This is a genomic window from Chromobacterium sp. W521, from assembly GCF_052805975.1.
In genome coordinates this window covers 1-57,488 of the sequence record NZ_JBRBAF010000014.1, presented here as the reverse complement: position 1 = coordinate 57,488, position 57,488 = coordinate 1, and the positions used below count along the sequence as shown (strand labels likewise).

48 protein-coding genes, 1 pseudogene and 2 riboswitches (1 of these 51 running past the window's edge) are annotated in these 57,488 nt (G+C 64.1%); of the genes and pseudogenes, 22 read left to right on the top strand and 27 right to left on the bottom strand.

The genetic code is table 11. The features are described 5' to 3' along the window. The 20 genes from ACUXV1_RS19920 to ACUXV1_RS19825 all read right to left on the bottom strand — a co-directional run. Positions 1-161: the beginning of a hypothetical protein gene (locus ACUXV1_RS19920; protein ID WP_446016299.1), read on the bottom strand. Its footprint begins 463 nt before the window's first position; only the first 161 of its 624 coding nucleotides appear in the window; its start codon is at positions 159-161; its stop codon lies off the left edge, out of view. Positions 162-180: 19 nt separating this feature from the next. Next, positions 181-1,374: a formaldehyde dehydrogenase, glutathione-independent gene (gene fdhA / locus ACUXV1_RS19915; RefSeq protein ID WP_446016298.1), complete on the bottom strand. Its 1,194-nt coding sequence runs from the start codon at positions 1,372-1,374 to the stop codon at positions 181-183. A gap of 265 nt (positions 1,375-1,639) precedes the next feature. Next, a complete protein-coding gene (locus ACUXV1_RS19910; protein WP_446016297.1) occupies positions 1,640-2,578 on the bottom strand; it encodes a choline ABC transporter substrate-binding protein in 939 nt (312 codons plus the stop codon). A 211-nt stretch (positions 2,579-2,789) separates the two neighbouring features. Then, entirely contained in the window at positions 2,790-3,776 is a 987-nt protein-coding gene (locus tag ACUXV1_RS19905) for a GlxA family transcriptional regulator (protein ID WP_043638736.1), read from the bottom strand. Positions 3,777-3,951: 175 nt separating this feature from the next. Beyond that, entirely contained in the window at positions 3,952-4,815 is an 864-nt protein-coding gene (locus tag ACUXV1_RS19900; protein ID WP_081556358.1) for an ABC transporter permease, read from the bottom strand. A 79-nt stretch (positions 4,816-4,894) separates the two neighbouring features. Next, entirely contained in the window at positions 4,895-5,941 is a 1,047-nt protein-coding gene (locus tag ACUXV1_RS19895) for a quaternary amine ABC transporter ATP-binding protein (RefSeq protein WP_446016295.1), read from the bottom strand. Positions 5,942-6,416: 475 nt separating this feature from the next. After that, positions 6,417-7,532: an FAD-binding oxidoreductase gene (locus ACUXV1_RS19890; RefSeq protein WP_194426568.1), complete on the bottom strand. Its 1,116-nt coding sequence runs from the start codon at positions 7,530-7,532 to the stop codon at positions 6,417-6,419. Beyond that, positions 7,525-8,811 (bottom strand): aromatic ring-hydroxylating oxygenase subunit alpha, encoded by a 1,287-nt coding sequence (locus ACUXV1_RS19885; protein ID WP_114155132.1) that lies wholly within the window; start codon positions 8,809-8,811, stop codon positions 7,525-7,527. The genes ACUXV1_RS19890 and ACUXV1_RS19885 overlap by 8 nt, the downstream gene beginning before the upstream one ends. Positions 8,812-8,838: 27 nt before the next feature. Continuing rightward, a complete protein-coding gene (locus ACUXV1_RS19880) occupies positions 8,839-9,612 on the bottom strand; it encodes an electron transfer flavoprotein subunit beta (RefSeq protein ID WP_446016294.1) in 774 nt (257 codons plus the stop codon). Then, the gene (locus ACUXV1_RS19875; RefSeq protein ID WP_446016293.1) at positions 9,609-10,706 is read right to left on the bottom strand and encodes an electron transfer flavoprotein subunit alpha/FixB family protein; all 1,098 of its coding nucleotides are present in this window, start codon (positions 10,704-10,706) and stop codon (positions 9,609-9,611) included. Before ACUXV1_RS19875 ends, ACUXV1_RS19880 begins: the two co-directional genes overlap by 4 nt. Then, complete coding sequence (locus tag ACUXV1_RS19870; protein ID WP_446016292.1) at positions 10,703-12,646, bottom strand: DUF3483 domain-containing protein; 1,944 nt, start codon at positions 12,644-12,646, stop codon at positions 10,703-10,705. The genes ACUXV1_RS19875 and ACUXV1_RS19870 overlap by 4 nt, the downstream gene beginning before the upstream one ends. A gap of 1 nt (position 12,647) precedes the next feature. After that, entirely contained in the window at positions 12,648-14,708 is a 2,061-nt protein-coding gene (locus tag ACUXV1_RS19865) for an NADH:flavin oxidoreductase (protein ID WP_043638760.1), read from the bottom strand. Positions 14,709-14,721: 13 nt separating this feature from the next. After that, entirely contained in the window at positions 14,722-15,255 is a 534-nt protein-coding gene (locus ACUXV1_RS19860; protein WP_446016291.1) for a DUF5943 domain-containing protein, read from the bottom strand. A 323-nt stretch (positions 15,256-15,578) separates the two neighbouring features. Continuing rightward, positions 15,579-16,427, bottom strand: coding sequence for a glycine betaine ABC transporter substrate-binding protein (locus ACUXV1_RS19855; protein ID WP_446016290.1), 849 nt, complete (start codon positions 16,425-16,427; stop codon positions 15,579-15,581). Positions 16,428-16,785: 358 nt separating this feature from the next. After that, positions 16,786-17,847, bottom strand: coding sequence for a haloacid dehalogenase-like hydrolase (locus ACUXV1_RS19850; RefSeq protein ID WP_446016289.1), 1,062 nt, complete (start codon positions 17,845-17,847; stop codon positions 16,786-16,788). A 164-nt stretch (positions 17,848-18,011) separates the two neighbouring features. Then, on the bottom strand, positions 18,012-18,980 hold the full coding sequence (locus tag ACUXV1_RS19845; protein WP_194426576.1) for a dipeptidase: 969 nt from the start codon (positions 18,978-18,980) through the stop codon (positions 18,012-18,014). A gap of 74 nt (positions 18,981-19,054) precedes the next feature. Next, on the bottom strand, positions 19,055-19,750 hold the full coding sequence (locus ACUXV1_RS19840) for a sarcosine oxidase subunit gamma (protein WP_446016287.1): 696 nt from the start codon (positions 19,748-19,750) through the stop codon (positions 19,055-19,057). Further along, on the bottom strand, positions 19,743-22,760 hold the full coding sequence (locus tag ACUXV1_RS19835; RefSeq protein WP_446016286.1) for a sarcosine oxidase subunit alpha family protein: 3,018 nt from the start codon (positions 22,758-22,760) through the stop codon (positions 19,743-19,745). Before ACUXV1_RS19835 ends, ACUXV1_RS19840 begins: the two co-directional genes overlap by 8 nt. Beyond that, positions 22,757-23,053: a sarcosine oxidase subunit delta gene (locus ACUXV1_RS19830; protein WP_081556345.1), complete on the bottom strand. Its 297-nt coding sequence runs from the start codon at positions 23,051-23,053 to the stop codon at positions 22,757-22,759. Before ACUXV1_RS19830 ends, ACUXV1_RS19835 begins: the two co-directional genes overlap by 4 nt. An 11-nt stretch (positions 23,054-23,064) precedes the next feature. Then, positions 23,065-24,318, bottom strand: a complete 1,254-nt coding sequence (locus ACUXV1_RS19825) for a sarcosine oxidase subunit beta family protein (RefSeq protein WP_194426579.1) — start codon at positions 24,316-24,318, stop codon at positions 23,065-23,067. 231 nt (positions 24,319-24,549) lie between these two features. Between ACUXV1_RS19825 and purU the strand changes: the two genes are divergently transcribed. The 3 genes from purU to ACUXV1_RS19810 all read left to right on the top strand — a co-directional run bounded on the left by purU (position 24,550) and on the right by ACUXV1_RS19810 (position 29,599). Continuing rightward, positions 24,550-25,416: a formyltetrahydrofolate deformylase gene (gene purU / locus ACUXV1_RS19820; RefSeq protein ID WP_337883531.1), complete on the top strand. Its 867-nt coding sequence runs from the start codon at positions 24,550-24,552 to the stop codon at positions 25,414-25,416. Positions 25,417-25,510: 94 nt separating this feature from the next. Next, a complete protein-coding gene (locus ACUXV1_RS19815) occupies positions 25,511-28,114 on the top strand; it encodes a DUF3141 domain-containing protein (protein ID WP_446016285.1) in 2,604 nt (867 codons plus the stop codon). 282 nt (positions 28,115-28,396) lie between these two features. Then, positions 28,397-28,483, top strand: a riboswitch (glycine riboswitch). Between the two features lies 1 nt (position 28,484). Next, positions 28,485-28,667: riboswitch (glycine riboswitch) on the top strand. A gap of 197 nt (positions 28,668-28,864) precedes the next feature. Continuing rightward, positions 28,865-29,599 (top strand): trimeric intracellular cation channel family protein, encoded by a 735-nt coding sequence (locus ACUXV1_RS19810; RefSeq protein WP_231138216.1) that lies wholly within the window; start codon positions 28,865-28,867, stop codon positions 29,597-29,599. Positions 29,600-29,639: 40 nt separating this feature from the next. Here the strand turns inward: ACUXV1_RS19810 and ACUXV1_RS19805 are convergent, their stop codons facing one another. After that, positions 29,640-30,419 (bottom strand): helix-turn-helix transcriptional regulator, encoded by a 780-nt coding sequence (locus ACUXV1_RS19805; RefSeq protein ID WP_446020089.1) that lies wholly within the window; start codon positions 30,417-30,419, stop codon positions 29,640-29,642. 165 nt (positions 30,420-30,584) lie between these two features. On the opposite strand from ACUXV1_RS19805, the gene ACUXV1_RS19800 reads away from it, so the two are divergent. The 3 genes and pseudogenes from ACUXV1_RS19800 (at position 30,585) to ACUXV1_RS19790 (ending at position 34,990) form a co-directional block, all read left to right on the top strand. Continuing rightward, the gene (locus ACUXV1_RS19800) at positions 30,585-32,084 is read left to right on the top strand and encodes an aldehyde dehydrogenase (RefSeq protein WP_446016283.1); all 1,500 of its coding nucleotides are present in this window, start codon (positions 30,585-30,587) and stop codon (positions 32,082-32,084) included. Between the two features lie 161 nt (positions 32,085-32,245). Beyond that, positions 32,246-33,558 (top strand): annotated as a pseudogene (locus tag ACUXV1_RS19795) (APC family permease); the annotation flags it as partial. Between the two features lie 46 nt (positions 33,559-33,604). Continuing rightward, complete coding sequence (locus tag ACUXV1_RS19790; protein WP_446016282.1) at positions 33,605-34,990, top strand: aspartate aminotransferase family protein; 1,386 nt, start codon at positions 33,605-33,607, stop codon at positions 34,988-34,990. Positions 34,991-35,230: 240 nt separating this feature from the next. Here the strand turns inward: ACUXV1_RS19790 and ACUXV1_RS19785 are convergent, their stop codons facing one another. Next, positions 35,231-36,136, bottom strand: a complete 906-nt coding sequence (locus ACUXV1_RS19785) for a LysR family transcriptional regulator (RefSeq protein WP_446016281.1) — start codon at positions 36,134-36,136, stop codon at positions 35,231-35,233. A 98-nt stretch (positions 36,137-36,234) separates the two neighbouring features. On the opposite strand from ACUXV1_RS19785, the gene ACUXV1_RS19780 reads away from it, so the two are divergent. From ACUXV1_RS19780 to ACUXV1_RS19755, 6 genes are all read left to right on the top strand, one after another. Continuing rightward, a complete protein-coding gene (locus ACUXV1_RS19780; protein WP_446016280.1) occupies positions 36,235-37,503 on the top strand; it encodes a flavin-containing monooxygenase in 1,269 nt (422 codons plus the stop codon). An 11-nt stretch (positions 37,504-37,514) separates the two neighbouring features. After that, positions 37,515-37,937, top strand: coding sequence for a RidA family protein (locus ACUXV1_RS19775; protein ID WP_043638800.1), 423 nt, complete (start codon positions 37,515-37,517; stop codon positions 37,935-37,937). After that, a complete protein-coding gene (locus tag ACUXV1_RS19770; RefSeq protein ID WP_446016279.1) occupies positions 37,934-38,608 on the top strand; it encodes a DUF1028 domain-containing protein in 675 nt (224 codons plus the stop codon). The genes ACUXV1_RS19775 and ACUXV1_RS19770 overlap by 4 nt, the downstream gene beginning before the upstream one ends. Continuing rightward, positions 38,608-39,780 (top strand): acetylornithine deacetylase, encoded by a 1,173-nt coding sequence (gene argE / locus ACUXV1_RS19765; RefSeq protein ID WP_446016278.1) that lies wholly within the window; start codon positions 38,608-38,610, stop codon positions 39,778-39,780. The genes ACUXV1_RS19770 and argE overlap by 1 nt, the downstream gene beginning before the upstream one ends. A gap of 77 nt (positions 39,781-39,857) precedes the next feature. Continuing rightward, complete coding sequence (locus ACUXV1_RS19760; protein ID WP_446016277.1) at positions 39,858-40,703, top strand: aminoglycoside 6-adenylyltransferase; 846 nt, start codon at positions 39,858-39,860, stop codon at positions 40,701-40,703. Positions 40,704-41,068: 365 nt separating this feature from the next. Then, positions 41,069-41,356 carry a hypothetical protein gene (locus ACUXV1_RS19755; RefSeq protein WP_446016275.1) on the top strand — a complete coding sequence of 96 codons (288 nt, stop codon included), beginning with the start codon at positions 41,069-41,071 and terminating at the stop codon, positions 41,354-41,356. 79 nt (positions 41,357-41,435) lie between these two features. Here the strand turns inward: ACUXV1_RS19755 and ACUXV1_RS19750 are convergent, their stop codons facing one another. Further along, the gene (locus tag ACUXV1_RS19750; protein ID WP_446016274.1) at positions 41,436-41,747 is read right to left on the bottom strand and encodes a hypothetical protein; all 312 of its coding nucleotides are present in this window, start codon (positions 41,745-41,747) and stop codon (positions 41,436-41,438) included. Between the two features lie 709 nt (positions 41,748-42,456). Here ACUXV1_RS19750 and ACUXV1_RS19745 point away from each other — a divergent pair. From ACUXV1_RS19745 to ACUXV1_RS19710, 8 genes are all read left to right on the top strand, one after another. Further along, entirely contained in the window at positions 42,457-42,990 is a 534-nt protein-coding gene (locus tag ACUXV1_RS19745; RefSeq protein WP_446016273.1) for an Lrp/AsnC family transcriptional regulator, read from the top strand. Between the two features lie 44 nt (positions 42,991-43,034). Then, entirely contained in the window at positions 43,035-44,582 is a 1,548-nt protein-coding gene (locus tag ACUXV1_RS19740) for a hydantoinase/oxoprolinase N-terminal domain-containing protein (RefSeq protein ID WP_446016272.1), read from the top strand. Further along, positions 44,579-45,715, top strand: a complete 1,137-nt coding sequence (locus tag ACUXV1_RS19735; RefSeq protein WP_194426612.1) for a DUF917 domain-containing protein — start codon at positions 44,579-44,581, stop codon at positions 45,713-45,715. Before ACUXV1_RS19740 ends, ACUXV1_RS19735 begins: the two co-directional genes overlap by 4 nt. A 53-nt stretch (positions 45,716-45,768) precedes the next feature. Beyond that, positions 45,769-46,890: an extracellular solute-binding protein gene (locus ACUXV1_RS19730; RefSeq protein WP_446016271.1), complete on the top strand. Its 1,122-nt coding sequence runs from the start codon at positions 45,769-45,771 to the stop codon at positions 46,888-46,890. 130 nt (positions 46,891-47,020) lie between these two features. After that, positions 47,021-48,520, top strand: a complete 1,500-nt coding sequence (locus ACUXV1_RS19725; protein ID WP_446016270.1) for a DUF3138 family protein — start codon at positions 47,021-47,023, stop codon at positions 48,518-48,520. A 285-nt stretch (positions 48,521-48,805) separates the two neighbouring features. Beyond that, positions 48,806-49,936, top strand: a complete 1,131-nt coding sequence (locus tag ACUXV1_RS19720; protein ID WP_231138349.1) for an ABC transporter ATP-binding protein — start codon at positions 48,806-48,808, stop codon at positions 49,934-49,936. Further along, complete coding sequence (locus ACUXV1_RS19715; protein ID WP_446016269.1) at positions 49,933-50,841, top strand: ABC transporter permease subunit; 909 nt, start codon at positions 49,933-49,935, stop codon at positions 50,839-50,841. The genes ACUXV1_RS19720 and ACUXV1_RS19715 overlap by 4 nt, the downstream gene beginning before the upstream one ends. Next, positions 50,838-51,677: an ABC transporter permease subunit gene (locus tag ACUXV1_RS19710; protein ID WP_203390445.1), complete on the top strand. Its 840-nt coding sequence runs from the start codon at positions 50,838-50,840 to the stop codon at positions 51,675-51,677. The genes ACUXV1_RS19715 and ACUXV1_RS19710 overlap by 4 nt, the downstream gene beginning before the upstream one ends. 87 nt (positions 51,678-51,764) lie before the next feature. Here ACUXV1_RS19710 and ACUXV1_RS19705 read toward each other — a convergent pair whose 3' ends face one another. The 4 genes from ACUXV1_RS19705 to ACUXV1_RS19690 form a co-directional block, all read right to left on the bottom strand. After that, positions 51,765-52,673 carry a BPSS1187 family protein gene (locus ACUXV1_RS19705; RefSeq protein WP_203390444.1) on the bottom strand — a complete coding sequence of 303 codons (909 nt, stop codon included), beginning with the start codon at positions 52,671-52,673 and terminating at the stop codon, positions 51,765-51,767. Between the two features lie 411 nt (positions 52,674-53,084). After that, positions 53,085-53,525 (bottom strand): RES family NAD+ phosphorylase, encoded by a 441-nt coding sequence (locus ACUXV1_RS19700; RefSeq protein ID WP_081556326.1) that lies wholly within the window; start codon positions 53,523-53,525, stop codon positions 53,085-53,087. After that, on the bottom strand, positions 53,522-53,986 hold the full coding sequence (gene parS / locus ACUXV1_RS19695) for a type II RES/Xre toxin-antitoxin system antitoxin (protein ID WP_446016268.1): 465 nt from the start codon (positions 53,984-53,986) through the stop codon (positions 53,522-53,524). The genes ACUXV1_RS19700 and parS overlap by 4 nt, the downstream gene beginning before the upstream one ends. Positions 53,987-54,069: 83 nt before the next feature. Beyond that, positions 54,070-54,627 (bottom strand): hypothetical protein, encoded by a 558-nt coding sequence (locus ACUXV1_RS19690; protein WP_446016267.1) that lies wholly within the window; start codon positions 54,625-54,627, stop codon positions 54,070-54,072. A 502-nt stretch (positions 54,628-55,129) separates the two neighbouring features. Between ACUXV1_RS19690 and ACUXV1_RS19685 the strand changes: the two genes are divergently transcribed. Together ACUXV1_RS19685 and ACUXV1_RS19680 are read left to right on the top strand one after the other, a co-directional pair. Beyond that, entirely contained in the window at positions 55,130-56,779 is a 1,650-nt protein-coding gene (locus ACUXV1_RS19685; RefSeq protein ID WP_179140803.1) for a methyl-accepting chemotaxis protein, read from the top strand. Positions 56,780-56,896: 117 nt separating this feature from the next. Beyond that, entirely contained in the window at positions 56,897-57,442 is a 546-nt protein-coding gene (locus ACUXV1_RS19680) for a hypothetical protein (protein ID WP_194426621.1), read from the top strand. The last annotated feature ends 46 nt before the right edge of the window (positions 57,443-57,488 follow it).

The window sequence follows — 57,488 nt, the reverse complement described above, 5'->3', positions numbered from 1 at the left end:
TCGGCAGGCGGAGAGGCCCCGCTCGTCAACGACGTTTCGGGCAGCCCGGGGCCCAGGCTGGCTCCAGGCGCCACAATGCGCTGCCCGGGCGCAATGCCGCCGGGCAGCGGGCTGGTCGCGGACAGATCCCAGGCCTGCGCGTCCAGGGCCAGGCCGCCCATCCCCAGCCAACAAAGCAGCCTAACGCAACTGCCCATGCGGATCGATGACGAATTTCTTCGGCGCGCCGCCATCGAATTCGGCATAGCCCCTGGGCGCGTTGTCCAGACTGATGATCTCCACCCCCACCACTTCGGCGATATTGATGCGCTCCCACAAAATCGCCTGCATCAGCGCGCGGTTGTACTTCATCACCGGGGTCTGTCCCGTGAAGAAGCTGTGCGACTTGGCCCAGCCCAGGCCAAAGCGCACCGACAAGCTGCCCTGCCTGGCCGCCTCGTCCACGGCGCCGGGGTCGTCGGTCACGTAGAGCCCGGGAATGCCGATGCGACCGGCCTCGCGCGTCACCTCCATCAAGGCGTTGAGCACGGTGGCCGGGGCCTCCTGGCGCGAACCGGCGTGGCCGTGCCCGCGCGCCTCGAAACCGACGGCGTCGATCGCGCAATCCACTTCCGGCACACCCAGGATGACGGCGATCTGCTCGCCCAACGTCGCATCCTGCGATAGATCCGCGGTTTCAAAGCCGACGGCGCGGGCATGGGCCAGCCGCGCCGGATTGACGTCGCCGACGATGACCACCGCCGCGCCCAGCAGGCGCGCGGAAGCCGCCGCCGCCAAGCCCACCGGGCCAGCTCCGGCCACGTAGACCGTGCTGCCCGGCCCCACGCCGGCCGATACCGCGCCGTGATAGCCGGTGGGCAGAATGTCGGACAGGCAGGTCAGGTCGCGGATCTTGGCCAGCGCCTGGTCCCGGTCCGGAAATTTCAGCAGGTTGAAGTCGGCGTAAGGCACCATCACGTATTCGGCCTGGCCGCCCACCCAGCCGCCCATGTCGACGTAGCCGTAAGCGCCGCCGGCCCGCGCCGGGTTCACCGACAGGCACACGCCGGTATGCTGCTCCTTGCAGCAGCGGCAGCGTCCGCAAGCCACGTTGAACGGTACCGACACGAGATCGCCGATGCGCAGCGTTTCCACATCGCCGCCCGTCTCTATCACCTCGCCGGTGATTTCATGTCCCAGCACCAAACCGGCAGACGCCGTGGTGCGGCCGCGCACCATATGCTGGTCCGAACCGCATATATTGGTGCTCAGCACCTTGAGAATGACGCCATGGCCGAGCTTGCGCCCGGCCGGGGACGCCAGTTCCGGAAAAGGTATGGACTTCACTTCCACCTGTCCCGGCGCCAGGTACACCACTCCGCGATTGCCTGTCATCATCGTCTCCTCGCAGCCACGCCGGCGGGTTATCCGGCGGTATCTGCTCCCGATGCTAGGAAAGAAAGCGGCGCCGGCCTTGAGTCAAAGCGACCCCTTTGCGATCAAACGCGCCATATCGGCTCAGAACCTGTTCAAAGCCGGTTGCGCTTCATCGATATGGCGTTGAGAACGGCTTCGGTTTTGCTCATTTGCCACTTCTAATCCCCGCTTCCTCAGCCATTCTCGCCTTGTCTCGCTCTTGCTCAAAACTCTGAACAGACTGTCAGCGCCCCAGCGCCTGGCCTACGACAGGCAGCCCCGGCCGGCCGTCGAAGGTATTCACCCCTGCCAGCCAGCTCGTGAGCACGGCCGGGTTCTTTTTCAAATATTCCCGCGCCGCGGTCTCCGGCCTGACCTTGTTCATGATCGGCCCCATCACCTGGTTTTCCATATCGGTACTGAAGCGCAGATTGCGCAACAAGCGGCCGACATTGGCGCAACGCGCCTCGTAATCAGGCGGCAAGGCGGTGAAGACCTTGGCCGCGCCGAAATTGGGACCAAACACCGCGTCGCCGCCGGACAAATAGCGCAGCTTGTGCTGGACGTTCATCGGGTGCGGCTCCCAGGCCAGGAACACCATCCATTTCTTCCGCCGCTCCGCGCGTTCCAGTTCGGCCAGCATGCCGGCCTCGCTGGATTCCACCAGCTTGAAGCCGCCCAACCCGTACTGTTGCTTGCGGATCATGCCGTCGATCAGGCGGTTGCCGTCGTTGCCGGCTTCGATGCCGTAGATCTTGCCGTCCAGTTGCGCCTTGAAACGGGCGATGTCCTTGAAATCGCGCAAGCCGGCGGCGGCCACGTAGTCCGGCACCGCCAGCGTATATTTAGCGCCGCTCAGATTGGGCTCGGCCAGCACTTTGATCTGGCCCGCTTTCAGATAGGGCTCGATCAGCGGCGTCATCGACGGGCTCCAATACCCCAGGAACACGTCGATCTGCCGGGTCTTGAGCCCGGAGAAGGCGATGGGCACCGAGGCCATGGTCACGCTGGTGCGGTAGCCCAAAGCCTCCAATACCACGCTGGCCATGCCGGTGGTGGCCGCGATGTCCGTCCAGCCCACATCGGCGAAGCGCACATTGCGGCAAGCGGCAGGCTCCAGAGCCGCCGCGCTGCCCGCGACGGCCAGCAGCAGCGCCGCAGACATTGCTTTGAATCGATTCATCCCTTCCTCCCGGGCAGCGATGATGGCGAGAGTCCGCCCGGCGGCCGCTGCCGCGCCGCCAACAGGTTCACTAATCCCGTTCAAAGTCTCGCAAGCCGGAGCAAGACCGGGCCTTGCGGCCGAAGAAGCAGACTGCTCATGTTGTGCCCGAATAGTCTGAAGCAGCACCCGCCGTACCACGTCTCACGCAGTGCCGCAGACCTTGAGATTTTCAGGCGATGGCCCCTGCCGCCACCAGGTATTGCTGCCGCTCGCGGCTGGGCGGATAGCCGAACAGCCCGCGGTAGGACTTGGAAAAATGAGAGGAAGACAGGAAGCCGCAAGCCACGGTGACTTCCATCACGGTCATATTGGTTTGCAACAGCAGCTCTCGCGCCCGCCGCAGGCGGAGGTCCAGATAATATTGCGCCGGCGTGGTGCTCAGATAACGCTTGAACAGCCGCTCTAGATGGCGCAGCGACACGCCCAGCTCCGCCGCCAGATGTTCCAGAGAGCGGGGGTTCTCGATATTGCTCTCCATTGACAAGGCGGCGTCCAACAAGGCCTCGTGTCCGGTACCGATGCGTGCCAGCAACGGGATGTGCTGGCGGTCGCCATCGTCGCGCAGCCGGTCCACGATGAATTGCACCGAGACGTCGGCCGCCAGACTCTTGCCGCCCTTGTGGCGAATCAGATGACACATGAAGTCCAGCGGCGCGGTGCCGCCGCTACAGGTGAAGCGGTCCCGGTCCAGCACAAACAGGTCCGAGGTGAATTGGGTGCGAGGGAATTCCTCACTAATGGACAGCAGGTTTTCCCAATGGATGGCACAGCGGTAGCCGTTCAACACCCCGGCCCGGGCCAGCGCGAAGGTGCCGGTGCAGATCGATCCCAGCGGCACGCCCTGGGCCGCGAAACGACGGATCAGCGCCTGCACCTTGTCGGTGGCCGCTTCGCGCACCTGACAGCCGCCACAAACGATCAGCATATCGTACTGCTGCGGATGGCCCGGCGCGGAGATCGGCGACAGACTCAGGCCGTTGCTGGCGCTGACCGGCTCGCCGTCCGCGGACAGCAAGCTCCAGCGATACAGCTTCTTGCGCGACAGGTAATTGGCCATGCGCAGCGGCTCCACCGCGTTGGAGAACGCGATCATTGAGAACTGATCCAGCAGCAAAAAGGCGATATGCGACAACGAGGCGATCTGTTGCGGTCCCATCACGACCTCCAGTGTGTGCGTTGCGAGGATTGTTGTTCTGCTCCAAAACGGTTCGCAGCCGGCCTTGAAAATCGCCGCGCATGCGTGTGTGCTTGTTTGTCCGTTGTTTCCGCCCTGCCCGCTCCCAGAACCTGTTCAAAGTCTCGCGAGCAAGAGCGAGATCGTGAACCGGCTCTCAGCCGTCGGCCGCTGCGCCCGCTTCCGGCGCGCGGCCGAAACTTTCTGTGATCCGGTCCAGGATGATGGCCAGCAGCACCACCGCCAGCCCGCTCTCGAAACCGAGGCCGACGTCCAGCCTCTGGATGCTTGCCAGGACATCGTTGCCCAGGCCGCCGGCCCCCACCATGGAGGCGATAATCACCATGGACAGCGCCATCATGATGGTCTGATTGACCCCGGCCATGATGGACGGCAGCGCGATGGGCAACTGGACCTTGAACAGCAATTGCCACGAGGTGCAGCCAAAGGCGTTGCCAGCCTCCACCTGCTCCCGATTCACCTGGCGGATGCCCAGGTTGGTCAAGCGCACCGCCGGCGGCACCGCGAACACCACGGTGGCCAGGATGCCCGGCACCCGCCCCAGTCCGAAGAACATTGCCGCGGGAATCAGATAAACGAAAGCCGGCATGGTCTGCATGAAGTCCAGCGCCGGCCGTACCAGGGCGTTGGCCAGCCGCCAGCGGGCGCAGCAGATGCCCAGCGGCACGCCCAACATTAGGCTGACGCAGGTGGCGGACAGGGTCAGCGCCAGCGTGGCGACGGTCTGGCTCCAGAAGCCGGTGGCCCAGATCAGGCCCAGCGCCGCGCAGACGAAGACGGCAAACTTCCAGCCCAGACGCCACAGGCCGATGCCAGCGAATAAGCCGGCTAGCGCCCATGGCGGCACGCCCTGCAATAACGCTTCCACCAGGGTAGCGAACCAGTCGATGCCGCCGCCGACGGCGTCGAAGGCGCCGGCATTGTTTTCCAACAGAAAATGGATGATCTGATTGACCCAGCTGCCTATCGGCAGCGGAGCCTGGGGGCTGGTGTCGGACATGCGGCGTGTTCCTCGTCTCGCCGGGCGCGCCAGGGACGACGAGAGCCACGCCCCCGCGCCGGCGACGCCCGTTGGGGGTTCAGTGGTGGGAGGCCGCGCTTGGGCGGTGCTGGGACAACTTGCTGAGCACGCTGCTGGTGGTGATTACGCCCAGGCAGCGGCCGTCGCCGTCCCGCACCTGCAGCGGTTCGGCCTGTGCTTGAAGCCGCAACAGCACATCGGACAGGCTACAGGACGGCTCCACATGCGATGCGGCAGCCAGGCGCGGCGGCGGCGCGGCTTCTATCAGGTCCTTGGCCTGCAGATAGCGCGAGGTGTCCACGCTTTTGAAGAAGTTGCGCACATAGTCGTCGGCCGGACATTCGATGATTTCGCGCGGGCTGCCCACCTGCACCAGCCGCCCGCCCTCCATGATGGCGATACGGCTACCGATACGCAGCGCCTCTTCCAGATCATGGGAGACGAAGACGATGGTGCGGCGCTGCTCGCGCTGCAATTGCAGCAGCAAGTCCTGCAACTCCGCGCGCTTGAGCGGGTCCAGCGCTGAAAAGGCCTCGTCCATCAGGATCAGCGAGGGATTGACCGCCAGCGCGCGCACCAGGCCCACCCGCTGCTGCATGCCGCCGGAGAGTTGATGCGGATACTTGCTGGCGAAGTCGGCCAGCCCCACTTGCTCCAGCACTTCCCGCGCCCGCGCCTCGCGGGCCTTGCGCCCGAGACCGGCCACTTCCAGGCCAAAGGCGGCGTTGTCCAGCACCGTGCGGTGCGGCATCAGCGCAAAGCTCTGGAACACCATGCTCATGTCGCGGCGGCGCAAGGCCACCAATTGCTTGGGCGACAGCCGGGTCAGGTCCTGACCGTCCAGCAGGATCTGGCCGGCGCTCGGCTCCAGCAAGCGGTTGATCAGGCGAATCAGCGTGGATTTTCCGGAGCCGGACAAGCCCATCAGCACGAAGATTTCACCTGCGCGCACCGAGAACGATACGTCGTTAACGCCCACCACCGCCCCGGTGCGCCGAAACACTTCGTCCTTGTTCTCGCCGGCCCGCAGCAAGGACATCACTTCCGCCGGCTTGCCGCCGAACACCTTGTAGAGGTGGCTGACCTCGACCTTGATCGTTTGCATCCCCGCTCCCTTCGGCGCGACCGCCGACAATTCGAACAATGTTTAACGCAAATCAAGGTTCAAGATAGAAAGGAAGGGCCTCGCCAAGTAACGGTATTCCGACATCAAGCCGCTCAAATCCGACATCCGCGCGCAAAACCGGCTGGCATAGGCCTGGCCGCCGGCTCCAGTGCCGGCTTTCGTCTCCAGCCCGGCTGGCCGGTGTCGTAAAAAAACCGCAACCCACCGTTAGAACCTGCTCAAAGCTTGCCGCGCTTCGGCGATACGGCGTTGAAAACAAAAACGCCCGCCGCGGCCGGGCAGGCGTGGAGGACAGGGAGGCGACGGACGCGCGCTCAGACCTGTCAAAGGCTGCCGCGCTTCAATGGCGCCTTGTTGAAAACACACTCAAAACGCGCAATATCGCTTGTGCACCCCGCTTTTTAGCTTGCTCTCGCCTTGTTTCGCCGCGGCTCGCGAGACTTTGGGCAGACGCTCAGCGATCCACCACCAGATCGGTCAGCGGCAAGCTGCAGCAAGGCAGGAAATAACCCTGCTCCACTTCGCGCGGCCGGATGCCTCCCTGATGCCTCATGTCCACCCGGCCTTCCAGCAGGCGGCTCTTGCAACTGCCGCACACGCCGCGGGTGCAGGACGCAGGCAGACGCATGCCCTTGGCCAACGCGGCCGCCAGCACGGTCTGTCCCGGCGCCACCGACAAATCGTCACCCGTTTTGGCGAAGCGCACATTGAAACCGCGGCTCTCGACGCTGGGCTGCGGCGTCCACCCTCCTTCGTCCGGCGGCGCGGCGCTCAGCTCGGCGAAGTTGAAGCTTTCCTCGTGATAACGGCTCATGTCGAAACCGCACAGTTTCAGCAGCTCCCGCACCCCGGCCATATAGGGCGCGGGACCGCAGCAGAACACCTGGCGCGCGAGCAAGTCCGGCGCCATGCGCTCAATCAGCGTCCGATCCAACCGGCCAATCAGGCCGGCCCAATCCGGTTCGCCCGCCCGGTGTTCGCAAATCACCGCCTGGCTGAAGGTGGGATGGATGCTGGCCAGCAGGCTCAGTTCCTTGCGAAACACGATGTCGCGCGGAGAGCGCGCGCTGTGTACAAACAGGATGTCGGCGCCGGAGGCCAGGTCGGTCAACGCCCGGGTCATCGACATCAGCGGGGTGATGCCGCTGCCTGCGGACAGAAAGAGATAGGGCGAACCAGGGTGGCGCGCATAGCTGAACTCGCCGGCTGGCCCCAATACCCGTAGCGCCATTTCCGGCCGCAGATGCTCATGCAGCCAAGAGGAAGCGACGCCGCCGGGAATGCGTTTGACGGTGATGGACACCCGGTCCGGCCGGGTGGGCGTGGACGACAGCGTGTAACAGCGGTTGACCGCAACTCCGTTGATGTCCAGCTCCAGCGTGATGAACTGGCCAGGCAAGTAATGGAAACGGCGCGGCGGTTCGGCGCGGAACACGAAGGTTTTCACATCGTGAGTTTCCTCCCGCGCCTGAACGCAGACGAGCAGGCCATCCTCGCCGGCGCGCCACAACGGCAGGTCGGCGGTTTGCGGAAGGGTGTCCAATAGGCTGACCGGCGGCGCGCTATTCATGGTCCCGCCGTTCCCGCTCCAGGCCATCGCCCAGACGCTGCGTGTACCATTGAGTGAATTTCTCCACCAAGGACTCGGTATACGGCGAATAAGGACCGGGCCGATAGGCGGAGCCGTTGATGCCGCGCTGCGACTCCTCCACCAGCCGACGGTCCTGCTGATTGGTGGCCTTCCATACCCTGGTAAGGTTGTCCACTTCATAGTCCACGCCTTCCACCGCGTCCTTGTGCACCAGCCAGGTGGTACGCACCAGCGTGCTGTCCACCGACAGCGGCAAGGCGGTGAAGGTGACGATATGGTCGGCCATGAAATGGTGCCAGGAGTTGGGCTGGGTCCAGAACGACAGACCGCCGGACGCCGGATCGCTCAGATCGCCCAGCAGCTTGCGACAGGCCGCGCCGGTGTCCACGGTCTGAGACTGGCCCTTGCGGTCCAGCGGCATGCGCATCGCGCGGAAGCCGGACACCTCGGACAGGCGCTCGATCTCGACCGAGGGCAAGCCGCCGGCCTCCCAGCGCGCGTGGTGCTCGGCGACGACGCGCTGGTAGTCGGCCAACCCGGAGGCTTGCTCGGCCCGGGGCGCGAAGCCGTAGCTGTAGGCGTACAGCGAGACGGTCAGCTCCGGATGGTTGGCGGTGCAGTGATAGCACTCGCGGTTGTTCTCCATGGTCAGCTTCCAGTTGCCGGCCTCGACGATGTCCACCTGGGCCGCCACCTTGCACTCGTCGATGCGGTGCGGCGCGATATAGGGCGCCATCCGCTCCATCATCTCGTCGATATCCTCCGGCGGCTGCTCGGCAAGGCAAACGAACAGCAGCCCTTCCAGGTTTTTCAACGCCACCGGCTTGAGGCTGTGATGCGTCGGGTCGAAGCCGTCCTCCATATGGTCGGCGAAGATCAACCGGCCAGACAGATCGTAAGTCCATTGATGGTAGGGGCAGACCAGATTGCCCACCGAGCCCTGACGCTCGGCGCACAGCCGCGAGCCGCGGTGGCGGCAGACATTGTGAAAGGCGCGAATGGCCATATCGTCGTCGCGCAGGATCAGGATGGGGTCGCGCCCCAACTCCACGGTCAGGTAGTCGCCCGGCTCGGGTATTTCCGCGCTGACGCCGACATAGATCCAGTGACGGCGGAAAATGTATTCAAGATCGGCCTCGAACACCTGCGGCGAGCGATAGAACGGCGCCTCCAGACTGTAACCGGGACGGCGGCGGGCCAGCAGTTCGCGCAGCGGGGCCGTGGTCGCAGCCGGGAAGGGAATGACGCTATGGGACATGTCTCGCTCCTCTCAATGGCAGACGGCTCAGAAATCGACGAGCCGATGTTGGCGCAGGTAATCCAGCACCGCTTGCGCTTTCTCGACGGAATCCCCCTGTTTTACGACGCGCCCTCCAGCCGCCGCGTCGTCGCCGGCAATCGCCCCCATCAGGCGCTCCAGGCCGCTGCCGCGCTGCGCCGCCAGCGCCCGGGCGCGTCGCGCCGGCTCCAGCCTGGGCGCCGGCATGGCCCCCCCCTCCGCCGCGCGGCGCGTCACCACGCCGCGTTGCAAACCGGCCCAGGACCAGCGCGGCTCCGCGCCGTCCGGCTTGACGCTGGCCAGCAGCGGCGCCTGGGCCGCCAGCCGTCGCCTCCGCCCCCTGGTCAGGCCTTGCAGCGCCCGCCATTCTCCGCCCTCTTCCGTCAAGGACAGCACTCCGGGCAAAAGCGGGCGGTCCAGGCCTTCGGCCAATAGATACGGCAGCAACGCCGACGCCTCGCCGCCTCCCGAGCGTTCGCCACACAAAATCAGTTCGAAATCGCCCAGCGCGGCGATCAATGCCGGCGTCGGATCGCTGTCCGCCGGCAGCTGCAACACGGCGATGGCCTCCGCGCCCTGGGCCAGATAGTCGGCCAGCGCCGTCTTGTCCGCGTCGCCGGCGTGCAATACCACGAAGGCGCGGCCCAGACGGCGCGCCAGCGCCAGCGCTGCCAGATCGCCCGGGCCGGCGCAGGGCCGCCCGCTGACCGGGTGCGGCGCCGGAGCCACCAGCACCGCCGTTTTCGCCGCAGCGGCGGCGGAGAAAACCGTCTCGCTCATTTCCCCATCTCCTTTCCCTCAAGCTCCAGCAAGGCTTGCAAGGCGTGAATGAAGGACTGGCAGTCGTCGATCACGCTGAGGTCCGCCCGCTTGACCATGGGCGCGGCCGCGTCCAGATTGACTGCGATCACATGGCGGCAAGCCTTGATGCCTTGCAGGTGCTGCACCGCGCCGGAGATGCCCAGCGCCAGATAGGCGCTGGCCTGCACGCTGCGGCCGGTGGCGCCCACTTGCTGGTCGCGACGGAAGCGTCCGTCGTCCACGGCCACCCGCGAGGCGCCCACCGCCGCGCCCATGGACTCCGCCAGCCGCAGAAAGGCCGGCACGTCGCTGACCCCGTTGCCAGCGGCCAGGATCAGGTCCGCCTCTTCCAGCGCCAGTTGCGAGGCAGGGCTGGCGACGCAGCCCAGATCCCGCACCCGTTCCTCCGCCTCCTCCAACCGGCAAGCCAGCCTCGCCCCCAGCCCGACGAAGGGCAGACGGACATCGGCCACGCCGCGCGCGAGCAAGAGCGCCTGGGCTCGCGGATGCACGCTGAAGCCCGCGCCCGGCCGGCGACGGCGCACGCCGTCGGCGGCGATTTCCACAACGTCGGTCAACACCGACAGGCGCTCGCGGCAGGCGAAGCGCCGGCCCAGGTCGGCGTCCTCGCCGCGGTCGGCGAACAGGACATGACGCGGCTGCTCCCGCCGCCACAGCCGCTGCAACAAGGCCAGCTTGGCTTCCGGCGCAAAGCCCGGATCAGCCGGCGTCAAGACGCGATCCAAGGCCAGTTCCGCCAGTTCGGCGTCGGCGCACCCCTCCATGCCGAACAGCACCGCCAACACCTCCTCGCTCGGACCGGCCAGCAGCGCGGCGGCGGCGATGGCCTCGCGCGCCGCTTCATCCAACTGACCGCGCTCGGCGTGCGCCACCACCAACAACCGCCCATCGAACGGCCCGGCGCTACGCAGCGGCTTGAGCTTGACCGCGCTCGCCGGCGGCGCTTCGCGAAGGCCGCCGTCCTCGCCCAGCACAATGCGCTTGAGCCCGCCCGGCGAAAGTATCCAGGGCCGGCGCGGGTCCACTCGCGGGGCGGTTGGCTTCATCTTCATGCTTCCTCCTTCACGACCTGGCCTTGCGGCGCCGCGCCCCGCCCTTGCCCGGTTTCTGGGCCGGTATCCAGACGTTCCGCCACCAGTTCCGCCAATTCCACCACCTCCGCCCGCTCGCCGCTGACGCCCTCAAGCATCGCGGTGCAATTGGGGCAAGCCACCACGACACGGCCGGCGCCGGCGGCGCGGACGTCGTCCATGCGCATGTCCGGAATCCGGCGCGACCCCGGCACGTCGGTAAAGGCCGCCCCGCCGCCCCAGCCGCAGCAGCGGGCGTCGCGGCCGGAACGGCTCATCTCCACCACCTGGATGCCGATGCCCGCCAGCACGCGGCGCGGCGCGGCGTAGCCCTCGTTGTAGCGGCCGAGATAACAGGGGTCGTGATAGCTCAGCGGCTCCGTCGAGTCGCGAGAGCGCACGCGAAGCGCGCGCGTCTCCAGCAACTGGTCCAGCAGCCGGCTGTGATGCCAGACTTCGTAATGTCCGCCCAGCGCCGGGTACTCATTGGCCAGACAGTGAAAAACATGCGGGTCCGGCGTGACGATGCGGGCAAAACGATAGCGCCCCAGCGTGGCGATATTGGCCAGCGCCAGCCGCTGAAAGCCCGCCTCGTCGCCCAGCCGGCGCGCCAGATCGCCGCAATCGCGCTCGGCTTCGCCCAATGCCGCGACGCGCAGACCGGCGGCCTTGAGCACGGTCAGCAAGGCGCGCAAAGCGCGCTGGTAGCGCATGTCGAAAGCGCCCTCGCCCGCCAGCAGCAGCCAATCGACCGACTCCCCCTCGCGCAGCAGCGGCAGATTCAGGTCTGTCGCCCAGTGGTAGCGGGCGCGCAGCGGATGACCGCCGACGGTGTCGGTATGCCGCAGATTAGCCAGCGCCGCCGCACCCTTGCCCGGCAGCTCGCCCCGCGTCAGGGTCAGGTGTCGGCGCAGGTCGATCACCGCGTCGACATGTTCGATCAACATCGGGCAGTTTTCCACGCAAGCGCGACAAGTGGTACAGGACCATAAGGTATCCGCCTCCAACACGCCGCCGACGATCTCCCCATCCGCGCCCGCGGCCACGGTCGCCGGCCGGCCCGGATGCGGGCTGCCGGCGTAAGCCGGACCGCCGCCGCCCATAGCCGTCACCAGGTCCTGGATCAGGCGCTTGGGGTTGAGCGGCTGGCCGGCGGCAAAGGCCGGACAGGCGGCTTCGCATTTGCCGCATTGCACGCAAGCGTCGAAGGACAGCAGCCGGTTCCAGGCAAAATCGGCCGCCCGCGCCGCGCCCAGCTCGCCGGCGGCCAGGTTCAAGGGCTTCAGATCGGCGGACTTGCCGACGAAACGCTCGGCGCGCGGGTGGAAGGCCAGGTGCAGCAAACCGGCCACCGCGTGTTTCATCGGCCGGCCCAGGCCTATGCCCAGAGCCAGTTCCGCGCCGCCCAACGCCAGCAGTGACAAAGCGACGGCGGCCAGCCCTTGCCCTGCGGCGCTCAACCAGACGTCGCCGCCGGCCAAGACTGCGGCCAGCAGCGCGCCCAACGCGAAACAGGCCAGCCGGGCCGGCAACCGCTGCCATTCTCCCTGAGACAGCCGGGCCGGCGGCGCGCGGCGGCGCGCGCGCATCAAGGCCGCGCCGATCAACATCAGAACGGCCGCCGCCGCCAGCAGCAGGTCCAGCCAGCGCTGATGCAGCAGCAGGCCGTAATTGAGCGCGATCAGCAACAGCGCCGCCGTCCCGCCGCCAGCCGCCGCCACATGGGCCCGCGCAGCGGCCGGATCGCGGGCCACCACGCGGTGCAGGTCCATGAAGTAACGCTTGGGCGCGGCCAGCAGGCCGCGCCAGGATGCCGGAGCGGCACGCCCTCGCCGCCACAACCCCGCGCGCTGAAGCAGGCCAGCGCTCAGCAGCAGCGCGCCCAACCAGAACAGGCCGCTAAGGAGGTAGGGAAAACTCATGTCAGAAATCCTTGGCCAGCCGCAGAGCGTCGTAGAGCGCGCCGTGGATGTTGTGCATGGAGACGCAGTCGCCTACGCGGAACAGCAGGAATTCCCTGGCCGCGAGCGGCCAGTCCAGACAGGGCTGCGGCTCGGCGGCGAACAACGCCCGCACATCAGTCTGACCGCGGTTTCTCGACAAGGGCTTCAGTTGCCCGTACAGGGCGTCGTCCGGCAGAACGCCGTTGTCTATTACCACCTGGTCCACCGCCCGCTCTTCCAGCGCTTCGGTGTATTCGTTGCGCAGCACGGCGATTTTCTTGTCGCCTTCGGCGTACACCCCCTCCAGCCAGACATTGGGGGTGGGGATGATGCCTTGGGCGTACAGGCGGCGGTAGAAGATGGGAAAGGTGGTGCCGCCGGTGTCGTCGCCCACCTTCACGTCCGGCGTGGCGATTTCCACCGTGCTGCCGCGGCTGGCCAAATAATCGGCGACGCCGAAGCCGGCGTGGGTGCCCAGCGCGTCGTAAACCAGCACATTGCGAGCCGGCTCCACCTGGCCGGACAAGATATCCCAGCTGCCGACGGCCAGCCCCTCCGCCACGCCCCAGGCCGGCACCTGGCCGGTATGCGGCCGGCCGCCGGTGGCCAGTACCACGATATCCGGCCGTTCGTCCATGATCATGGAGCGGTCCGCTGTCGTGCTCAGCCGGCGGTCCACGCCCAGGCGCTGAGTTTCCATGTCCAGCCAGCGCACGATGCCGGCCATTTGTTCGCGCTGCGGCGCGCGCGCCGCCAGCAGGATCTGACCGCCCACCTGCGGCTGCCTCTCGAACAGCACCACCTCGTGCCCGCGCTCGCGCGCCACCCGCGCCGCCTCCAGCCCGGCCGGCCCCGCGCCCACCACCACTACCCGGCGCTGCCGCGCCGCCCGCGAGATAAGATGGGGCATGGTGGACTCGCGGCTGGTGGCGGCGTTCTGGATGCACAGCACATCCTGACCGTAGTACTGGCGGTCTATGCAGTAATTGGCGCCCACGCACTGGCGGATCTGGTCTTCCTTGCCGTCGCGGATCTTGATCACCAAATACGGGTCGGCCATGTGGGCGCGGGTCATGCCCACCATGTCCACCATGCCGGCGGCCAGGATGCGCTCCGCCTGCACTGGATCGCGTATGCTCTGCGCGTGCATCACCGGCACCTTGGACACCGATTTGATGCCGGCGGCCAGGTGCACGAAAGGCTCGGGCGGCAGCGCCATCGGCGGCATGCAGTTGGCCAGGCTGTTGTGGGTGTCCGCGCCGGAGCCTATCACCGACAGATAGTCGATCAGCCCGGTTTCGGACATGGCGGCGGCAATCTCCTTGAGCATGTCGTGACTAAGGCCGTCTTCGTGGAATTCATCGCCGCTCATGCGCAGACCGACGCAGAAGTCCGCGCCCACCTCGGCGCGCACCGCTTGCAGCACCTCCATGCCGAAGCGCAGCCGGTTTTCCAGGCTGCCGCCCCATTCGTCGTCGCGCTGATTGGTGCGCGGGCTCCAGAACTGGTCGATCAAGTGCTGGTGGGCGGCGGCGATCTCGATGCCGTCCAGGCCGGCGGCCTTGACCCGCCGCGCCGCCAGCGCGAAGTCCGCGATCACGCGACGAATGTCCTCCACCTCCATGATCTTGGCGTTGCCGCGGTGCACCGGCTCGCGCACGCCGGAGGGGCTGAGCAGATGCGGCCAGTGCTCGCCCTGAAAGCTGGAGCGCCGCCCCATGTGGGTAGCCTGGATCATGATCTTGGCGCCGTGGCGGTGCATGGCTTCCGCCAGCCGCGCCAGCGGTTCTATCACCGCATCGCTGGTCAGGTTCACCGATTTCCACCAGCCCTGCGGGCTGTCGATGGACACCGGACTCGAGCCGCCGCAAATCGCCAGCGCCAAACCGCCCTTGGCTTTTTCTTCGTAGTAGCGGATGTAGCGCTCGCCCGGCAGGCCGCCGGCTTCGGCGTAGACCTCGGCGTGGGCGGTGCTCACGATGCGGTTACGCAAGGTCAGCCGGTTCAGGGTGATGGGTTCGAACAAATGCGGGTAAGACATGGCCGGCTCCTGGTTACAAAGGGTGGACCGAAAACGCGCAATACGGCGCGCCCTGCCCAGCGCACTGGCTTTCGCGGCTGACGGTGCGGTAGTCGTGCCCCAGGCTTTCCCCCACCCAGTCCATCGCTCCGGCGAACCAGCCGGCGAAGAGATAGCAGGCCATATGCTCGCTTTGCGGCGCGCCGGCCTCGCCCTGGGCCAGCACGAAGCAGGAGTGGTCCAGCCGGATGTGGGCATTACCGCTGGCTACATCCGCCTCCAAAAAGCGGAAGCGGCCCCAGCCGCGCAAAGACAGCCGGCTCAGATAGTGCTCGAACACCGCCAGGCCGGTCAGGCCGTGGGTGGCCGCTTCGCTGGCGCACCAGTAGTGGGCGGAACGATGTCCGGCCTGGTAGAGCGCGTCCGCGTACGGGTAACGGCCCAGCGCGGCCTCCATGGCCAGGTGGTTGTTGATGAAGAAATGACGCGGCACGTACAACATGGGCAGGCCATTGGTGCGCCAGACGCCGCTGTCGGGGTCCACATCGATGGGAAGTTGCGGTTGCATGCCGTTCTCCTGGAAACCTGTTCAAAGCCTGCTACGGTTCGGCGATACGGCGTTGGAAACGACTTCGAAACGCCGATATACCAAACGCATATCTCGCTTTCTCAGTGGTTTGCGCCTTGTCTCGCTCTTGCCCGCGAGACTTTGAACAGGCTCCGAGCAAGCCGGGCACAGCCCGCCATTGCCGGCATGTTGCCGCAGGTCATCCCAAGCCAGCCCCCTCGGCGCGACCGGTTTTTGCCCATTGCCGACACCGCACGGCGCGGTCGCAAAAAAGGCGGACCGCGGTCCGCCAAGGCGAGGAAGAGTATTGAACACACGATGACTCAGGGCACCCACTCCGCCACCCGCTCCGGATGGGCCCTAATCCAGGATGCCGCCGCAGCGGCGGGCTTGGCACCGGTCTCCACCGCCAGCATCAGCGGGCCGATCTCCTCCGGCCGCCAGCGGAAGCGCTGCAGGAAGGCCAGCACCCGCGGCGCCTTGGCGCTCAGGCCGGGATGGGCCACATTGTTGACGTGTTCGGCCTCTCCAAACACTTTTTGCGGATCGTCGAGAAAGCGCAGCTTCCATTTGGCGAATATCCAGTGCGGTACCCAGCCGGTCACCACGATGGGCTTGCGGGCGCTGATGGCGCGCGCCAGCTCCGCCGTCATGCCCGGCCCGGAACTGGGCATCAGCGCAAAATTCAGCCGGTAGGCCTTGATCGCCGCCTCGGCCTTTTGCATGACTCCGGCGCCGGCGTCTATGCCGACGATGCGCCCCTGGTACGCCGCGCGGGCGGCGTTGAGATCGCCGATGGAGCGGGCGTCGACATAGTCCGGCACGACCAGGCCAATGCGCGCGTCAACGTAATTAGGCCCCAAGTCCAGTACCTTGTCCTTGAACTGCCGGTAATACGCGCCCTGCGTCACCGGCAACCAGGCCGACAACGTGGCGTCCAGATCTCCGCGCGCCACGCCCTGCCACATGATGCCGGCGGCTACCGGCATCAGTTCCACCGGGTGGCCCAGCCGACCGCGAATGATCTGGGCCGCCACTTGGGTGGTGACCACGCTGTCCGCCCAGCCTTCGACATAGCCGATCTTGATCGCTGGTTTGCCGGGCGTGGCCTCGATCGCCTGGGCCGGCGCACACAAGAGCAGCAGTAGGATGCAGCACCATTGCCTCAACATATTTGTTTCCTCCCTTAGAACCTGTTTACGATCTGCTGCGCGTTGTGGGGCCTTACACGGTGAGTACACCTTCGAAATGCTTATGTACCAGGTGTACATTCCGCTTTCTCAGCCGTTTTCGCCTTGTCTCGCCTTAGACCCGCTAACAAAACCCCTGATCCTGCGTTGCGCCTCCTTGCCGTACTACTTTGTACTGCCTGCGTCGGCGCGCCTTGGCTCAGGTGCGCTGCGCGGTTTTGTTAGCGGCTCTTGGCTCGCGATATCGTAAATACCCGGTCAAAAATCCGTTGCGCTTCGGCGATGCCGCCTGAAGCCGGCGTGAGAATGCCCATGCGCCCCATTCGGCGTCTTCAAGCGCTCATTGAATCTGCTCCGGCCTCACCACCAGCCAGTTGCGGTCCGCCGTTGCCGGCTGGCCCAACTTGCACTGCTGCTTGGCCGCTTCGCGGCTCCAGTTCCGGATCTGATCCCAATAACCCGCTTTGCGGTCAACCCAGAGCCGCAAGCCGCCCTTGGCCGTATCGGTGCTGTTCAGCAGCATGTAGCCATCGGACTGCGGCGTGTCGCCAGCCACCAGCACCGGCTTGCGCCATTGGTCTATCCAGCCCAGGATGGTCCCGGCCTTGCCCTCGTACCAGGTCATCGGGTTCATCAGATAAGGGGTCAGTTCCAGGTCCAAATTACGTTCCGGCTCATAGCCGCCGCGCTTGATCTGCAAACGCGAGGTGGTGAGCTCGCCGCTGCTTCGGTCCTTCAGCAACAGGTTGATCCCCAACACGTTCTGCGGCGGCGCCTGGTAGCCATAACGCGGGTCGCTGGCCACCATGCGCACCAGTTCTTCGCTGGCCGCGGTCATCACGTAGACCGCGATGCCGTTCTCCTGCAGCTTGGTGTAAAGCTCGACCATGCCGGTGAACACGCGTGGCGCCGGCACGCTGCCCTCCACCACCTTGCCCTGATGAAAATACCTGACGGGCACCGGGGAGCCGCTGGCCATCAGGGCGTCCACCTGCGTCTTGAGTTGGCGCAGCGTCAGCCCGGAAAACACTTGCGCGGCCCAGGGGTAGCAGATCAATTCGTCGATTTCGCACAGCCGCAAATAGTAGCTGTACAGGCTTTCCAGCCGGCCCGGCTCGTCACGGAAGGGGATCAGCTTCAACGACGGGTCCAGCCGCTCTCGGCTCAGCAAGCCCTTGGCCTCCATATAAGGCAGCAGCGCTTCTTCCAGATCGTAGCGGTAGCTGGTGTTGTCCATATCGAACACCGCGTATTCGCCCTTATGAGCATTGGCCTTGATCATGGAGTTCAGCCGCTCCGCGATTTTGGGCGGCCAATGCTTCAGCTCTGTCTCCGCCGCGGCCTGCCTGGCCCAAAACACGAGCGACAACAACAACGTCGCCAACACTTTAAGTTGCTTCATAAACCCTCCTGAATGCGCTTTAGAACCTGTTTACGATCTGTTTCGCTGCGGAGATAGGGCCTTGAAAACCCCTTCGAAAGGGTCATGCACCCTGAGTACACCCTTCCGCTTTCTCAGCCGTTTTCGCCTTGTCTCGCCCTTGCTCGCGAGAGCATAAACAGGTTCTAAGCCCCCCATACCTCGCCGAACACCCTCAACCAGTTCTCCCCCAGCACTTTGCGAATCTTGCTCTCAGACCAGCCGGCCCTCTGCATCGCCGCGGTCAGATTAGGCGTTTCACCTATGGTGCGAATGCCTTCCGGGTTGAGGATGGTGCCGAAATCGGTCAGTCGGCGATACCGGCCTTTGTCGTGGGTGATCCAGTCGAAGAAAGCCTGATCGTAGCCCTGGGTGAAGTCGGTGCCGTAACCGACGCAGTCTTCGCCCACCCGCGCGATCACGTAATCCATCGCTTCCACGTAGTCGTCCACGGTGGCGGCGATGCCGCGGCGCAGGAAGGGAGGAAACATGGTGACGCCGATGAAGCCGCCGTGATCGGCGATGAAGCGCAGTTCCTCGTCGCTCTTGTTGCGCGGATGCGGCTTGAGGCCGGAGGGCAGGCAATGGGAATAGCAGACCGGCTTTTTCGATTCCAGAATGGCCTCGCGCGAGGTGAGACCGCCCACGTGGGACAGGTCCACCATGATGCCGACGCGGTTCATTTCCGCAATGACTTCGCGGCCGAAGCCGGACAAGCCGCCATCGCGCTCGTAACAGCCGGTACCGATCAGGTTTTGCGTGTTGTAGCACAGTTGCACCACGCGCACGCCCATATCGGCGAAGGCTTCGATAGACTCCAGCCTGTCTTCGAAGGCATGGGCATTCTGAAAGCCCAGGATGACGCCGGTGCGCCCCTCCGCCTTGGCGCGACGGATATCCTCGACGCCGCGCACCAAGGTCAAGAGATCGCCGTGCTCACGGATCAACCCTTTCATTTCGGCGATATTGTTCACGGTGTCCTGAAAGCCCTCCCACACCGACACGGTGCAATTGGCGGCGCTCAAGCCGCCACGACGCATGTCCTCGAATACCGGCCGCCCCCATTTGGCGATGATCAGCCCGTCTATCACCAACGCATCTGTGTGCAAATCCATTGCAATCTCCTTCCAGCTTGTCCGCGCCTCTGTCCAACCATTCCGCTGCAGTGCAGCAGGCCGTAAACAGGTTTTTAAGAACTCTCGGTCAGGACAGCCGCCGGCGCTGGCCGCGCCAATCCCCCCCACAGCGGATGGCCGGCGTCGTCTTCCGGCAACTCGCATACCGCGAAGCCGTAAGGCCTGGACGCTCGCCGCAGCAGCAGCCAGACGTAGTCGGCAAAGCTGCGGCGGCACACCACGAACACTCCGTCACCGTCCAGGCGCAGCACCTGGACCGCCGCTTTGCCCAGCAGGGTGCAGACGCCCTGGCCGGGACGCAGCGCCTCGAAATCGTAGCCCCCCAGATGGCGCAACACGGCCAGATGCGGCTCACCGCACAGGTAAACGGCGGTGAAGCCACCGCTGACATCCAGCGCCTGGGCGAACAGGCGCTGCTCGGCGTAGCCCCGCTCCAGCGCAGGCAGCCAGGCGGCCAGCCGCTGGCGGCGGCTGATCAGCAGCCATTCGTCCGGCGACAGCCACAGCAGCGCGCCGCCCTCCCCCTGGCTCAAGGCCTTGGGCCTTCGCGGCGGCTCCAGCCCAGTGACACGCGCCGTCAGCTCGAAAAAACCGGTCTCGGCGCCGTCACCGCGCAGCACCGCATAGCCCAGATTAGGCGCTTCATTGCCCCAAACACGGCCGTCGGCGCGGCGCGGCTCGGCCGCTTCCTGCAAATCCAGATGCCGCAAGGGCGATTCCAGCACAGGCTTGAACGCGGATTCAGACATGCTGACGTTCTCCTTCCTTGTCGACGAAGACCGCGGACGCCACCCGCGCCGGCACGCTGCGGCCCCGCCACCAGACTTGCACGGTGTCGCCCTCGCGACGGCTGCCATCCTTCAACACAGCCATTGCGATGGAACGGCCCAGGCATTCGCTGTGGTAGCTGGAGGTGACATGGCCCTGCATCGCCGCCGGCACGGCGTCGTTGACATCGTTGAGAATTTGCGCGCCTTCCGGCAACACCAGCCGCGGATCCTCCGTCAGCAAGCCCACCAACTGCTTGCGGCCTGCGGCGGCGGTATCGGCGCGCAGCAAGGAGCGGCGGCCGAGGAAGCTGAACGGCTTTTTCATCCCCACCGCCCAGCCCATGGCCAGATCGTTGGGGCTCATCGAGCCGTCGCTGTCCTGACCGACGATGATGAAGCCCTTTTCCGCGCGCAAGACGTGCATGGCCTCGGTACCGTAGGGCGTGATGCCGAACTCGGCTCCAGCCCGCATCGCCTCCTCCCACAGATAACGGCCGTAGCCGGCGTCCACATTGATCTCGTAAGCCAGTTCGCCGGAGAAGCTGATGCGGAACACCCGAGCCGGCACGCCGGCCACCGTGCCGATGCGGCCCTCCATGAAAGGAAAAGCCTGCGCGGACAGATCTATGTCCGTACACAGCTTGCGCAACACCTCCCGGCTTTGCGGCCCCACCAGCGCCGTGGTGGCCCAATGATCGGTGATGGAACTGAACCTCACCTTGAGCTCTGGCCATTCGGTCTGGTGCCAGCGCTCCAGCCAGCTGTACACCCGAGCCGCGCCCCCGGTAGTGGTGGTCATGTGGAAATGGTCGTCCGCCAGGCAGGCGGTGACGCCGTCGTCCATCACCATGCCGTTTTCGTCCAGCATCAGGCCGTAGCGGCATTTGCCCGGCTCCAGCTTGCTCCAGGCGTTGCTGTAGACGCGGCCCAGAAACTCCCGCGCGTCCGGGCCGCGCACATCAATCTTGCCCAGGGTGGAAGCGTCCATCACCGCCACCCCCTGGCGAGCGGCACGGCATTCGCGGCGCACCGCCGCGTGCAGGTCCTCGCCCGGCCGCGGAAAATACCAGGGCCGCAGCCACTGCCCCACCAGCTCGTACTCGGCGCCGCGCGCCGTATGGCTGTCGTGCATGGCGGTGTAGCGACGCGGGTCAAAGGTCTCTCCGGCATTGGCTCCCGCCAGCGCGCCGAAGCTGACCGGGGTGTAGGCTGGCCGATACGTGGTGGTGCCCACCTCGGCGATAGGCTTGCCCAGCGCCTCGGCGGCGATGGCGAAGCCGTTGACGTTGGACAACTTGCCTTGATCGGTGCCGAAGCCCAGCGCGGTGTAGCGCTTGACATGCTCGATGGAGCGGTAGTTTTCGCGCACCGCCAGATGGATGTCGGCGGCGGCCACGTCGTTCTGAAAGTCGACGAAAGCCTTGGCGCCGACGCCTTCGTGCCGTCCGTCTGGCAGACGGAAGATTTCGCGCGGCGCGGCCACGTCCTCCGGCTCTACTCGCGGCGCGGCACCCAGGCCGACCGGGCTTCCCGAGCCAAGCAGCCCCAACATGGCGGCATGGCACTGGGCCAGAGCTTCGTCCAACTCCCAGCGCCCGGTGACCGCGCCCACGCAGACGACGCCGGGCCGGCCCTCGTCCGGGCAGACGAAGGACAAACGGTCCGGACGCCACAGCGGACGGCCGCCGTTGTGGCAGAACAGATGCACGCTGGCGCTGAGGCCGCCGGAAGAAAGCACGCCGTCCGCCTCCAGCCGCGGCCCCTTGCCGGCCACGCTCCGGCCATCCGCGCCCAGCTTCACCAGTTCCACGCCGCTGACGCCGGCGCCGCCGTTCACCCTGGCGATACCGTAGCCGGCCAGCAGTTCCACGCCGGCATTCTGCGCGGCGCGGCTGCGCCATGCCACCGCGCCGCCTGGACGGGCGTCGGCCAGCGTCACCGCCACGCCGGACAAGGCCAGCTCCAACGCCGCGTCGTAGGCTGCGTCGTTCTGGGTCTGCAACAGCAGCCGACGCCCCACCGCCACGCCGTAACGGTTCAAATAAGTATGGCCGGCGGCGGCGGTCATCACTCCAGGCAGATCGTTGTTGCCGAACACCAGCGGCCGTTCGATGGCGCCGCTGGCCAAGACCAGTTGGCCCGCGCGTATCTTGTGCAGACGCTGGCGCGGCTGGGCCGGATTGCGCTCGGATGGCGACAGGTGGTCCTGCAACAGCTCCACCGCCAAGGCCAGATTGCCCTCATGCAACGCGAACACGGTGGCGCGCGGCAAGAGCTGGACATTGGGCAGCGCAGCCAGCTCCTGCAAGCGCTGGCGCGTCCAATCCATCGTTTCCAGACCATCAATGCGCAGCCGGCGCTCGCTCAGCAGCCAGCCGCCCATTTCCGTCTGTTCGTCCAACAGCAGCGTTTTCAGGCCGGCGCGCCCCGCCAGCGTGGCCGCCCACAAGCCAGCCGCGCCGCCGCCCACCACCAGCAAGTCCACATGGTGATGCAGATGATCGTAATGCTCCGGGTCCGGCAGCCGCGGCGCTTCGCCGTAACCGGCGGCTTCGCGGATGCGCCGCTCGTAAAACGGCCAGGCCCGCGCCGGCTGCATGAAGGTCTTGTAATAAAAGCCCGCCGGCATGAAACGCTCCAAGCGGCCCAGCGCGCCCTTGAGCCTCATGCCCCAAGACCCGTCCCCCAAGCCGCTAAAGGCCTGCAAGCCTTGGTACAGCTCCACCTGAGTGGCTTTGAGATCCGGTGTGGTCAAAGCGCCGGTTTCCAGCTGGATCAAAGCGTTGGGCTCTTCCGCGCCGAAGCCTACGATGCCGCGCGGCCGGCCGTACTTGAAGCTGCGGCCTAGAAGGCGTAGGCCGTTGGCCAGCAGCGCCGAGGCCAAGGTGTCGCCGGCGAAGCCGTGATAGGCCGCGCGGTCGAAGGAGAAAGCCAGCGGCCGATTGCGATCGATGCGCTCGCCGGGGCGGTGGATGCGATAGCCGCTCACGCCTGATCCTCCTGCAAATAGCGGGCCTTGCCCTCGGCCAGCGTCCAGCTGCCTGCGATCTCGTAGCTGACGGTGTGACGCCGGACGGCGAACACCTTGCGGCAGCCGGCGGCGTGCTGCCATTGTTCCCAATGCCAGCCGCGCGGGTTCTTGCGGCCAAATAGATAATCGCCCCAGGCTTCGTCGTCCACCTGCTCCGGCGCCGCCGGACGGACGATGAAGGCTTCCCCGGCGTAGGCGAACTCCTCCTCCTCCCGCGCCTCCCCGCAATGCGGGCAATGAATCAACAGCATCGGCGTCTCCCTCAATGCGCCACGGCGGCGGCGCCGTGTTCGTCTATCAAGCGGCCGGAAGCGAAGCGCTCCAGCGAAAAAGCCGCGTTCAGCGGATGCGGCTGGTCATGAGCGATGGTGTGGGCGAACACATGGCCGGAACCCGGCGTGGCCTTGAAGCCGCCGGTGCCCCAGCCGCAGTTGAAATACAAGCCCTGGATCCGGGTCTTGCCGATGATGGGACAGGCGTCCGGCGACACGTCGACGATGCCGCCCCACTGACGGTTCATCCGCAGCCGCGAGAAGGATGGAAACAACTCGACGATGGCCGCCGCCGTGTGCTCGATCACATGCGGGCTGCCGCGCTGGCCGTAACCCAGATAGCTGTCGATGCCGGCGCCGATCACCAGTTCGCCCTTGTCCGACTGGCTGATGTAGCCATGCACCGCGCCGGACATCACCACCGTGTCCAGACAGGGTTTCAGCGATTCGGACACAAAAGCCTGCAAGGGGTGGCTTTCCAGCGGCAGGCGCAAACCGGCCATCCGCGCCAGCACGGCGCTGTTGCCGGCGGCCACGCAGCCCACCTTGTCGGCGCGGATCTCGCCGCGCCCGGTTTGGACCCCGCGCACCCGGCCGCCCTCGATCAACAAGCCGGTGACCTCGCACTCCTCGATGATGTCCACGCCCAACTCGCTGGCGGCGCGGGCGAAGCCCCAGGCCACCGCGTCGTGGCGCGCCACCCCGCCTCGCGGTTGGTAGCTGGCGCCCAGAATCGGATAGCGGACGTCGCCGCCGATGGCAATCAAGGGCACCCGCTCCTTGATCTCCCGCGGGGTCAGTACCTCGGCGTCCACGCCGTTGAGCAGATTGGCGTTGACCCGGCGCTCGATGTCGCGCATGTCCTGCAGGCTGTGGCCCAGGTTCATTACCCCGCGCTGGCTGAACATCACGTTGAAGTTCAGCTCCTGGGACAGGCCCTCCCACAGCTTGAGCGCGTGCTCGTACAGCCGCGAAGATTCGTCCCACAGATAGTTGGAGCGGATGATGGTGGTGTTGCGCGCAGTGTTGCCGCCGCCCAGATACCCTTTTTCCAACACCGCCACCTTGCGGACGCCATACATGCGGGCCAAGTAATAGGCGGTGGCCAGGCCGTGGCCGCCGCCGCCGACGATGATGACGTCGTAGCTGGTTTCCGGCTGAGGGCTGCGCCAGGCCGGCTGCCAGCCCTGGTGATGCCCGAGCCCTTGCCGGATCAGGCTCCACAGCGAATATCGGTTTGCCATCTGCGCTCCCGCCGCCGGGCCGCCATGGGCCCGCGCCGCTGCTGTCGAGGTTGAGGAAGGCCTCATTCTCAGGGCGACGCCGACGGTGCGTTTGGCTGGAAAGGACGGTCTCTTGCCCGCACGCGACACGGCAATGTCCAAAATCCACGCAAAGCGGACGCATGGCGAACAGCGTGCGCGCGGGACACGGCCTAGATTGGCACATGCCGCCCAACAACCCAGGACACGCCAATGACCTCAAACGCCCCCTCCTACGTGCTCAGCTTCGCCTGTCGCAGCGCCTCCGGCCAGGTGGCCGGCTTCTCCGCCTTGCTGGAGCAGCAAGGCTGCTATATCGATGAACTGGCCGTGTTCGACGACGCCCGCAGCCGGCGTTTCTTTGTGCGCTGCGTATTCCACCCGGAGCGGCCGGACTTCGCCCCGGCGCGGCTGGCCGACGGCATGGCGCGAATGGGCGGCCATTATCAAGACCTGCAATGGCGGCTGCACGACCGGAGCCAACGCGCGCGGGTGCTGATCATGGTGTCCAAACTGGATCACTGCCTGAACGATTTGCTCTATCGCCAAAAAATGGGGGATCTGGACATGACAGTGGTCGCCGTGGTCTCCAATCACCGCGACCTCGCTCCGATTGCCGAGGCTTACGGCCTGCCCTTCCACCATCTGCCGCTCACCCCGGACAACAAGCCACGCCAGGAAGCGGCGCTGCTGTCACTCATCGACGACAGCCAAGCGGAGCTGCTGGTGCTGGCCCGCTACATGCAGGTGCTTTCCAGCGCCACCGCCGCCCGGCTGGCCGGCCGCGCCATCAATATCCATCACTCTTTCCTGCCCGGCTTCAAGGGCGCTCGGCCCTATCAGCAGGCACACGAACGCGGTGTCAAATTGATAGGCGCCACCGCCCACTACATCACCGACGACCTGGACGAAGGCCCGATCATCGAACAGGTGGTGGAACGGGTAGACCATGCCTACAGCCCGGAGCAATTGCAGACCGTCGGCCGGGACATGGAATGCCAGGCGCTTGCGCGTGCGGTGCGCAGCCACCTGGAGCAACGCGTCTTCATCGTAGAGCGACGCACTGTGGTGTTGCGCTGACAGTTGGGCGCCTAATAGGAACTTTGTCTATTGCAACGCAACAAAAGGAGGGTACAGTAGCCAGTTATCCGTCATACCAACCAAGAGGTGCCGTATGTGGTCGCAAACAGCCGTCTGGTCCAAGCTCTTCTCCTCCAACCCGGTCGCCGACTACTGGCGCGACGCCTGCGAGCGCAGCATCCTCTACTGGGACGTGCTGCATGACCGCGGCGCGGACTACCTGCGGCACGTGCAAAGCGGCAAACCGCCGGTGTTGGTGTTCGACTACAAGATCATTCTGGACGGCCGCGGCCTGCCGGACCCGGCCAACTACGCGCTGGCCGCCATCCTGCCGCCGGCCGGCTGCCCGGCCACCAATCCGGCGCTGCGCCCCTTTGTGGTGATTGACCCGCGCGCCGGCCACGGTCCCGGCATCGGCGGCTTCAAAATGGACAGCGAGATCGGCATTGCGCTGCAGCAGGGCCACCCCTGCTACTTCATCATGTTCTTCCCGCAACCGGTGCCCAGCCAGACCATAGAAAGCGTCAGCCGCGCCGAATACGTCTTCCTCAGCAAAGTCAACGAACTGCACCCGGACAGCGACGGCAAACCCTTCGTCATCGGCAACTGCCAGGGCGGCTGGGCGCTGGCCATGCTCGCTTCCGTGGCGCCGGAACTGTTCGGCCCCATCCTGCTGGCCGGCACCCCGCTGTCCTACTGGGCCGGCGTCACCGGCAAAAACCCGATGCGCTACTCCGGCGGCATGATGGGCGGCACTTGGACCGCCTCGCTGGCCGGCGACCTGGGCAACGGCAAGTTCGACGGCGCCCATCTGGTCAACAACTTTGAAAAGCTGGACCCGGCCAACACCCTATGGAAGAAGCCCTACAACCTGTACGCCAAGGTGGACACCGAGCGCGAACGCTTCCTGGGCTTTGAACGCTGGTGGGGCGGCCACTACCTGCTGAACAAGCAGGAAATGGAATGGATCTCCCAGCAGCTGTTCGTGGGCAACCACCTGGTGGAAGGCAAGATCGTCAGCAGCGACCAGCACCGCGTGGACATGCGCAACATCCGCTCCCCCATCATCGTGTTCGCCTCATGGGGCGACAACATCACCCCGCCGCAACAGGCGCTGAACTGGATACCCGACCTGTACGAGAACGCGGAAGACATCCGCGACAACGAACAAACCATCATCTACTGCCTGCACAACAAAGTGGGCCACCTCGGCATCTTCGTCTCCGCCGGCATCGCCAATCGCGAACACAGCGAATTCGCCAGCGCGCTGGACCTGATCGACGTGCTGGCCCCCGGCCTGTACGAAGCCATCATCGAAGACGTGGCCCCCGGCACCCCCGGTCAGGAATACATCAAAGGCCGCTACATTATCCGTTTTGAAGCGCGCGAAGTGGCCGACATCCTGGCCCTGGACGACGGCCGCGAAGACGAGCAAGCCTTTGAAGTGGTGCGCCGCGTCTCCGAGATCAACCAAGGCATTTACAACCGCTTCATCTCCCCCGTGCTCCAGGCCGTCAGCAGCGAAGCCAGCGCCCAATGCCAGCGCCAGCTCAACCCGGCTCGGCTGGAACGCACGCTGATCTCCCCGCTCAACCCCTGGCTCAGCTGGCTCAAGCCCGCCGCCGAATACGTGCGCGCCCATCGCCACCCCGTGAGCGTGGACAACCCGCTGTGGCGGCTGCAAGAACAATGGTCCGGCTGGATGGCGCAAAGCCTTGACCGCTACCGCGACCTGCGCGACGCCGCCACCGAACACTGCTTCAAAGCCGTGTACGAATCCCCGTGGCTGGCCTCCATCGTGGGCGTCCAGCCGGCCCGCGAAGCCCGCGCCGCCCGCTGCGACAGCTGGGAGAAACGGGAACGGCTGCAACTCAAGCGCCAAACGCTGGACCCCGCCTACGAAACCGGCACCTTGGCAGACGGCTTCGTGCGCTTGCTCACCTACGTGGCGATCGGCCGCGGCATCATAGACGAGCGCCCGTTCAACGCCATCCGTCGCATCATGCGCGACATCCGCCACGAATACCCGCTGACCCTGATGCAGCTGAAAGAAATCGCCCGCAAGCAAGTCTTCCTGGTGCGGCTGGACGAAGCCCGCGCGCTGGCCGGCCTGCCCAAGCTGCTGCCGGAAGAGCACCGCCGCCGCCAAGCCTGGCAGCTGGCGCACGAACTGCTGGCGCTCAGCGGCGACATCGCTCCGGAACAACAACAGCGGCTGGACCAAGTGGCCCACGCGCTGCAACTGGACACCCGCTCGCCGGCGGCCCCGGCCATCCTTCCGCCCACCGAGCCAATAGCGGCAACCGCAGCCGCTCCCGCTCCGGCCCCCGCCGTCAAGGCCAGCGCGCCGGCCAGGAAAGCGGTCGCCAAAGCCCCGGCCAAAGCAAGGGCTGCCGACAAACCCAGCGCCGCCACAACCGCCAGCAACACGCCGGTTGCGGCCAAGCCGGCTTCAGGCAAGCCCAAGGCGGCCAAAACCGCCAAAGCGTCTGTCGCCAAGTCCGCAGCCAAACCAGCGACCGCCGACAAGCCCAGCGCCGCCGCCAAAACCGCCAGCAGCACGCCGGTTGCGGCCAAGCCGGCCTCAAGCAAACCCACGGCGGCCAAAACCGCCAAAGCGCCTGCCGCCAAAGCCCCGGCCACGCGCAAACCCGCCGCCGGCAACGGCGCGGCCAAGCCCAAGACGCCTAGCAACTAAGAGCCTGTTCACGGTCTCGCGAGCAAGAGCGAGACAAGGCGAAAACGAGCGAAAAAGCGGAATGCACGAGTGGTACATGAGCATTTTGAGCTTGTACTCACAGTGCAACGCTTCACGAAGCGCAGCAGATCGTAAACAGGTTCTAAGAACCAGCCAGCGCAAAAACGCCCGGACAGCCAAGCCGCCGTCCGAGCGTTTTCGTGAAGATGGCGCACTGCAACATTTTTGCCTTCCCCCATGTATACAGTCGTTGACTGAACAATACAGCAAACGCTAATATCCTTGCCTGCTGCGGGAGAGAGGGGCATACGCCCCCGCCGAAGACGCAAACTCCCATAATCGCTCAGGCCACAGTACCGCAGCCCATGGATACCAGCCGATTGGAGAGAGGCCCTAAGCGCCCGTTCATCATCTGCTACGCTTCAGCGACAGCGCGTCAGATTATGCAACCGGCCCTTAGCCGCCCACCGAAGGGGCAAGTGACGCCCGGCAAAGCCCGCACACAGGCAGCGCCCGTCATCTAACTCTCAGGTAAAAGGACAAGGGGAGAGGCAATGCCGGCAACGCCGCGCTCATGCGCGGCTCGCCGGCCATGCTCAGAACGTGTTCACGATCTCGCGAGCAAGGACGAGACAAGGCGAAAACAGCTGAGAAAGCGGAATGTACTCCTGGTACATGAGCATTTCGAAGCGATAGCCGCAGCGTCTCGCGAAGCGCAGCAGATCGTGCACCAGCTCTCAAGGAAAACCCGTGTTCGAAACGCTTGCCCAGGCTGTGCGCCACCTGGCATGGCCCGCCCATTGCCAACCTATTTTCCCACCCGGCTTCGCCGCTCACCTCGGCGCCAGCCTGTTTGACCACTGCAACTACATGCTTACCCTGATCTATCTGATCGCCATCACCGCGGAAGCGATGACTGGCGCGCTGGCGGCCGGCCGCCGCAATATGGACATCTTCGGCGTCACCGTCATCGCCTTCCTCACCGCCCTGGGCGGCGGCACCGTGCGCGATATCGTGCTGGGCCGATACCCGATAGGCTGGACCCAACACCCGGAATACGTCGGCCTCGTCATTGCCGGCGGCTTGGCCGCCGTGTTCGTGGCCCGCTACATGAAGCGCCTCAGCCGCGTCTTCCTGGTGCTGGACGCGCTGGGCCTGATCGCCTTCACCATCATAGGCTGCGGCGTGGCCCAGTCCATGGACTACCATCCGGTAGTGGTGGTGATGGCCGGCATGATCACCGGCATTGCCGGCGGCATCCTGCGCGACGTGCTGTGCAACCGCGTGCCCGTGGTCTTCCGTCAGGAACTGTACGCCAGCGTCTCCTTCGCCGTGGCCCTGCTCTACTTGGGCCTGATCAAGCTGGGCGTGCCGCATGATCTCAACGTGCTGGCCAGCTTCGCCGTCGGCCTCACTATCCGCCTGGCCGCCATCTGGCGCGAATGGCGGCTGCCGGTGTTCATGTACCGGCACGACCTGCATTAACTAACCCTAGCTGTTTCACCGCTACGCCACGGCATCGGGATCAAATATCCGCCAGCAGCAGGAACAAGGCCGCCTGGCTGGAAACGCCCAGCTTGGCGTACAGATGGCGACGATGCACCTTGGCCGTTTCCAGTGAAATGCCCAGTTCACGCGCCACGCCCTTGGTAGAGTGGCCGCCGAGTATCAGCAAGGCCACTTCCACCTCGCGCTTGGTCAGCGGCGAGGAACCCTGCGAGCGCAGCGCCTCCTCCCACTGCCGGCGGCTCTGCCTGCCCGGGTTCGCAGCCGGCTGATGCCGCCCTTCGTCCAGACGCGCGGCCAGCCGTGACAAGGGCAGCAACCAGGGAGCAAACAGATTGCAGACGCCCAGATCTTGCTCGCTGAAGCGATGCTTGCAGCCCAGCGACAGGGACAGCACCCCCTCCGGCAGCGCTTGCAGGAACTGGATTTCATCCGCCACCACATTGCGCGAAAAGTAACGCCGAAAGTATTCCGTTTCCCTGAAACGGTCCGGTGCCACCTCGTCCAGCCGGTACACGCCAGCCGCCGGACACTTCAGCGCAAAGCCGTAAAACGGGTCCAGCAGATAGAGGCCACGCCTGTAGTCGGCGAACAGATCGTCATGAGCGTAATTCGCCGCGTGATCCGCCAGCACCAAGGGCGGGGCCTCCTGGCGAAACAGCAACACCACCCAGGTATCGAAACTCAGGTGTTCTCGCAGAAACGCGGCCAGTTGCTGCCAAAAGGCCGCATTGTCGACGCACCCCAGCAAACGTCCCAATTGCTGGTGAAAAACCAAGTCCGCCACATTCAGCTGCATGCCAGCTACCTCGATCAGGTTAGTTTTACCCACGGCCCTAACGCTTTCGCGTGATATCCACCGCGAAAGGGGCTGACTAGTATGGCTTCACCTTGCGCGACAAGACCAGCCACCATGTGAACACCCCTCTCCACTCGTCGCGCTGGTTGAATAGGAGTGATCGCCATGCCCTTGCAAGATCTGTCCTACTGGCAACGCCGCGCCGCCGATTTGCACCCGCCGTGCCAGGCCTTCATCAATGGCCAGTTCGTCCCTGCCACAGACCAACGCACCTTCACCGACACCAGCCCGGTCAGCGGCCGGCCGTTGGCCGAAATCGCCCGCTGCGGCGAGGCGGATGTTGAACTGGCGGTGCGGGCCGCCCGCGCCAGCTTCGAATCCGGCGCCTGGTCGCGCCGCCACCCGCGCCAACGCAAGGCCCTGCTCCAAAAACTGGCCGCGCTGATACGCGAGCACGCCGACGAACTGGCCTTGTTGGACTGTCTGGACATCGGCAAACCCATCGCGGATGCGCGCAATATCGATGTGCCGGGCGCCGCCGGCGTGTTCGACTGGTACGCCGAAGCCGCCGACAAGCTGTACGGCGAGGTAGCCCCCGGGGCGGATAACGCGCTGGCCCTGGTCACCCGCGAACCGCTGGGCGTGGCGGCGGCGGTGATCCCGTGGAATTTCCCGCTGGACATGGCCGCGTGGAAGCTGGCGCCGGCGCTGATGGCCGGCAATAGCGTCATCCTGAAGCCGGCCGAGCAATCGCCGCTGTCGGCATTGCGTCTGGCCCAACTGGCGCGCGAGGCCGGCCTGCCGGACGGGGTGCTGAACGTGCTGCCAGGCTTTGGTGAAGAGGTGGGCCGGCCGCTAGGCCTGCACCCGGACGTGGATAGCCTGAGTTTTACCGGCTCCACCGAAGTGGGCAAAGCTTTCCTGCGCTACGCGGCGGACTCCAATATGAAAAGAGTCGCGTTGGAATGCGGCGGCAAAAGCCCCAATCTGGTATTCGACGACTGCGATCTGGACGCCGCCGCCCGACACGCGGCCTTCGGCATTTTCTTCAACCAGGGCCAGGTGTGCTCCGCCAATTCCCGCCTCTTGCTGCAACGCTCCATTGCGGACGATTTTCTGGAACGCTTGCTGAGCGAGGCGAACGCCCTGCAACCCGGTAATCCCCTAGACCCAGCCACGCGCAGCGGCAGTATCGTCGACGCCCGCCAGGCCGGGCGCATCATGGATCACATCGACAAAGCCCGCCGCCAAGGCGCGCGCCTGCTCTGCGGGGGCGAGCGCTTCAGCATAGACGGCAGCGATTGCTACATCCGCCCCACCATCTTCACCGAGGTCCGGCCGGACATGGCGCTGGCGCGCGAGGAGGTCTTCGGCCCGGTGTTGGCCGTCATTCCCTTCGACACCGAGACCGAGGCCGTAGCCATCGCCAACGACAGCCGTTACGGGCTGGCCGCCTCGGTCTGGACCCGGGACCTGTCGCGCGCCCATCGTCTTGCGCGTCGGCTACGCGCCGGCACCGTCTCAGTCAATACCGTGGACGCCCTGGATCCCGGTTTGCCGTTTGGCGGCTGCAAACAGTCCGGCTTTGGCCGCGACCTCTCGCTCCACGCCATCGACCACTACACCCACCTCAAAACCACCTGGGTGCAATTACAAAACGAGTAGCCGCCTGAGACCGGCCGTCCCGGAGTCACCACAACAAGACAATTAGGAGACACACCATGCACAAGCCGCAAGCCCACCTTGCTCCGCCGCGGGCCGCCGCCCGCTCCTCCGCCCCCTTTCGCGCCAGCCTCGGGCTCCCCCCGCTGCTCGCCGTCGCCATCGGCCTCGTTGTGTCCCAAGGCGTCATGGTACTGATGCTGCAAGGCGCCGGCATGGCCGGCATCGGATTTCTGATCCCGCTGAGCATGGCTTTCCTGCTGGCGCTCTGCTACGCCGTATCCTTCTCCGAGCTGGCGTTGATGATTCCCCGCGCAGGCAGCCTCAGCAGCTATACCGAAGTGGCCCTGGGACAGTTCCCCGCCATCCTGGCCACCTTTTCCGGCTATGTGGTGGTGGCCATGTTCGCCCTGTCGGCTGAGCTCCTGCTGCTGGACCGCATTGTCAACCAGGTCTACCCCGGCGTCTTTCCCCTCAACAGCGTCGCCTACGGCGTGTTGCTGATCTTCACCCTGCTCAATCTGCTGGGCATCGATGTGTTCGCCCGCCTGCAATCGGCGCTGACACTGGTGATGATCATCGCGCTGCTGGCGCTGGGGACCACCGCACTGAGCGGCGACGGCCCTCCCGCCCTTGCCCAGGCCGCCAATAGCGACTGGAACCCTCTGGGCGTTGGCGTGCTGACGCTGGGAGCACTGGCGATCTGGGGTTTGTCGGCGCAGAGTTCACCTGCCCGCTGGTGGAGGAAACCCGCCGCCCAGAACGCAATATCCCGCTGGCGATGATGCTGGGCCTCAGCGTGATCTTCATCACCATCGCCCTGTACTGCGTGGGCGCGCTCTATCACCTGCCGCGCGCCACCCTGACTGGCGCACCGCTGCCACACCTCGAATACGCCACCGCGCTGCTGGGCCAGACCGGCAAGCTGACGGTGGTGGTCATCGCCTTCACCGCCACCTGCAGCACTCTCAACAGCTCCTTGGCGGCAGTGCCGCGCATGCTGTACGGCATGGCGCGCAACGGCCAGGTCTTTCCCCAGTTCAAACAGCTGAGCCGGCGCTACCGCACCCCATGGGTGGCCGTGCTGTTCGTCGCCCTGATCACCGGCGCGCCGGTGCTGCTGATGGGCGACGACCCTGACACCATCGGCCGGCTGTTGCTGGCGGCGGCCATCGCCTGGCTCCTGGCCTACATTATCTGCCACCTGGACGTGATAGCCCTGCGCCGCCGCTACCCCAAACTGGATCGCCCCTTCAAAACCCCGTTCTACCCACTGCCGCAATGCCTGGGCATCGTTGGCATGCTGATCGCCATTTACCACGTGTCTCCCAGTCCGGACATGAGCGTCGCTATCTTCGCCAGCGCCGGTATCGTGCTCGGCATCGTGTCCTTGATCGCCGTCCTGTGGATCAAGCTGGTGATGCGCAAACCGCTGTTCAGCCCGGAATCACTGGACCAGGCACTGACCCGCCAATAACCGAAAGCCGGGCTCAGCCCGGAGCATTCCTCATCAGGAGACCAGCATGAACACGACCGCCATGCCCCGCCGCAGCACCCGCGACTACCAGCAACTAGACGCCACCCACCACATCAACGCCTTTCTCGACCAGAAAGCCCTGAACCAGGAAGGTCCGCGGGTGATAGCCGAAGGCCGGGGCGTGTATCTATGGGATACGGACGGCAAGCGCTATCTGGACGGCATGTCCGGCCTATGGTGCACCCAGGTGGGCTACGGCCGGCAGGAACTGATAGCCGCCGCCGCCCAGCAATTGCAACAACTCAGCTATTACAATGTGTTCTTCCACACCACCCACCCGGCGGTGAACGAGCTCTCGGAACGGCTGTTTTCCCTGCTGCCCGGCGACTACCGCCACGTGATCTACACCAACTCCGGCTCCGAGTCCAACGAGCTGCTGATCCGCTGCGTGCGCCGCTATTGGGACGTGATGGGCAAGCCGGACAAAAAAATCTTCATCGGCCGCCACAACGGCTACCACGGCTCCACCGTGGGCAGCGCCAGCCTGGGCGGCATGAAGTTCATGCACGAGATGGGAGACCTGCCCATCCCCGGCGTGGAACACATTGGCGAGCCATACTGGTTCGCCCACGGCGGCGGACTCAGCCCGGAAGCGTTTGGCCGTCAATGCGCGCAAGAGCTGGAAGACAAGATTCTGGCGCTGGGCACCGACAAGGTGGCCGCTTTCGTGGCCGAGCCCTTCCAGGGCGCCGGCGGCATGATTTTCCCGCCGGACAGCTATTGGCCGGAAATCCAGCGCATCTGCCGCCAGTACGACGTGCTGCTATGCGCTGACGAAGTGATAGGCGGCTTTGGCCGCACCGGGGAATGGTTCTCCCACCAGCATTTCAACTTTCAGCCGGACACGCTCAGCATCGCCAAGGGCCTGACCTCCGGCTACATCCCGATGGGCGGCCTGGTGCTGTCTCGCCGCATTGGCGAAACACTAGTGGAACAAGGCGGCGTCTTCGCCCACGGCCTGACCTATTCCGGCCACCCGGTAGCCGCCGCCGTGGCGCTGGCCAACCTGGGCGTGCTGCAAAACGAAGGCCTAGTCGAGCGCGCCAGGACGGACACCGGCCCCTATCTGCAAGCCTGCCTGCGCGAAGTGTTCGGCAAACACCCGCTGGTGGGTGAAATCCAGGGCGTAGGCCTAGTGGCCGCCTTGCAGTTCTGCCGGGACAAAACCACACGCCAGCGTTTCTCCGACGAAACCGACATCAGCTGGCGCTGCCGCAGCATAGGTTTTGATGAGGGCGTGATCATACGCTCCACGCTTGGCCGCATGATCATGGCGCCGGCGCTGGTGATCAGCCGCAGCGAGATAGACGAACTCATAGACAAGACCCGCATCGCAGTGGATCACACCGCGGAGGAGATAGGGGCGCGCTAGATGGACGCATGAGCGGGCGGAAGGGGCGGCCAGGCTGCTGCCTGGCCTTTTCGTTTGGAACCCTAAACAATCTGACGAGAAACCCGCCACACCAAGCCATGGCCGCTTGGAACAGCGTTGCATCAACCGATGTCGCCTGGTGAGCACGCCTTCAAAAAGCTCATGCACTGTGTGTACACTCCGCTTTCTCAGCCGTTTTCGCCTTGTCTCGCCCTTGCTCGCGAAATCGTAAACACGTTCTCAGCCGGCAGCGCTGCCCAATAATTGCAAACACAGCTCGCGCACGGCCTCTGCCTTGCGCGTCAGCCTCAAGGCCTGCGGCCAGGCCAGCATGATGGGTAGCCGCGGCACCTCGTCGGCGATATCCAGACAGGCCAGCTTGCCGCCGCCGTAAGCCATATCCACCTCCGGCCGCAAATTAAGCAAGGCATAGCCGAACCCCGCCGCCACCAACCCGCGCGCCAGTTCGAAATTGATGGTGCGCAGCCCCACTTTCGGCTCCAGCCGCTGCTGCCGGAACAAGGACAGGAAGTACTCGCGGCTGTGCGGCAGATCCAGCAACACCAAGGGCTCCGCCGCCAGTTCCGCCAGCGACACCGCGCCGCGCCGGGCCAGAGGATGATCCGCCGCCACCAAGGCATAAGGGCGCGCGCCGGACAGCGGCAGCTTGTGCAAGCTCTCCGGCAAACCCAGGTCATAGGCCAAAGCCAGCTCGATCCGCCCGTCCGCCAACGCCTCCCGCAACTGCTGGGCGTCGCCTTCCAGCAAAACCACCTCCAGCTCGGGATAAGCGTCGCGCAAAGCGGACAACAGCCGCGGCAACAAGATGGGCGCGATAGTGGAGAAACAACCCAGCTTCACCCTGCCGCGCAAGGACTGGCTGATCTCCTGCGCCTGCGGCGTCAAATCCTCCGCATGCTTCAACAACTGACGCGCGGCGGCAATGAAGCTGCGCCCGGCTGGCGTCAGCGACACGCCGCGCGCGTGGTGGCGCATGAACAGCTGCAGACCGAACACCTCTTCCAACTGAGCGATGGCGCTGGATACGCCGGGCTGCGACGTGTGCAGCGCCTTGGCCGCCGCGGTGACACTGCCATGATCCGCCACAGCGACCAGATAAGCCAATTGCCTCAGGGTATATTGCATAACTTAAAATTATCCAATGCAGAAGATATAACTATTTTCCGTATTCAGACTGGCTTCGTAGACTGCCCCTTGTCAAGCACGTAACAGGAGGCGTCAAGATGACAATCGAAAAAACAGACACGCTGATCATTGGCGGCGGCCAAGCCGGCATCGCCATCAGCGAACACCTGAGCCGCAACGATGTGCCCCACATCGTACTGGAGCGCCACCGCATCGCCGAACGCTGGCGCAGCCAACGCTGGGATTCACTAGTCTGCAACGGCCCAGCCTGGCATGACCGCTTTCCCGGCCTGGAATTCGCCGCTCTGGACCCGGACGCCTTCGCGCCCAAAGAGCGGGTGGCGGATTACCTCGAGGCTTACGCCAGGAAGTTCAACGCGCCCATCCGGACCGGAGTGGACGTGCTGAAAGTCAGCCGCAACTCAGACCGCGCCGGTTTCACCGCGGAAACCTCGGCTGGCGCGTTTGAAGCCGCACGCGTGGTAGCCGCCACCGGTCCCTTCCAAAAACCCGTCATTCCCTCTATCGCCCCCAAGGACCAACCGCTGCTGCAAATCCACTCCGCCGACTACCGCAAGCCGGAACAGCTGCCGGAGGGCGCGGTGCTGGTGGTGGGCGCCGGCTCCTCCGGCGTACAGATCGCCGACGAACTACAACGCGCCGGCAAACGCGTCTATCTATCCGTCGGCGCCCACAACCGCCCCCCGCGCAACTACCGTAACCGCGACTTCTGCTGGTGGCTGGGCGTATTGGGCGAATGGACCGCCACCGCCCCCAAACCGGACGCCGCCCACGTGACCATCGCCGTCAGCGGCGCGCGCGGCGGCCACACCGTGGATTTCCGTGCGCTGGCGCAACAAGGCATCACCCTGTTGGGCAGCACCCAATCGTTTGAACGCGGCGTGGCCCGTTTCGCCCCTGACCTGGCCGACAACCTCGCCCGCGGCGATGCTAACTACCTGGCTCTGCTGGCGGCGGCGGACGCCTATATCCAACGCAACCGGCTGGATCTGCCGGAGGAGCCGGCCGCGCGCCATATGCTGCCGGACCCGGAATGCGTGACCCAGCCCACTCTGGAGCTGGACTTGGCCTCGGCCGACGTCGCCAGCATCATCTGGGCCACCGGCTTCGCCACGGACTACAGCTGGCTGCAAGTCCAGGCGTTCAACGACCAAGGCCAGCCGCAACATCAGCGCGGCGTGTCCAGCGAGCCCGGCGTCTACTTCCTGGGCCTGCCCTGGCTGTCCCACCGCGGCTCCTCCTTCCTCTGGGGGGTATGGCACGATGCCCGCTTCATTGCCGATCACATCGCCACCCAACGCCAATACGCCGCCTACCGGGACGCCGGCCAGCGCGCCGCCCGCTAAAGGACACCATCATGACCCACACCCGCATCCGCCCGTTCAACACCCGGGAAACCTATCCGGAGCAAAACCTGGACAACGACCTGTGCCAGGCCGTGGTGGCCGGTAATCTCGTGTTTCTGCGCGGCCAGATTGGCCAAGACCTGGACAGCCGCGAATCCGTAGGCATAGGCGACGTGGCCGCCCAGGCCGAACAAGCGATGGCCAATGTGAAGCTGCTGCTGGAAGAAGCCGGCAGCGAACTGGGCGATATCTGCAAGATCGTGATCTACCTCACCGACCCGCGCTACCGGGAAGCCGTTTATCTGGTGGTGGGCCGATGGCTGAAAGGCGTCTACCCGGTATCCACCGGCCTGGTGGTGTCGGCGCTGGCTCGGCCGGAGTGGCTAGTGGAAATCGACGTCACCGCCGTCATCCCCGAGGAGCGCCGCCAATGACCTTCTCCATCGCGGCCCGCTGCCAGGACAGCGGCATGGTGGGCGTCGCCATCGCCTCCTCCAGCATCTGCGTGGCCAGCCGTTGCGCCCATGTGCGCGCCGGCGTGGGCGCCGCGCTGAGCCAGAACGTGAGCAACCCGCTGCTCGGCCCGCTGGCGCTGGACCTGATGGCTGCCGGCAGCGGGGATGCCGCGCTGAGCGCAGCCCTGCGCTCGGCGGATCCTCACCTGGAATGGCGGCAACTAGTGCTGTCCCCGCTGCAAGGCCGCCCGCAAGTCATCACCGGCCGGCATGCGCTGGGCCTGCATGGCGCCGCCACTGGCCGAGACTGCGCCGCCGGCGGCAACCTGCTGGCAACAGCCGAGTTGCCCCAAGCCATGGTAGCCGCCTACGAAGCCGGCAACGGCGGCCTGCCGGAACGCCTGCTGGCGGCGCTGCAAGCCGCTGTGGACGCGGGAGGAGAAGCCGGCCCCATCCATTCCGCCGGCCTGCTGGCCACTGGCGATACCGCATGGCCGGCCATCAACCTGCGCATAGATTGGAGCGACGGCCAGCCGGTGGCGGAACTGGCCGAGCTGTGGCGGCGCTACCAGCCGCAGATGGACGCCTACCTTACCCGAGCGCGATCGCCGCAGCATGCGCCCAGCTATGGCGTGGCGGGAGACCCATAATGCAACGCTACAGCTCGTTGGCCATGCTGAAACGGCTGGTCGGCTTCGACACCGTCAGCCACCGCTCCAACCTGGAACTGATTCACTTCGTGCGCGACTACCTGGCCGGCTGGGGCATCCCCAGCCAGCTGATTGCCAACGAAGACGGCAGCAAGGCCAACCTCTACGCCACCATCGGCCCCGCGGACCAGGGCGGCGTGATGCTGGCCGGCCACACCGATGTGGTGCCGGTGGACGGCCAAGCCTGGAACAGCGACCCTTTCCGCCTCCAAGTGCGAGACCAACGCGCCTACGGCCGCGGCTGCGCCGACATGAAAGGCTTCATCGCCGCCGTGCTGGCTGCCGTGCCGGACTTCGCCGCCGCCCGGCTGCGCACCCCGCTGCACATCGCGCTCAGCTACGACGAAGAAATCGGCTGCATCGGCGTGCGTCGACTACTGGACGTGCTGGGCGGGCTGCCGACGCTGCCCAGAATGGGCATCGTCGGCGAGCCCACGCTCATGCGCGTGGTGGCCGCCCACAAGGGCAAGCTCGCCTATCAAGTGCACCTTCGCGGCAAGGCCGGACACTCCAGCCTGCCCCAGGCCGGCGTCAATGCCGTGGAATACGCGGCGGAGCTCATCGTCTTCATCCGCCAACTGGCGCGACAGCGCGCAACGGAAGGTCCGTTCGACCCGTTATATCCCGCGCCTCACACCACCCTTCATGTGGGCGCCATGCGTGGCGGCAGCGCTCTCAACATCATTCCCGAATACAGCGAATTCGAATTTGAAATCCGCCACCTGCCGGAAGACGAGCCGCAAACGCTGCTGGCCGCCATCATGGACTTTGCCCGCCAGCAACTACTGCCCGCCATGCGCGCGGTGGACCCCGACGCCGACATCGTCTTCACCGAACGCAGCGCCTACCCCGGCCTGCTCACCGCGCCGGACGCCGAAGTGGTGCGCTTCGCGCAATCGCTGCTGGGCGACACCCGCGCGCCGGCCAAGGTCTCCTTCGGTACGGAAGCAGGCTTGTTCTCCCAACAAGTAGGCATCCCCACCGTGGTGCTAGGCCCCGGCAGCATCACCCAGGCGCACCAGCCGGACGAATGGCTGGCGCTGGAACAACTGAGCGCCTGCGACAGGCTGCTTGCCGTCCTGAGGCAGCGGCTTAGCGAGCCCGTTCCCTGACCGTAATGCGCCACGCCGGAACCTTCCCGCGCTTGCGGGGGCCTACCACGGTTACATCTCGCCACGGACCGCCCCGCATGAAACCCGATACCCCCCAGGCCCAGCGCCTGAACGCCGCCATCGCCTGGGGGCACAGCCGCCCGGACGTGGACGCTCTGATCCTCACCGGCTCCTTTGCCCGAGACGACGGCAGCGTCGATATCCATTCCGATCTGGATTTGGAAATCATCAGTCCGAACCCGGCGGCGCTGGCCGACGACGACGGCTGGCTGCGCGACATCGGCCCCCTGATCACCGTGCTGCGCCTGGGCGAAGGCCAAGCCTGGCCCACCCGCCTGGCCATCTACGCAGACGGCGTCAAAATCGACTTCACCCTGGCCGGCCCCGCCCGGCTGCATGCCATGCGCAAGGACGGGCTGGACCCGCTGTACCAGCGCGGCTACCGCGTGCTGCTGGACAAAACCGACGTGGCCCAAGGCCTGCCCGCGCCGCAAGGCCGCCCCGCCACGCCGGCCCTGCCCTGCGAGGAGCGCTTCCGTGAACGGGTGGAGGAATTCTGGTTCGAGGCCTTTCACATCCCCAAATACCTGGCGCGCGGAGAGCTGTTCGTCATCAAATTTCGGGACTGGACCATGAAGGAACTGCTGCTGGAAATGCTGGAATGGCACGCCTATAGCCGCCCCGGCGCGGCGGCGGACTGCTGGCATATCGGCACCCGGCTGCAACACTGGGCCGAACCGGAACACTGGCAGGCGCTGCAACAGGGGTTTGGCCGCTTCGACGCCGCCGACGCCGAACGCGCCTTCCACGCCACCCTGCGGCTATACAGCCAAGTGGCGCGCGAAGTGGCCGCCCGCGCCGGCTTCGACTACCCGGAAGCGGTGGAGGCCGGTATCCGCGACTTGATCCGCGCGCCGGCCTAAGAACCTGTTCAAAGTCTGCTGCGCTTCGTGAAGAGTTGCACGATGAGTACGAGCGCAAAATGCTCATGTACCACTCGTACATTCCGCTTTTTCGCTCGTTTTCGCCTTGTCTCGCCCTTGCTCGCGAGATCGTAAACAGGCTCTAAACCAACGGCGGCGCGGCGGCCCCCACGCGTCTCGCCAGGCAGGGGCGGCGTCCTTGGGCTTGACCTTTGGTCATGGTTAGATAGAATCCTCTATCTTTTAGGCGTTCGCTTCCGTTCGCCTTTCTCAGCCACGGGCCTCCTCTCAACGGAAGCACGCCAGCCAAGCCATACCGCAAACCGCCACGCCTCCCGTGGCCAGATACTTTGTCAGGAAATAAGATGCGTATCCACGCCCTTCTGCTGCCGCTAGCCCTTTACAGTGTGGCCGTTACCGCGGATTCATTCTCCCCCTCTCACCCGGCTTTTACCCAAATCAACAATGCCATGACGGATAGTTTTCGCATGCAGCAACAACTGATGCGAATGCCAAGCCCGCCCGATAGGTTCAAGAGAGAGAATAAAGAAACACCGCCGCCTCAGGACGAGGCGGAGAAGGTTGATCGCCGGCAGGCGGAATCAGTAATAACACCGCAAGCGCAACCACGCCTTGATGAGCAGAGCGATTAAAAAGGAGCGGAGTAAGCCCTGTCCCGCTTGGCTGCTTCGCCACCGGCGGCGCCGGGCTGAAGCCGCGCCAAACGGGCTATTACAACGGGGAGATCTCACGGACCTCATGCTGAAACACATAAGGATCGGACAGCAGCTCAAACTGCTCATCGTCCGGATAAGTGACGGCGATATGGTAGTTGTCGCCGGCAAACGCCTTGACCGCCTCCAGGTCCACCCAATAAGTGGCCAAAAAGAAATGCATCCATTCTCCCTGCACTTCCTGGCGGGCAAAAGCACCTAAATTGCCCTTGATGCTTCTGGAGTGCTGGACGCCAGTCCGTTCCAGATGCTCGGCAAACTCCGCCTCATACGCTCGCGGCACACAGCCATGCCATGTTCTGACAATCATGTTCACACTCCAATGAGATAGAACGATCGATTCTAGCCCGCCTCCGCCACCACCCCTAGCCAGCGTATTCCGTTGAGCGTGTCCGCATAGACGGCACCCCTCCCCGCGAACCGAAAAACATGGCACAGAGATTGGCATCTAGAAACGCCTCACGCCCCAGGCATGCGCATCAACGCGCATGCCTGCGCTTTGCCATGCTTTAACGGCAGGTACATGGAGAGCGCTATGCGCTCACAGGTCGCAACGCTCGGTAATGCCAATCTCATCACGCGCCTGCCAAATTCTCTAGCGGATAGGCAGCTTGTTAAGCTTGTTTCATCGCAGCAGTAACGACATGCCGCCATCTCTCCTTGAGGATCGGTTTTGACCAAATAGCGCAGCAGAGCACCCGCCGATGGACAATGGCGTCCACTTTATCCCCGATTAGCAGAGCCCGCCCGCAGTGGACCTCTCGCCAAGCAACACATCCCTTCTTCACTCCACCTCCCCCACCCGAGAACCTGCCCAAAGCCTGAGAGGAGTGGCCCGTGCCACTGTGGCCGCTACTTCGCTCACATGTCGCGGAGGGTCACACCCCCTGCACCGTGTGGCCTTATTTTCCTATTTCGGAACTTAAATAAAACAAATATTCCGAAAATGGAAAAATAACTTTGACGCAAGAACATGACAGATTTAATCTGAACTCAGATCATCTCGTGGCGTGACCGGCATGCCGGCACCTGACAACCAAAAGGAAACCGAAGTGGCAGATGAATACAAGCTTGATGAGTTGGACCTGGCCATCGTGGAAGCTCTAGGCGACAACGGCCGGCTCTCCCCCTCCGAGATTGCGACAAGAATCGGAGACATCTCGGAACGGACCGTCCGCACCCGTCTCGCCGCCATGATCGAAAACAAGCTCATCTATGTAGGCGCCATGCCGGACCCATCGGCCGTTGGCGCCAGTGTGCTGGCCGACGTCACCATCGATGTCGAGCCCGGCAAGGTGTCCGAGGTGGCCAACCGGCTGGTGGACTTTGAGTGCATCAACTATGTGGCGATCACCTCCGGCGGCCAAGCCATCGCCATGGCCATGTCGGCCGCCACCAACCTGGAATTGCTCGAGTTCGTCGACACGGTGATCGGGAAAATCCCAGGCGTGCGCGCCACCAACGTAGTCATCCTGCTTTCCATCCTCAAAACCTTTGGCTGGAAGACCAAATCGGCCGAGAAATTGCGGGCCAAGTTGCAAAACCAACCATAAACGTATCGCAACGATCAGTACGGCATCGGTATAGGGGAAGTGTAATGTACAGAATCGGTATCGACGTCGGCGGCACCAATACGGACGCCGTCGTGCTCAAGGGCCAGCAGGTGGTGGAAAGCGTCAAGCTTCCCACTACCGAAGATGTCATCACCGGGGTCACCAGCGCCCTGGCGGTTGTGATGGCGAAGGGCGCTATCACGGCGAACAACGTGTCCGCCGTGATGATAGGCACCACTCATTTCCTGAATGCCTTGATTGAAGGCAATGGGCTGAACAAGGTGGCGGTGCTGCGCTTGTGTGGCAACGCCACCGCTTCCCTGCCGCCGATGGTGGATTGGCCGCCCGCGCTGCGCGAGCAAGTCTCCGGCTATGTGTCCGCCTTGCCCGGCGGCGCGGAATACGACGGCGCGCCCATCGCCGAGCTGGACGTGGCCAAGCTGAAGGCAGCCTGCCGCGATATCAAAGAACTTGGCCTGACTTCCATTGCGATCTGTTCCGTGTTTGCCCCGGTCAAGGCCGACGATGAAGAACGGGCGCGCGACATCGTGATGTCCGAAATTCCCGGAGCCAGGGTCTCTCTGTCCCATGAGGTGGGCCGGCTTGGCTTGCTGGCGCGGGAAAGCGCCTGCATCCTCAACGCCAGCTTGCACCAGCTGGGCAAGAAAACCTTATCGGCGCTGTCCCAAGCCCTCGCGAGGCTGGAGCTCAACTGTCCGCTCTACCTGACTCAGAACGACGGGACCTTGATGAGCGCGGCCTATGCCGAGCGTTTCCCCATCTTCACGCTCGCCTCCGGCCCAACCAACTCCATGCGCGGCGCGGCGTTTTTGTCTGGGCTGAAAAACGCCATTGTGATCGATATCGGCGGAACCACTTCGGACATCGGCCTGCTTGTCGAGGGTTTTCCCCGGGAACGAGTACAAGGCGCGGAAATTGCCGGCGTGCGGACCAATTTCAAAATGCCGGATGTTTTGTCCGTTGGCCTTGGCGGCGGTTCCATCGTCAATAGCGCTGGAAGCGACCTCTCCATCGGCCCGGTCTCGGTGGGTTACCGGCTCAAGCAACAAGCCAGGATATTCGGCGGCGACACCCTCACCGCCACCGATATCGCCGTCGCGCACGGGATGCTGGTTCTGGGCAACCCAGCCATGCTGGGCGATCTCTCTCCCGCGCTGGTCGACCGCGCCGTCGACCGGATGCAAGACATGCTTTCCGCCGGCATCGAACGGATGAAGCCCGGCAAGCAGGATATCCCGGTCATTCTCACTGGCGGCGGCTCCGTGCTGGTCAAAGGCGAGCTCATCGGCAACTGCCGGGTGATTCGCCCTCCTCATTACGCGTCGGCCAATGCCGTTGGGGCGGCAATCGCTCAAATCTCCGGCGAAGTGGACAGGATCTTTTCCGTGGGGCGAGACCAACGCGCCGCGGCTATGGAGGCGGCCAAAACCGAGGCCAAGCAGAAAGCCGTCGCCGCCGGGGCCAACCCCGACACGGTAGACATCGTGGAGGTGGACGAAACCCCTCTGGCCTACCTGCCGAACAATGCAACACGCATCCGCGTAAAAGCCATCGGAGATTTGCTGGCATGAAAAACTGGATTCTGAACGAACAAGACCTGGATTACATCGCCCTGGGAGCCGCCGTCTTGGGCACTGGCGGCGGCGGCAACTCCTATCTTGGCAAATTGCGCGCGCGCGAACAATTGCGCGCCGGCCGAACCATCGAGGTAATGTCGCCGGACGCGCTGAATGATGAGGACGCCATTATCTGCGTCGCCGGCATTGGCGCTCCAACGGTGGGCTTCGAAAAAATCGAAGAAGGGCAAGAATGCCTGCGTGCTTTCCGGGCGGTGGAGAGCGAGTCCAAGATCCAGGCCCGAGCCTTGATGACCGACGAAATAGGCGGGTCCAATTGCTTTGAACCGATGATTGTCGCCGCGCTCACCGGCCTGCCGGTTGTCGACGCCGACGGGATGGGCCGCGCTTTCCCTGAGATGCAGATGAGCACGCTTGCCATCGCCGGCTGTCCGGTTTCTCCCTTTGCGCTGTCGGACGACAAAGGCAATGTCGTGGTATTCCGCCATGTCATTTCCTTCCACTGGCTGGAAAAACTGGCGCGTGCCAGCACAACGGCGATGGGCTGTTCCGCCGGGTTCGCGCTAGCGCCGATGACCGGGCTGGAAATCAAAAACCACGGCGTCCATCACACCATCAGCCAGGCCTGGAGTTTGGGCAAACAAATCAGCGACGCGCGCGACAACAAAATAGACCCCATCAGCGCGCTGCTCGCGGAAAACAATGGCCGCCTGCTCTTCAAAGGCAAGATTTCGGACGTTAGCCGCGCCACCAGCAATGGCTTTGCTCGCGGCCAAGTTGAGCTGGATGGTCTGGATGGTCATTCCGGATTGAGCATGGTGATCGACTTCCAGAACGAAAACCTGATTGCCCGCGTCAACGGCGAGGTCGTGGCCACCGTGCCTGATCTCATTTGCGTGTTGGACTCCGAATCCGGCCAACCGATAGCAACCGAGGAAATTCGTTTCGGCCTCCGGGTATCGGTCATCGTCCTGCCCGCCTCGCCGCTCTTGCGCACTCCGCAGGCGCTGGACGTCGTTGGCCCGAGAGCGTTCGGCTACGACATGGACTACAAGCCGGCGGCGGACTACATCAAACCGTTGCGGCGCCATGCCAACCCCAGTCAGCCGGAACGGATTGCCGGCTAACCCCAGGCATACATACGGCTTAGCTTTGATCCAATACCGCAGGGAGCATCCAAATGAAGCAATCCGCATCTCGTTTGACCGCCGGTTGGGTTTGCGCCGGTTTGCTGTCCTCTCTTCTGGCCATGAGCAACAGCGCCAGGGCTGGGGACGACAACACGCTTAACGTCTACAACTTCTCGATGAATATCGGCCGCGATACCGTACGCAAATTCGAGAAGGAAACCGGCATCAAGGTCCGCTACGACATTTACGACACCGACGATACGCTGCTGACCAAGCTGATGGTTGGCCACTCTAATTACGACGTGGTCTTTCCCAGCAGCAGTTACTTTATCAAAGAGGTGGGAGCCGGACTATTTGCCAAGCTTGACCAGAAGAAGATTCCCAACACCAAGAATATAGATCCACAGATCAGCAAGGCCTTGATGAATGTTGACCCCAAAGCCAGCTACGCAGTGCCTTATATCTACGGCGTGACCGGTGTGGCCTACAACGCCACGGAAGTCCGGAAACGCCTTGGCAGCGAAGCGCCGGTGGACAGCTGGGATCTGGTTTTCGACCCCAAGTGGGTGGCCAAGCTGAAGGGCTGTGGGGTCTCCCTGGTGGACAACGGGGCGGAGACGGCAGCCGACGTCTTGCTCAAACTCCGCCTAAACCCCAACTCCAAATCGCCGGCCGACTATAAGGCAGCGTTTACGCATTTGAAGAAGGTCCGCCCTTACGTCACTCAATTCAACGCGACCACTTATATCGACGAAATGGCCAACGGCAACTTATGCGTTTCCACCGCGTTCTCGGGCGACGTATTAACCGCCAAGCTACGCGCAAAGGAAGCCGGGCACCCCACCGATCTGAAGTTTGTGATCCCCAAGGAAGGCGCCCCCTTATGGATTACCTTGATGGCCATTCCGGCCGACGCGCCACATATGGACAACGCCCTGAAGTTCATCAACTTCCTGCTGCGCCCGGATATTGCGGCGGAAATCACCTCTGAAATCAAATTCCCAAGCGCCGTGAAGGCGGTGCGAAACCTTGTCTCGCCCGATATCGCCAATGACACGATGATTTACCCCTCGGACGCGGACCGCAGCCGTCTGATCCTCGAACAGGATGTCCCCCCGGCGATCACTCGCCTGATCAACCGGGAATTCACCGAACTCAAAGCCGGACGCTAACCGGCGCTCCCTGAATATTTCAAGAACAACGCCCCCGCTGTCAGGCGGAGGGTGCGGGGAAGTCATGTCCTAAGAACCTGTTTACGATCGTAAACAGGCTCTAAGACCAATAAGCGCAAAGGAGATGGAGATGGAGAAAGAGATGAAGGCACTGCTGGGGGCTGCGCTGATTGCAGCTTTGCCCCCAGTCGCATTGGCCGCCTCGGCCAGCGACAGCGATGCGGCGGCGCGGCTGGAAGCCCTGCAGCATAAGGTCGAGGCTTTGGAGAATGCGCTCAAGAACGCCGGTATCACGCCCTCCGGCGAATCCGCGCGGGCGGACGAGAGCGAAGAGATCAAGCAGCGCCTGAACAAACAGGAATTGATGCTGCAGTCGCTCACCGATGCCGCCAGCACCGGCCCCATCGCCGGCCTGTCGGTCACCGGTTATCTGGACCCGGTCTACCTCTATAACGCCAATGCGAAAGACAGCGGCTTCCGCTTCCTGGACCACAGCAACAATTACAGCTACTACAACAGCTCAATCGGCGACGTATACCTGGACATCAAGAAAATTTTCGGCACCGGCCCCACCGCGCCCTTCGCCGAGATCCAGATCATGCCCAACCGCGGCGCCGGCAACGTCACCCTGGACGGCGGGTCCGGAGGCGGGCTATTCAACGCCGCACAAATCACCTTGCCACTGAGCAACACCCAGCAGATCATCGCCGGCCTGATGCCCAGCGTGTCCGGCTACGAATCTCAGCAGTCCAACATCTTGCCCACGCTAAGCCATAACCTGCTCTACGATTTCAGCGTGCCGGGCTATTTTGTCGGCCTGGGCTATACCGGTTCGACCGACAGCGGCGATTACACCTGGAAAGTGCTGCTCGGCAATGAGCAGAATCGCACCCATCCCCACTTGGCGGAGAATGCCGACGGCGGAGCGCAAAGCAACCGGACGCCAACGCTGACATGGCGGATCGACAAGGTAAAAGGCCTCTGGGACTGGGGCTGGTCCGCGGCGCTAGGGAGGCAATCGGTCTACTCCGGCAATGCGCAGAGCAGCTGCCCCGCCGGCCGCTACGGCTTGAACTGCCTGAGCGACAAACCGTTCACGCCCTATATGTTCACCGAGTTGGACGCCGCCTACGTGGCCGCCGATTTCACATTCAACGCAGAGCTGGATTTCGGCCGTCAAAAATCTGCGGCCTGGAACGGCGGGGACGCAAGCTGGTGGGGCGCCTCGCTGCTGGCCGTGCGCAAGTGGAGCTTCGCACCGCTTGGCCTGCTTGGGTCCGCTCTGCGCTGGGACTACCTGGATACCGGCCGCAACGGAGGCGGCGCCGGCACCACCTATACCGGCGGCACGGCGCTGAGTGGGATGCAGGCCTCCGCCGGCACCGATGGCGTCAACGGCTTCGGCATTGCCCCGGCCTGTTTGGCCGCTTCCAACAACGGCGGGCTGGATTGCCGCGGCGCCAGACGCCAGGACGTGGCGCTGGACTTCATGCTCTACCCCACCTCGCAACTCACCGTGAAGTTCGAATATCGACACGACTGGGCGGATCAGGCGGTGTTCCAGAGAAGCGACGGCAGCTGGAGCAAAAGCAACAACCTGATCGGCAGCAGCCTCATCTACACCTTTTGATCCGTGAGCGCCCCCGCGCATGTTTGCCCTGCATCCCCCGGATGCAGGGATTTTTTTCCCCACCGGTTTGCAACGATGAATGTTAACAGCCCCTGCGTCCGCTTCAGGAAGACGCAAAGGGGCGGGCTGTACCTTTGGACCCGATAACAAAACCCCTGATCCCGCGTTGCGCCTCCTTGTCGTACGACTTGTACTGCCTGCGTCGGCGCGCCTTGGCTCAGGTTCTCTGCGAGGTTTTGTTAGCGGCTCTTATTTCTATTAAAGAGAGGAGAAAAGATCATGACCATGCCCATGAGTCATCGAGAGAAGGAAGCCATCCAGGCATCGAAGGCGGATTTCGTTCAAATCATCGACGTCGTAAAGAAGTTCGGCGACGCGACTGCGGTCAATCATGTCAACCTCAGCGTGGCCAAAAACGAGCTCTTCGCTCTGCTGGGCAGTTCGGGCTGCGGCAAATCGACGCTGTTGCGCATGCTGGCCGGCTTCGAACAGCCCACCTCCGGCCGCGTGCTGATCGATGGCGACGACTTGGCAAAAATCCCGCCTTACCGGCGCCCGGTCAACATGATGTTTCAGTCCTACGCCCTGTTCCCGCACATGTCGGTGGAAGGCAACGTCGCCTTCGGCCTCAAGCAGGAAGGCCTGCCCAAGAACGAGATCCGCGACCGTGTAGACGCCGTGCTCGAACTGGTGCAGATGCGCAAGTTCGCCAAGCGCAAGCCGCACCAGCTGTCCGGCGGCCAGCAACAGCGCGTGGCCCTGGCCCGCTCGCTGGTCAAGCGCCCGAAACTGCTGCTGCTGGATGAACCCATGTCCGCGCTGGACAAGCAAATCCGCCAAGCCACTCAGATGGAACTGGTCAATATCCTGGATAAGGTGGACGTCACCTGCGTGATGGTGACGCACGATCAAGAAGAAGCCATGACCATGGCCAACCGCCTGGCGGTGATGAGCGAAGGCGCGATCATCCAGATCGGCACCCCGCATGAGGTGTACGAATACCCAAACAGCCGCTTTACCGCCGAGTTCATCGGCTCCACCAACCTGTTCAACGGCAAGGTGGTGGAAGATGAAGTCGACCACGTGTTTATCGAGGCCCCGGACCTCAAAACCCGGCTGTTCGTCAGCCACGGCATCACCGGCCCGCTTGGCATGGACGTGAGCGTATCGGTGCGCCCGGAACGCATCAACGTCACCCGCGCCAAGCCGGAGCAGCAATGCAACTGGGCGCGGGGCACGGTTTCCAACCTGGCCTACATGGGCAGCTACACGCTGTTCCACGTCACCCTGGAAAACGGCAAGGTGGTGATCGCCAACGTGCCGAGCCTGGCCCTGATACGGGACGACGCTCCGTCCTACGATGACGAAGTGTTCGTCAGCTGGGCCGAAACCAGCGCCTTGGTGCTGACCAAATGAAAAAGCCGACCCAACGCTGGCGGCCTTCGGGCCGCACTGGGGTGATCGCCATCCCCTTTGTGTTTCTGACGCTGTTCTTTCTGGTTCCGTTCATGCTGGTGCTCTGCATCAGCTTCGCCCAGCAGCGGATTGGCGTGCCGCCGTACACCTCGCTGTTTGAGATGCAGGACAACATCTTGCAGATCCAACTCAACCTGGACCACTACGTGTTCATGTTGCACGACGATCTGTATCTGGCCACTTACCTGTCCTCGGTCAAGATGGCGGCGGCGTCCACCCTGCTCTGCCTGCTGATTGGCTACCCGATGGCCTATTACATGGCGCGGGCGGACGCGAGCATGCGCAACACTCTGATGATGATGGTGATGCTGCCGTTCTGGACGTCCTACCTGGTCCGCGTGTACGCGTGGATCGGCATCCTGAAAAACGACGGTTTCCTCAACAACTTCCTGATGTGGCTGGGCGTGATCCATGAGCCGCTGCGCCTCTACCACACCAACTGGGCGGTCTACATCGGCATGGTGTTCTCCTACCTGCCGTTCATGATCATGCCGCTGTACGCCCACTTGGTGAAGATGGATCTGCTCCAGCTGGAGGCAGCCTACGACTTGGGCGCCAAGCCGTGGAAGGCCTTCGTTCAAGTGACCTTGCCGCTGTCCAAGAACGGCATCATCGCCGGCAGCCTTTTGGTGTTCATTCCGGCGGTGGGCGAGTACGTGATTCCGGAACTGCTGGGCGGCTCCGATACGCTGATGATAGGCCGCGTGATGTGGGGCGAGTTCTTCAACAATATGGATTGGCCGATGGCGGCGACGGTGACCTGCGCGATGGTGCTGCTCTTGCTGGTGCCGATGGCCTTGTTCCAGCACTACCAGCTGAAAGAGATGGAAGGGGATAAACCATGATCAAGCCGAGCAAACCGCTGTCGTATACCGTGCTTGGACTGGGTTACGCCTTCCTGTACCTGCCCATCGCGCTGCTGGTGATCTACTCGTTCAACGAATCCAAGCTGGTCACCATCTGGTCCGGCTTCTCCACCAAGTGGTATGCCGCGCTGCTGGACGACGAAGAACTGCTGAGATCTGCCTGGCTGAGCTTGAAGATCGCCCTGCTGACCGCCAGTTCTTCTGTGGTGATCGGCACCGTGGCCGGCTATGTGCTGGCTCGCTTCGGCCGCTTCCGCCTGTTTCCATTGTTCGCCGGCATGATCAGCGCGCCGCTGGTGATGCCGGAGGTGATCATCGGCATCTCTATCCTGCTGTTGTTCGTCAATCTGGAGAACTGGGTGGGCTGGCCGCAAGGCCGAGGGCTGACCACCATCTGGATCGGTCACACTGTGCTGTGCGTGTCCTACGTCGCGATCATCGTGCAGTCCCGAGTGCGAGAGCTGAGCCTGTCGCTGGAAGAGGCGGCGATGGGCCTGGGCGCCACTCCGTTCAAGACCTTCTTCGTCATCACCCTGCCGCTGATCTCTCAAGCGCTGGTGTCCGGCGGCTTACTGTCATTTACCTTGTCGCTGGATGATCTGATCACGTCGGCGTTTTTGTCCGGGCCCGGTTCGACTACCCTGCCGATGGTGATCTTCTCACGCGTGCGCCTCGGCCTGAATCCGGAAATGAACGCGCTGGCTACGGTCTTCATCACACTAGTGACCGTGGGCGTGGTGGCAGCCAATCAGCTGATGAGGGCACAGGAACGCCGCCGCGCCGAAGAAATGCGCATGGCTTTTGCACAAGATTGACAACGTACTCGGTCAATCAAGCAGGCGAGGATGGCGCTCTAAACAACATGGCTTTCTTATGCGGCCAGCCCCGCCTGCCCCCGATCTCTATCCCCGCTTAAGCTCTTCCAACATCTCCTGCCACAGTTCCCGATACACCGGATTGCTGGCGCCTTCGCCATGTCCGGGATTGTCGGCATTGGGGCGGCGTATTGGTTTGTTCAGCGCGAACTGGTGGTCCGCCGGGATGCGCATGGCGTTGTAGGAGAGGCGGATGACTGGAGCAAAGTTTTCCTGCACGTGATAGGTGCCGAACAACCTGTCCGGCGGCGTGGCGCCGGGGGCGGCATACCAGGAGGCGATGCGGTTGTTGGCGCGCATGTCCCAGCCGCCGGAAAAATCGATCACGCCTCTGACGGCCACGCGCTTGGCGATGTAGGCGGCCATGCCGCCGCCTTGGGACTGCCCGGACAGCACGATTTTGCTCCAGTCTATGGCTTGCTTGTCCAGATACTGTTCCCAACGGCCTTTGGGATCGGTTTTGGACAGATAACGCAGCAGAGCGGCCAGTCTATGGACAATGGCGTCCTTGGGCTTGTCTTTGATCAGCGAGGTGGTGTTTTCTCCAAAGGCGCGCTTCTGACGCAATTGCTCCGCGCAGTCTGGATTAGCCGCCAACACCGGCCGGGTACAGACCTGAGAGACAGCCGGCGTATCGATATAGGACAGGATGATGAAGCGGTAGCCCTGGGCCAGCGCGGTGTCGATGAAGGCTTGCTCGTTTGTCGCCGTTCGCGTGGTTTCGCCGCCGGTTCCAGGCAGGAAGACCAGCAGCGGCTCGCGCCCGCCCTTCTCCGCCGAAAAAACGATGTGCGGCCCGCTATCCGCCACAATCCCGCCATCGGTGTCCGCGGGGAGAATATCCTTGCGGACGGCGTCCGCCCATGCCGCCGAGACGGTACAGAGCAGCAACGCAGCAGCGGCTGCTTTGCCACCCCATTTGATCCAGACTGTCATTGCATTCCTCGCATATTAATTAAGTGGATTGAATTGCCCCGACGGCCTGGGCTTGCATGAGCCCTTGGCTAGTTTTTCAAAACCTGTTTACGATCTGCCGCCCGTCAGCGGGATGCATAGACAAGGGGCATTGAAAACTGCTTCGAACTGCTCACGTATCATGTAATACACTCCGCTTTCTCAGCCGCTTCCGCCTTGTCTCGCTCTAGCTTGCGAGACCGTAAACACGTTCTGCGACTCTACTCGCCATACCCTGCGCGTAAAAGCGCGGCATGGCCGGTTTGCGCCAAGAGTTTGTTTACGATTGTTTCCATGAACAAATTTAAGGTTTCGCGAGCCAGGGTGAAGTAAGGCGAAAGCCTTTGCGCACGGGGAATGCACAGGCGCTTGGCGACGAATCAGGGGGCTTAATCAAGACCTCAGGCGCACATCCCAAGGCACGTCCCGCACGCTGAGTATCCGGCAGGCGCTGGCGTCGGGATGGAGGGGATTGAGCAGGTAGTTGTGGGCATTGGGGGCCACCGCGCTGGGCACTTGCAGCGCGGCGGAAGCCTGGCGTTGCAACCAGTGGCGGCCCAGGCTCTGGGTGAGCGCGGGTTGCAAGGTCCAGTCAGCAGGCAAGCTGGCCTGGTCCAACGCTTGCGCCAGGCGGTCCGGCAGCTCCACTTGAAGCAGGGTGAAGGTGGCCGGCAGGCTGGCCACCTCCAGGTGCACCAGCGCCTCCAGCATGGCGCTGGCCGGGTGATCCGCCAGGTAGACGATGGGCTGGCCGGCGGGGTGCCAACGCCCGGGCCAGCGCAACCCGCCCAGCCCGTTGAGGTCGGCGTAACGACTGATGCGCCAGACAATCACGCGGCGTAGCCTTCGTTGGCTTGGGCAATCAACTGTTCCACCAGCCGCGCGCCGGGCTCGGTATGGGCCATGTCCAGCGGCGATTTGCCCTCAAAACGATGCAGCGGCTTGCGTAGCCATTGGGCCGCGGCGTCCTTGTCGCCGAACAGCTCTTCCGCCAACAACAGCAGCTTGGCCACGCGCACGCCCCGTTCGGACTCCTCGGTGTTCAGCGTCTGTCCCTTCTTGATGCGATGGGACAGGGTGCGCGGCGGGATGACGAACTCCAGTTCGCCGCGGCTGAGGCCGGCATCCACCAGGCGTTCCAGCATGCCGGTGTCCACGCCCAGTTCCACCACTTTGGCCACATCGAAATCGTTGCGCATTTCCTGCCCCACCAACACGCTGAGTTCCTGCAACAGATTGTGTTCCACCATGGGCGGGACCGGTGCTTCCGGTACGAAGACTTGCAGCGCTTTCATGGCCCCTCCTTGATTTGGCAATTTGCCAATTAATTATCAGCATTTTGCCGAAGCAAGACAAGGAGCGCCGCGAGCGGCGACGATTAACCGCTCAGCCTTGCGAAAAAGTCGCGGTAGAGCTCAGGTTCACTGACTTGCTTGCTGCGGGAGTCGCCATTGCTGTCCCAAATGGTGCGCTGGAACCGGGCTCTCAACCAGACACCCTGTCCGCCGACGGCCGGCCGCAGGGTAATCAGCGCTTCCAAGGTTTGGTGGTCCGGTTTGCCGGGCAGGCCCATTTTCATTTTCAGCAGGCCGCGCAGAACTTCCCGACTGGTGCTGACCAGCTTTTCATGGCGCTCGGCGCGCAACAGGGAAAAGTCCGCGTCTTCCTCCAGCCGGCCGTAGCCCATCGCCGCCAGCGCCTTGCCGCCGGCGCGCAGCGCTTGCGCCACGGTAACGCCGCGCCAGTAGAAGTCGCGGGCCTGGTGATAAGAGGCGGTTTCGGCGGCGTCCAACTCCACGCGCACCTGGGTGGAACTGTAACGCAGCAGGCGGCCTCCTTCGCCCACCACTTGCTCGTTGTCCGCGGCGCACGCCGCGCCGCTCAGACTCAGCGCCGCCAACACAATGCCAGCCATCGCATGACGTCGGCTGGCCACAAGCGGGCCGCCGGCTTGGTTCAGTCCTTGCCTTGAGCGCAACGACTGATGCGGAAAGGATGTCTTCATCTCGTCAGTATTGTTTTGACATTTGAAAACTCTAACACAGGCATTATGGCATTTACATTGCCAAAGGCATGAAAACAACTCATGCCAGCTCCTTTGCCTGGCCTTGGAACTCCCCCTGAGCCGCCCGCTTGGGCATACACCCTATATTGCCGCTTTGCGATGCAAAAATAACCATTAGGACTATCACGCGACGTGAATTATGATTGCGCCTATTCAATGAAGACGCACGCTTCCACTTCGTCACGAGGAGAGGCGCTGGCATTGAAACACTCCGTCGTTCCGGCCTGTGGGCCCATTCCTGATATTCCAGAGTCCCGGCCCCAGCTGGAGTCCATGCCAGCACGAAGCGCTGCGCCTTCACACCTTGACGCAATCGCCAGTTCACAGGCGTTTGCTATGAAAAAGACGAATACCGGCACCAATGGGGGGCATTATGTTAAGTCAATTCACTATCGGGCAGCGCATCGCCGCGCTGGCAGGCAGCTTGCTGTTTGCAGTGGCTTTGGTGGGGGGGTCCGGCTGGTGGTCGCTGAACCAGATGGACGGCGAGCTGACCTCGCTGTTTGACCAGAAAATCGCGTTCCGCTACCAGATGAACGCCATGCAAAGCAGCATGCTGCACATCCGCCAGGATGAGAAGAACATCTTCATCAGCATCGGCAACCCGGACAACTCGGACCAAAGCATCCAGACCAACAAACAATTGCTGGACAAGCACATCGCCGAGTTCAAGAATCAGGCCGGCGCCGCCAAGTCCATGGCGATGGCGGCGGATCACCAAAAAACCTTCGACAGCATGCTGGCCGGCATCTCCGGCTATGAGCAAGGCATGAACGGGTTGTACCAGAAGATCGCCAGCGGCGAAATCAACCGGGCCAATGTGGGCGACGCCGGCATCACGCCGTTCAAGCCCAAGCTCTATGAGGCGCGCGACGCGCTCAACAGCCTGAGCAAGCTGGCCGACGACTCGGCGCAATCCGCCGAGGACGCGCTGGCGGTCAGCATGAAAAACACCCGCAATATGATGCTGACCATCCTGGGCCTCGCCCTGGTGGTGGGCGTCGCCCTGGCCTTCGCCATCGTCCGCTCCATCACCCGCCCCTTGCAAGCCATGCAGCAGACTATGCGCCATGCGGCGGAGAAAAACGACCTGACGGTGTCGGTGGATCAGACCGGCCGCGACGAAGTCAGCGAAACCGGCCGCGCGCTGGCGCAGCTGCTGGGCAATCTGCGCGCCTTCCTGCAGCAGACCCGCGAGGACGCCAAGCAGGTGAACGACACCGCCCACGCGCTGTCCGGCGTATCCAAGCGCATCGCGGAGGCGTCCCAGGTGCAAACCGACGCGTCTTCCTCCACCGCCGCCGCGGTGGAGGAGATGACGGTGAGCATCAATCTGGTGGCCGAGCATGCGGTGGAAATGGCCGGCGAAGCCAAGAGCAGCATGAACGAAGCGGTGAGCGGCAGCGAGGTGGCCGGCCAGGCCGCGCAGCAGATGTCCGAGATCGCCAGCGTGATCAGCCGCTCCGAAACCATCATCATTGGCCTGAACCAGCGCTCCGATGAGATCGGCAACATCGTGGACGTGATTCACGACATCGCGGAACAGACCAATCTGCTGGCCTTGAACGCGGCGATTGAAGCAGCGCGCGCAGGCGAAACCGGCCGCGGCTTCGCGGTGGTGGCGGACGAGGTGCGCAAGCTGGCGGAACGCACCGCGCAAGCCACCGGCGAAATCTCCGAGAAAATCAAGGCAGTGCAAGGCGACACCACCACCGCGGTAGCCAGCATGCGCGAAGCCACCGAGCGGGTGGAAGCCGGCGTGGCGCTGAGCGGCACCTTGTCCGAACGCCTGGCGCAGATCCGCATGCTGTCCACGCGCCTACTCGAGAAAACCAGCGAGATCGCCGAGGCGATGCGCGAACAGAGCACGGCCAGCAACGACGCCGCCAAGAATGTGGAGCGCATCGCCAATATGGGCACGGAAAACGGCTTGTCGGTGGAGGAGTCCTCCGCCATGGCGCAGCAGCTGTCCGGCCTGGCTCATGGACTGGATGCGGCCATTAACCGCTTCCGCGCGGATTGAGATAAAAAGCGTCAGAACTTGTTCAAGGTCTAGCTTCTCAAGCGTGAGGGCGCGTCCGGCTTGGTCCGGCCGCGTCCTCATGCCACAATCCGGGTTTTCGCCCGCCCTCTTCCCTACATGTCCGTCCTCGAGCCGCTGTACGCGCCGTTCGTCTCCTCCCCCGCCGTGCTGCTATGGCCGGCGCTGTTCCTGCTGTTGAGCCGGCAACTGCGCAGACGCGCCTGGTTCTGGCCTTATGTGGCGCTGTCGCTGCCGGGCACGGCCTTGCACGAGCTCTGCCATTTTCTGGTGGGCTGGCTGCTGCGGGCGCGGCCCAGCCGCTTCAGCGTGTGGCCGCGCCGCAACGGCCGGCAGCTGACGCTGGGCCAGGTGGGCTTCACCCGGCTGACGTGGTGGAACGCGCTGCCCATCGGCATCGCGCCCTTGCTGTTGCTGCCGCTGGGCTGGGGCCTGCTGGCGCTGGCGGCCCGCTGGCCGTGGCTGAGCCCGGCGGCGGCCGGCCTGGGCTTTCTGGCGGCGCAGTGCTGGGACGGCTGCCTGCCCAGCAGCACGGATTTGAGCCACGCCGGGCGCTCGGCGCTGGCTTACGGCGCGCTGGCCTGTGCCCTGTTGGGCGCTTACGCGCTGCTGCATTACGGTTTCCGCGCACTGGCCGGACAATAAAAAAACCGCCGGTTTCCCGGCGGTTTCGTATCCAAGGCGCGCCGAC

What these genes read in the sequence shown, in the direction of transcription:
- fdhA (WP_446016298.1), bottom strand. Translation starts at nt 1,374, where the DNA reads ATGACAGGCAATCGCGGAGTGGTGTACCTGGCGCCGGGACAGGTGGAA.
- ACUXV1_RS19910 (WP_446016297.1), bottom strand. Translation starts at nt 2,578, where the DNA reads ATGAATCGATTCAAAGCAATGTCTGCGGCGCTGCTGCTGGCCGTCGCG.
- ACUXV1_RS19905 (WP_043638736.1), bottom strand. Translation starts at nt 3,776, where the DNA reads ATGGGACCGCAACAGATCGCCTCGTTGTCGCATATCGCCTTTTTGCTG.
- ACUXV1_RS19900 (WP_081556358.1), bottom strand. Translation starts at nt 4,815, where the DNA reads ATGTCCGACACCAGCCCCCAGGCTCCGCTGCCGATAGGCAGCTGGGTC.
- ACUXV1_RS19895 (WP_446016295.1), bottom strand. Translation starts at nt 5,941, where the DNA reads ATGCAAACGATCAAGGTCGAGGTCAGCCACCTCTACAAGGTGTTCGGC.
- ACUXV1_RS19890 (WP_194426568.1), bottom strand. Translation starts at nt 7,532, where the DNA reads ATGAATAGCGCGCCGCCGGTCAGCCTATTGGACACCCTTCCGCAAACC.
- ACUXV1_RS19885 (WP_114155132.1), bottom strand. Translation starts at nt 8,811, where the DNA reads ATGTCCCATAGCGTCATTCCCTTCCCGGCTGCGACCACGGCCCCGCTG.
- ACUXV1_RS19880 (WP_446016294.1), bottom strand. Translation starts at nt 9,612, where the DNA reads ATGAGCGAGACGGTTTTCTCCGCCGCCGCTGCGGCGAAAACGGCGGTG.
- ACUXV1_RS19875 (WP_446016293.1), bottom strand. Translation starts at nt 10,706, where the DNA reads ATGAAGATGAAGCCAACCGCCCCGCGAGTGGACCCGCGCCGGCCCTGG.
- ACUXV1_RS19870 (WP_446016292.1), bottom strand. Translation starts at nt 12,646, where the DNA reads ATGAGTTTTCCCTACCTCCTTAGCGGCCTGTTCTGGTTGGGCGCGCTG.
- ACUXV1_RS19865 (WP_043638760.1), bottom strand. Translation starts at nt 14,708, where the DNA reads ATGTCTTACCCGCATTTGTTCGAACCCATCACCCTGAACCGGCTGACC.
- ACUXV1_RS19860 (WP_446016291.1), bottom strand. Translation starts at nt 15,255, where the DNA reads ATGCAACCGCAACTTCCCATCGATGTGGACCCCGACAGCGGCGTCTGG.
- ACUXV1_RS19855 (WP_446016290.1), bottom strand. Translation starts at nt 16,427, where the DNA reads ATGTTGAGGCAATGGTGCTGCATCCTACTGCTGCTCTTGTGTGCGCCG.
- ACUXV1_RS19850 (WP_446016289.1), bottom strand. Translation starts at nt 17,847, where the DNA reads ATGAAGCAACTTAAAGTGTTGGCGACGTTGTTGTTGTCGCTCGTGTTT.
- ACUXV1_RS19845 (WP_194426576.1), bottom strand. Translation starts at nt 18,980, where the DNA reads ATGGATTTGCACACAGATGCGTTGGTGATAGACGGGCTGATCATCGCC.
- ACUXV1_RS19840 (WP_446016287.1), bottom strand. Translation starts at nt 19,750, where the DNA reads ATGTCTGAATCCGCGTTCAAGCCTGTGCTGGAATCGCCCTTGCGGCAT.
- ACUXV1_RS19830 (WP_081556345.1), bottom strand. Translation starts at nt 23,053, where the DNA reads ATGCTGTTGATTCATTGCCCGCATTGCGGGGAGGCGCGGGAGGAGGAG.
- ACUXV1_RS19825 (WP_194426579.1), bottom strand. Translation starts at nt 24,318, where the DNA reads ATGGCAAACCGATATTCGCTGTGGAGCCTGATCCGGCAAGGGCTCGGG.
- purU (WP_337883531.1), top strand. Translation starts at nt 24,550, where the DNA reads ATGACCTCAAACGCCCCCTCCTACGTGCTCAGCTTCGCCTGTCGCAGC.
- ACUXV1_RS19815 (WP_446016285.1), top strand. Translation starts at nt 25,511, where the DNA reads ATGTGGTCGCAAACAGCCGTCTGGTCCAAGCTCTTCTCCTCCAACCCG.
- ACUXV1_RS19805 (WP_446020089.1), bottom strand. Translation starts at nt 30,419, where the DNA reads ATGCAGCTGAATGTGGCGGACTTGGTTTTTCACCAGCAATTGGGACGT.
- ACUXV1_RS19800 (WP_446016283.1), top strand. Translation starts at nt 30,585, where the DNA reads ATGCCCTTGCAAGATCTGTCCTACTGGCAACGCCGCGCCGCCGATTTG.
- ACUXV1_RS19790 (WP_446016282.1), top strand. Translation starts at nt 33,605, where the DNA reads ATGAACACGACCGCCATGCCCCGCCGCAGCACCCGCGACTACCAGCAA.
- ACUXV1_RS19785 (WP_446016281.1), bottom strand. Translation starts at nt 36,136, where the DNA reads ATGCAATATACCCTGAGGCAATTGGCTTATCTGGTCGCTGTGGCGGAT.
- ACUXV1_RS19780 (WP_446016280.1), top strand. Translation starts at nt 36,235, where the DNA reads ATGACAATCGAAAAAACAGACACGCTGATCATTGGCGGCGGCCAAGCC.
- ACUXV1_RS19775 (WP_043638800.1), top strand. Translation starts at nt 37,515, where the DNA reads ATGACCCACACCCGCATCCGCCCGTTCAACACCCGGGAAACCTATCCG.
- ACUXV1_RS19770 (WP_446016279.1), top strand. Translation starts at nt 37,934, where the DNA reads ATGACCTTCTCCATCGCGGCCCGCTGCCAGGACAGCGGCATGGTGGGC.
- argE (WP_446016278.1), top strand. Translation starts at nt 38,608, where the DNA reads ATGCAACGCTACAGCTCGTTGGCCATGCTGAAACGGCTGGTCGGCTTC.
- ACUXV1_RS19760 (WP_446016277.1), top strand. Translation starts at nt 39,858, where the DNA reads ATGAAACCCGATACCCCCCAGGCCCAGCGCCTGAACGCCGCCATCGCC.
- ACUXV1_RS19755 (WP_446016275.1), top strand. Translation starts at nt 41,069, where the DNA reads ATGCGTATCCACGCCCTTCTGCTGCCGCTAGCCCTTTACAGTGTGGCC.
- ACUXV1_RS19750 (WP_446016274.1), bottom strand. Translation starts at nt 41,747, where the DNA reads ATGATTGTCAGAACATGGCATGGCTGTGTGCCGCGAGCGTATGAGGCG.
- ACUXV1_RS19745 (WP_446016273.1), top strand. Translation starts at nt 42,457, where the DNA reads ATGCCGGCACCTGACAACCAAAAGGAAACCGAAGTGGCAGATGAATAC.
- ACUXV1_RS19740 (WP_446016272.1), top strand. Translation starts at nt 43,035, where the DNA reads ATGTACAGAATCGGTATCGACGTCGGCGGCACCAATACGGACGCCGTC.
- ACUXV1_RS19735 (WP_194426612.1), top strand. Translation starts at nt 44,579, where the DNA reads ATGAAAAACTGGATTCTGAACGAACAAGACCTGGATTACATCGCCCTG.
- ACUXV1_RS19730 (WP_446016271.1), top strand. Translation starts at nt 45,769, where the DNA reads ATGAAGCAATCCGCATCTCGTTTGACCGCCGGTTGGGTTTGCGCCGGT.
- ACUXV1_RS19725 (WP_446016270.1), top strand. Translation starts at nt 47,021, where the DNA reads ATGGAGAAAGAGATGAAGGCACTGCTGGGGGCTGCGCTGATTGCAGCT.
- ACUXV1_RS19720 (WP_231138349.1), top strand. Translation starts at nt 48,806, where the DNA reads ATGCCCATGAGTCATCGAGAGAAGGAAGCCATCCAGGCATCGAAGGCG.
- ACUXV1_RS19715 (WP_446016269.1), top strand. Translation starts at nt 49,933, where the DNA reads ATGAAAAAGCCGACCCAACGCTGGCGGCCTTCGGGCCGCACTGGGGTG.
- ACUXV1_RS19710 (WP_203390445.1), top strand. Translation starts at nt 50,838, where the DNA reads ATGATCAAGCCGAGCAAACCGCTGTCGTATACCGTGCTTGGACTGGGT.
- ACUXV1_RS19705 (WP_203390444.1), bottom strand. Translation starts at nt 52,673, where the DNA reads ATGACAGTCTGGATCAAATGGGGTGGCAAAGCAGCCGCTGCTGCGTTG.
- parS (WP_446016268.1), bottom strand. Translation starts at nt 53,986, where the DNA reads ATGAAAGCGCTGCAAGTCTTCGTACCGGAAGCACCGGTCCCGCCCATG.
- ACUXV1_RS19685 (WP_179140803.1), top strand. Translation starts at nt 55,130, where the DNA reads ATGTTAAGTCAATTCACTATCGGGCAGCGCATCGCCGCGCTGGCAGGC.
- ACUXV1_RS19680 (WP_194426621.1), top strand. Translation starts at nt 56,897, where the DNA reads ATGTCCGTCCTCGAGCCGCTGTACGCGCCGTTCGTCTCCTCCCCCGCC.